General features: G+C 47.9%; 48 protein-coding genes and 1 pseudogene. 18 read left to right on the plus strand and 31 right to left on the minus strand.

Features of this window, described 5'->3' with window-relative positions:
- From DXZ20_RS04130 to DXZ20_RS04140, 3 genes and pseudogenes are all read left to right on the plus strand, one after another.
- A pseudogene (locus DXZ20_RS04130) lies at positions 1-336 on the plus strand (ribonuclease J); the annotation flags it as partial.
- Positions 337-1,008: 672 nt separating this feature from the next.
- Complete coding sequence (rne, locus tag DXZ20_RS04135) at positions 1,009-3,069, plus strand: ribonuclease E (protein ID WP_163661802.1); 2,061 nt, start codon at positions 1,009-1,011, stop codon at positions 3,067-3,069.
- An 8-nt stretch (positions 3,070-3,077) separates the two neighbouring features.
- A complete protein-coding gene (locus DXZ20_RS04140; RefSeq protein ID WP_163696644.1) occupies positions 3,078-3,659 on the plus strand; it encodes a ribonuclease HII in 582 nt (193 codons plus the stop codon).
- Positions 3,660-3,699: 40 nt separating this feature from the next.
- On the opposite strand, the gene DXZ20_RS04145 is transcribed toward DXZ20_RS04140, so the two are convergent.
- Positions 3,700-4,245, minus strand: coding sequence for a DUF1997 domain-containing protein (locus DXZ20_RS04145; protein WP_163661806.1), 546 nt, complete (start codon positions 4,243-4,245; stop codon positions 3,700-3,702).
- 177 nt (positions 4,246-4,422) lie between these two features.
- Here DXZ20_RS04145 and pheA point away from each other — a divergent pair, with 177 nt between their 5' ends.
- Positions 4,423-5,271, plus strand: a complete 849-nt coding sequence (gene pheA, locus DXZ20_RS04150; RefSeq protein WP_163661808.1) for a prephenate dehydratase — start codon at positions 4,423-4,425, stop codon at positions 5,269-5,271.
- A gap of 30 nt (positions 5,272-5,301) precedes the next feature.
- Here the strand turns inward: pheA and DXZ20_RS04155 are convergent, their stop codons facing one another.
- The 8 genes from DXZ20_RS04155 to DXZ20_RS04190 form a co-directional block, all read right to left on the minus strand.
- Positions 5,302-5,958 (minus strand): LON peptidase substrate-binding domain-containing protein, encoded by a 657-nt coding sequence (locus DXZ20_RS04155; RefSeq protein WP_163661810.1) that lies wholly within the window; start codon positions 5,956-5,958, stop codon positions 5,302-5,304.
- 246 nt (positions 5,959-6,204) lie between these two features.
- A complete protein-coding gene (rpsJ, locus tag DXZ20_RS04160) occupies positions 6,205-6,522 on the minus strand; it encodes a 30S ribosomal protein S10 (protein ID WP_006515830.1) in 318 nt (105 codons plus the stop codon).
- A 115-nt stretch (positions 6,523-6,637) separates the two neighbouring features.
- The gene (gene tuf, locus DXZ20_RS04165) at positions 6,638-7,867 is read right to left on the minus strand and encodes an elongation factor Tu (RefSeq protein WP_163661812.1); all 1,230 of its coding nucleotides are present in this window, start codon (positions 7,865-7,867) and stop codon (positions 6,638-6,640) included.
- Positions 7,868-7,893: 26 nt separating this feature from the next.
- The gene (gene fusA, locus DXZ20_RS04170; RefSeq protein ID WP_163661815.1) at positions 7,894-9,969 is read right to left on the minus strand and encodes an elongation factor G; all 2,076 of its coding nucleotides are present in this window, start codon (positions 9,967-9,969) and stop codon (positions 7,894-7,896) included.
- 80 nt (positions 9,970-10,049) lie between these two features.
- Positions 10,050-10,520, minus strand: coding sequence for a 30S ribosomal protein S7 (gene rpsG / locus DXZ20_RS04175; RefSeq protein ID WP_163661816.1), 471 nt, complete (start codon positions 10,518-10,520; stop codon positions 10,050-10,052).
- Positions 10,521-10,682: 162 nt separating this feature from the next.
- The gene (rpsL, locus tag DXZ20_RS04180; protein WP_006515834.1) at positions 10,683-11,057 is read right to left on the minus strand and encodes a 30S ribosomal protein S12; all 375 of its coding nucleotides are present in this window, start codon (positions 11,055-11,057) and stop codon (positions 10,683-10,685) included.
- 274 nt (positions 11,058-11,331) lie between these two features.
- On the minus strand, positions 11,332-11,757 hold the full coding sequence (locus DXZ20_RS04185) for a phosphomannose isomerase type II C-terminal cupin domain (RefSeq protein ID WP_163661818.1): 426 nt from the start codon (positions 11,755-11,757) through the stop codon (positions 11,332-11,334).
- Between the two features lie 416 nt (positions 11,758-12,173).
- Positions 12,174-14,012 (minus strand): phosphodiester glycosidase family protein, encoded by a 1,839-nt coding sequence (locus DXZ20_RS04190; RefSeq protein ID WP_163696646.1) that lies wholly within the window; start codon positions 14,010-14,012, stop codon positions 12,174-12,176.
- A gap of 741 nt (positions 14,013-14,753) precedes the next feature.
- Between DXZ20_RS04190 and gltB the strand changes: the two genes are divergently transcribed.
- The 3 genes from gltB (at position 14,754) to gap (ending at position 21,401) form a co-directional block, all read left to right on the plus strand.
- On the plus strand, positions 14,754-19,400 hold the full coding sequence (gltB, locus tag DXZ20_RS04195; RefSeq protein ID WP_163696648.1) for a glutamate synthase large subunit: 4,647 nt from the start codon (positions 14,754-14,756) through the stop codon (positions 19,398-19,400).
- Positions 19,401-19,541: 141 nt separating this feature from the next.
- Complete coding sequence (locus DXZ20_RS04200; RefSeq protein WP_163696650.1) at positions 19,542-20,141, plus strand: DUF1802 family protein; 600 nt, start codon at positions 19,542-19,544, stop codon at positions 20,139-20,141.
- A 195-nt stretch (positions 20,142-20,336) separates the two neighbouring features.
- Positions 20,337-21,401, plus strand: a complete 1,065-nt coding sequence (gap, locus tag DXZ20_RS04205; protein ID WP_163661826.1) for a type I glyceraldehyde-3-phosphate dehydrogenase — start codon at positions 20,337-20,339, stop codon at positions 21,399-21,401.
- 87 nt (positions 21,402-21,488) lie between these two features.
- Here gap and psb32 read toward each other — a convergent pair whose 3' ends face one another.
- The 3 genes from psb32 to purN all read right to left on the minus strand — a co-directional run bounded on the left by psb32 (position 21,489) and on the right by purN (position 23,318).
- Positions 21,489-22,199 (minus strand): photosystem II repair protein Psb32, encoded by a 711-nt coding sequence (gene psb32 / locus DXZ20_RS04210; RefSeq protein ID WP_250565608.1) that lies wholly within the window; start codon positions 22,197-22,199, stop codon positions 21,489-21,491.
- A 97-nt stretch (positions 22,200-22,296) separates the two neighbouring features.
- Entirely contained in the window at positions 22,297-22,515 is a 219-nt protein-coding gene (locus tag DXZ20_RS04215; RefSeq protein WP_163661828.1) for a hypothetical protein, read from the minus strand.
- Between the two features lie 140 nt (positions 22,516-22,655).
- The gene (gene purN / locus DXZ20_RS04220; RefSeq protein ID WP_163661830.1) at positions 22,656-23,318 is read right to left on the minus strand and encodes a phosphoribosylglycinamide formyltransferase; all 663 of its coding nucleotides are present in this window, start codon (positions 23,316-23,318) and stop codon (positions 22,656-22,658) included.
- A gap of 189 nt (positions 23,319-23,507) precedes the next feature.
- Between purN and DXZ20_RS04225 the strand changes: the two genes are divergently transcribed.
- The 3 genes from DXZ20_RS04225 (at position 23,508) to dprA (ending at position 27,208) form a co-directional block, all read left to right on the plus strand.
- Complete coding sequence (locus tag DXZ20_RS04225; protein ID WP_163661832.1) at positions 23,508-25,190, plus strand: ATP-binding protein; 1,683 nt, start codon at positions 23,508-23,510, stop codon at positions 25,188-25,190.
- A gap of 46 nt (positions 25,191-25,236) precedes the next feature.
- Positions 25,237-25,899 carry a DUF2301 domain-containing membrane protein gene (locus DXZ20_RS04230; RefSeq protein ID WP_163696652.1) on the plus strand — a complete coding sequence of 221 codons (663 nt, stop codon included), beginning with the start codon at positions 25,237-25,239 and terminating at the stop codon, positions 25,897-25,899.
- A 112-nt stretch (positions 25,900-26,011) separates the two neighbouring features.
- Complete coding sequence (dprA, locus tag DXZ20_RS04235; RefSeq protein ID WP_163696654.1) at positions 26,012-27,208, plus strand: DNA-processing protein DprA; 1,197 nt, start codon at positions 26,012-26,014, stop codon at positions 27,206-27,208.
- A 31-nt stretch (positions 27,209-27,239) separates the two neighbouring features.
- Here the strand turns inward: dprA and DXZ20_RS04240 are convergent, their stop codons facing one another.
- Positions 27,240-27,854, minus strand: a complete 615-nt coding sequence (locus DXZ20_RS04240) for an FHA domain-containing protein (protein ID WP_163661838.1) — start codon at positions 27,852-27,854, stop codon at positions 27,240-27,242.
- A 626-nt stretch (positions 27,855-28,480) separates the two neighbouring features.
- On the opposite strand from DXZ20_RS04240, the gene DXZ20_RS04245 reads away from it, so the two are divergent.
- The gene (locus DXZ20_RS04245; RefSeq protein WP_163696656.1) at positions 28,481-29,890 is read left to right on the plus strand and encodes a 1-acyl-sn-glycerol-3-phosphate acyltransferase; all 1,410 of its coding nucleotides are present in this window, start codon (positions 28,481-28,483) and stop codon (positions 29,888-29,890) included.
- Between the two features lie 36 nt (positions 29,891-29,926).
- Here DXZ20_RS04245 and DXZ20_RS04250 read toward each other — a convergent pair whose 3' ends face one another.
- Together DXZ20_RS04250 and DXZ20_RS04255 are read right to left on the minus strand one after the other, a co-directional pair.
- On the minus strand, positions 29,927-32,110 hold the full coding sequence (locus DXZ20_RS04250; protein ID WP_163696658.1) for an AAA family ATPase: 2,184 nt from the start codon (positions 32,108-32,110) through the stop codon (positions 29,927-29,929).
- A gap of 234 nt (positions 32,111-32,344) precedes the next feature.
- Entirely contained in the window at positions 32,345-32,836 is a 492-nt protein-coding gene (locus tag DXZ20_RS04255; protein ID WP_163696660.1) for a photosystem I reaction center subunit XI, read from the minus strand.
- A 464-nt stretch (positions 32,837-33,300) separates the two neighbouring features.
- Here DXZ20_RS04255 and DXZ20_RS04260 point away from each other — a divergent pair, with 464 nt between their 5' ends.
- From DXZ20_RS04260 to DXZ20_RS04270, 3 genes are all read left to right on the plus strand, one after another.
- The gene (locus DXZ20_RS04260; protein ID WP_163696662.1) at positions 33,301-37,200 is read left to right on the plus strand and encodes a hypothetical protein; all 3,900 of its coding nucleotides are present in this window, start codon (positions 33,301-33,303) and stop codon (positions 37,198-37,200) included.
- Positions 37,201-37,284: 84 nt separating this feature from the next.
- On the plus strand, positions 37,285-38,118 hold the full coding sequence (locus tag DXZ20_RS04265; RefSeq protein WP_163696664.1) for an FHA domain-containing protein: 834 nt from the start codon (positions 37,285-37,287) through the stop codon (positions 38,116-38,118).
- 590 nt (positions 38,119-38,708) lie between these two features.
- A complete protein-coding gene (locus DXZ20_RS04270) occupies positions 38,709-39,644 on the plus strand; it encodes a ribonuclease Z (protein ID WP_163661861.1) in 936 nt (311 codons plus the stop codon).
- A 22-nt stretch (positions 39,645-39,666) separates the two neighbouring features.
- Here DXZ20_RS04270 and DXZ20_RS04275 read toward each other — a convergent pair whose 3' ends face one another.
- The 10 genes from DXZ20_RS04275 to rimO all read right to left on the minus strand — a co-directional run bounded on the left by DXZ20_RS04275 (position 39,667) and on the right by rimO (position 47,148).
- Entirely contained in the window at positions 39,667-40,155 is a 489-nt protein-coding gene (locus DXZ20_RS04275; RefSeq protein ID WP_250565609.1) for a hypothetical protein, read from the minus strand.
- 153 nt (positions 40,156-40,308) lie between these two features.
- Positions 40,309-40,854: a bifunctional adenosylcobinamide kinase/adenosylcobinamide-phosphate guanylyltransferase gene (gene cobU / locus DXZ20_RS04280; RefSeq protein WP_163661864.1), complete on the minus strand. Its 546-nt coding sequence runs from the start codon at positions 40,852-40,854 to the stop codon at positions 40,309-40,311.
- Complete coding sequence (locus DXZ20_RS04285; protein ID WP_163661866.1) at positions 40,854-40,991, minus strand: hypothetical protein; 138 nt, start codon at positions 40,989-40,991, stop codon at positions 40,854-40,856. Before DXZ20_RS04285 ends, cobU begins: the two co-directional genes overlap by 1 nt.
- A 116-nt stretch (positions 40,992-41,107) precedes the next feature.
- Positions 41,108-41,734 carry a DedA family protein gene (locus DXZ20_RS04290; protein ID WP_163671556.1) on the minus strand — a complete coding sequence of 209 codons (627 nt, stop codon included), beginning with the start codon at positions 41,732-41,734 and terminating at the stop codon, positions 41,108-41,110.
- Positions 41,735-41,976: 242 nt separating this feature from the next.
- On the minus strand, positions 41,977-42,534 hold the full coding sequence (locus tag DXZ20_RS04295; protein ID WP_163661868.1) for an Npun_F5560 family protein: 558 nt from the start codon (positions 42,532-42,534) through the stop codon (positions 41,977-41,979).
- A 429-nt stretch (positions 42,535-42,963) separates the two neighbouring features.
- The gene (gene rpsF, locus DXZ20_RS04300) at positions 42,964-43,308 is read right to left on the minus strand and encodes a 30S ribosomal protein S6 (protein ID WP_163661870.1); all 345 of its coding nucleotides are present in this window, start codon (positions 43,306-43,308) and stop codon (positions 42,964-42,966) included.
- A 156-nt stretch (positions 43,309-43,464) separates the two neighbouring features.
- Positions 43,465-43,983 (minus strand): Tic20 family protein, encoded by a 519-nt coding sequence (locus DXZ20_RS04305; protein WP_163661872.1) that lies wholly within the window; start codon positions 43,981-43,983, stop codon positions 43,465-43,467.
- Positions 43,984-44,037: 54 nt separating this feature from the next.
- Positions 44,038-44,250 carry a hypothetical protein gene (locus DXZ20_RS04310; protein WP_250564847.1) on the minus strand — a complete coding sequence of 71 codons (213 nt, stop codon included), beginning with the start codon at positions 44,248-44,250 and terminating at the stop codon, positions 44,038-44,040.
- Positions 44,251-44,353: 103 nt separating this feature from the next.
- Positions 44,354-45,748: a DEAD/DEAH box helicase gene (locus DXZ20_RS04315; RefSeq protein ID WP_006515861.1), complete on the minus strand. Its 1,395-nt coding sequence runs from the start codon at positions 45,746-45,748 to the stop codon at positions 44,354-44,356.
- A 38-nt stretch (positions 45,749-45,786) separates the two neighbouring features.
- On the minus strand, positions 45,787-47,148 hold the full coding sequence (gene rimO / locus DXZ20_RS04320; RefSeq protein WP_163696666.1) for a 30S ribosomal protein S12 methylthiotransferase RimO: 1,362 nt from the start codon (positions 47,146-47,148) through the stop codon (positions 45,787-45,789).
- A gap of 304 nt (positions 47,149-47,452) precedes the next feature.
- Here rimO and btpA point away from each other — a divergent pair, with 304 nt between their 5' ends.
- Positions 47,453-48,265: a photosystem I biogenesis protein BtpA gene (gene btpA, locus DXZ20_RS04325; RefSeq protein WP_163661878.1), complete on the plus strand. Its 813-nt coding sequence runs from the start codon at positions 47,453-47,455 to the stop codon at positions 48,263-48,265.
- A gap of 150 nt (positions 48,266-48,415) precedes the next feature.
- Positions 48,416-49,336, plus strand: coding sequence for a vitamin K epoxide reductase family protein (locus DXZ20_RS04330; protein WP_163696668.1), 921 nt, complete (start codon positions 48,416-48,418; stop codon positions 49,334-49,336).
- A gap of 57 nt (positions 49,337-49,393) precedes the next feature.
- On the opposite strand, the gene DXZ20_RS04335 is transcribed toward DXZ20_RS04330, so the two are convergent.
- Positions 49,394-50,614, minus strand: coding sequence for a PP2C family protein-serine/threonine phosphatase (locus DXZ20_RS04335; RefSeq protein ID WP_250565610.1), 1,221 nt, complete (start codon positions 50,612-50,614; stop codon positions 49,394-49,396).
- 608 nt (positions 50,615-51,222) lie between these two features.
- Between DXZ20_RS04335 and DXZ20_RS04340 the strand changes: the two genes are divergently transcribed.
- Both DXZ20_RS04340 and DXZ20_RS04345 read left to right on the plus strand, forming a co-directional pair.
- Positions 51,223-51,684, plus strand: coding sequence for a cupin domain-containing protein (locus DXZ20_RS04340; protein WP_006515866.1), 462 nt, complete (start codon positions 51,223-51,225; stop codon positions 51,682-51,684).
- Positions 51,684-53,333 (plus strand): CocE/NonD family hydrolase, encoded by a 1,650-nt coding sequence (locus DXZ20_RS04345; protein ID WP_163696670.1) that lies wholly within the window; start codon positions 51,684-51,686, stop codon positions 53,331-53,333. Before DXZ20_RS04340 ends, DXZ20_RS04345 begins: the two co-directional genes overlap by 1 nt.
- Before the next feature lie 6 nt (positions 53,334-53,339).
- Here DXZ20_RS04345 and DXZ20_RS04350 read toward each other — a convergent pair whose 3' ends face one another.
- The 5 genes from DXZ20_RS04350 to DXZ20_RS04370 all read right to left on the minus strand — a co-directional run bounded on the left by DXZ20_RS04350 (position 53,340) and on the right by DXZ20_RS04370 (position 57,358).
- Positions 53,340-54,041 carry a Uma2 family endonuclease gene (locus DXZ20_RS04350; RefSeq protein ID WP_163696672.1) on the minus strand — a complete coding sequence of 234 codons (702 nt, stop codon included), beginning with the start codon at positions 54,039-54,041 and terminating at the stop codon, positions 53,340-53,342.
- 68 nt (positions 54,042-54,109) lie between these two features.
- Positions 54,110-54,745: an imidazoleglycerol-phosphate dehydratase HisB gene (gene hisB / locus DXZ20_RS04355; RefSeq protein WP_163671558.1), complete on the minus strand. Its 636-nt coding sequence runs from the start codon at positions 54,743-54,745 to the stop codon at positions 54,110-54,112.
- Between the two features lie 182 nt (positions 54,746-54,927).
- Positions 54,928-56,022 carry a 3-dehydroquinate synthase gene (aroB, locus tag DXZ20_RS04360; protein WP_163661886.1) on the minus strand — a complete coding sequence of 365 codons (1,095 nt, stop codon included), beginning with the start codon at positions 56,020-56,022 and terminating at the stop codon, positions 54,928-54,930.
- Between the two features lie 125 nt (positions 56,023-56,147).
- Entirely contained in the window at positions 56,148-56,609 is a 462-nt protein-coding gene (locus tag DXZ20_RS04365; protein WP_163703386.1) for a hypothetical protein, read from the minus strand.
- Between the two features lie 176 nt (positions 56,610-56,785).
- A complete protein-coding gene (locus tag DXZ20_RS04370) occupies positions 56,786-57,358 on the minus strand; it encodes a hypothetical protein (protein ID WP_163661888.1) in 573 nt (190 codons plus the stop codon).
- Between the last annotated feature and the right edge of the window lie 313 nt (positions 57,359-57,671).

The raw sequence follows: 57,671 nt of genomic DNA on the forward strand, positions 1-57,671 counted from the left end.
ACTGTAGACAGTAATGGCAAGTTATTGACCCCTCCTGCAGTACATCTACGCGGTGTGGTTACCAAGCACTCACAGGCCGATTGGGATGCCAAAGTTTACCAAGTAGTCACGGCTGGACTACGGGGTCGTTGGAACGAAGTCATTGATACCTCTGGGAATCAGCGGGTTATTCGATGGGATGGATTACGTTCACGCTTAGAGGAGGAGGTTCGTCATTTTGTCCGGCGTGAGCTCCCCAAACGTTACCCCTTAATTGTTTTCCTCATGCAGCCCATTGATACGACAACGCCTTTGGAACCAGCACAGCCAATAAAAAAACGAGTTGTCGCTGTTTAGTATTAGCTATCTAGTATTAGTAGCAACGTAACTCCAAGTCTTTGAGGTGGATGGCAATATCCACCTCAAAGACTTATTTTTATGGGCTTTAGATATAGCTTGGCGCACATAGTTCACAACATCAGTCATGACTGGAAGCTATGAATAGCAAAAGCTTGACACTCAGCAAACAGCTGAACGCATTCAGCTGTTTGCTATAAATCTGCATAACGGCAACTATATTTTCTCTGAAAAAATTTAAATAAAAAGTCCAAAATCCTGGCCATATGGGCAGGCTCAAGCTATAATCCATTGCAACTGAAGCTGTCATAGGATAACTACAGAGCTTGTTAGCTGCAGCTCAACCAACGGCGAGTACTGACCAGTTCCGCTTCTGTCAGAACACTTGCGATTGCAACGTACCAGCGACGCTTACGGTCTGTCTGAGGCCCCAGTACTCTAATCGGATTTATCTAAACGTTACTTCTAGCTGCTAAGCAGTGAAGTTTTTGGATTCCTGCGGTTTGCTCTGTAGCCTGCCCATGGCCTCACCAGAGCCCGGTTGACTTTAACTGAGGTGCCAGAGGGTTTAGGTTAGGGCGGCTGTCTTAGATTTGAAGGATTAATCGTTGAGCTTACGTAAGCCGACCCCGGTGAATATGGGTTGGCTACATGGGTTTTTGAGGAAATTGGATGCCTAAGCAGATCATTATTGCGGAGCAGCATCGTACTGCCGCCGTTTTTTCGGAAGATCAAATTCAAGAGTTAATTGTGGCTACCGGTAGCCACCAGGTTGGAGATATCTATGTAGGTACGGTTGAAAACGTACTGTCAGGCATTGATGCCGCTTTCATTAATATTGGTGATAGTGAGCGCAATGGCTTTATGCATGTGTCCGACCTTGGGCCACTAAAACTAAAGAGAGCTCCGGGGCCTATTACTGAGTTAGTTGCACCTAAGCAGAAAGTGCTGGTGCAAATTATGAAGGAGCCTACAGGAAATAAAGGTCCTCGACTGACTGGGAAAATCACTCTCCCAGGACGATATCTGGTGTTAATGCCCTATGGCAGAGGGGTTAACCTATCTAGACGAATTCGTAATGAGGCTGAGCGCCATAGGCTACGGGCTTTAGGTATCTTGACAAAGCCACCAGGTATGGGGCTACTGGTACGTACTGAAGCTGAGGGCGTATCTGAAGAAGCTATTATTGAAGATTTGGAAGCGTTGCAAAAACGCTGGGAGATGATTCAGCAAGAAGCCATGGCCACCAGACCACCAGCCTTGCTGAATCGGGACGATGATTTTATTCAGCGGGTTTTACGGGATGTTTACAATGCAGACGTCAATCGCATTGTAACTGACTCAGATATCGGTATGCAGCGGGTGAAACAACACCTATCAAGCTGGAGTGATGGTCGCTTACCAGCTGGAGTATTGGTCGATCATCACCGAACTGAGTCTCCGCCGATTCTAGAATACTTCCGCGTTAATGCAGCAATTCGTGAAGCGTTAAAGCCACGAGTCGATCTGCCATCTGGTGGATATATCATTATTGAGCCCACTGAAGCTTTAACCGTCATTGACGTTAACTCTGGATCATTTACTCGATCAGCAACTGCACGGGAAACCGTTCTTTGGACTAATTGTGAAGCGGCTGTGGAAATTGCCCGACAGCTACGTCTGCGGAATGTGGCAGGCGTTATTGTGATCGATTTTATCGACATGGAATCCCGGCGTGATCAAATGCAAGTCCTAGAGCATTTTGGTAAGGCACTACAGGCTGATAAGGCCCGTCCTCAAATTTCCCAGCTATCTGAACTAGGACTGGTAGAGCTGACTCGAAAACGTCAAGGCCAGAATATTTACGAGTTATTTAGCTGCCCTTGTACCGCCTGTGGTGGACTGGGTCATCTTGCTCAGTTACCGGGCGAAGCTCCTGTAGAAGTGCAACAATCAGCAGTAGCGAGTCGTGTTGTACCGATGCCAAGTGTTCGTATGGCACGCCAAGAACGTTCGGATAGCTTGGAGCCCGAGCAAAATCTGAAGTCTCTCGATTTGGTCAATCATCCTGACTATCACGATAAAGGTAACGGTCGCAGCAGCCGCCGCCGCCGTCGTCGTGGCAATGATAGCCCCAGCAGCACTCGCAGCGGTCGGTCAATCACAACTCCACCTAAATTAGTCAATAACGGCAGCAACGTCAGCTCTATTGTTGGTTCTGCTCCTATTTTGGCCACTAATGGAGACAGTTCCCGAGACGAGCTATCGACAACAGAGACAACCTCAACTCGTGGTAAACGTTCTCGTGGACGTGGACGTAAACCCGAAGTGCCCCCTCAGGTGGTAACCGTCGCCCTGACCCCTAATGAACAAAGAATCTATGCAGAAATGGGGATTTCTCCTTTGGTGTTAAGCCAGGAGGAAATCCAAGATACAAAAAACGTAGTGGTATCTGTCGTACTTCCTGGAGAGACTTCTACATCAGTGGATTCCAGTCAACTTCAGCCTGAACACTTTGATACTATGCTGGTTAAGAGTTTAGGGTCTGAGGAGACTCAAACTGATATGACTAGCGTGTCTGCTGAGGTTACTGATTCAATCAGTACAGATGCTCCGCTAAGTACACCAGACCAGTCTGATGTTGTCCCTGAGGATATTACTGAAGCTTCTCAAAATTCACCAGAATCAGAAGAACCTGAAACACCTCCCACTCGTCGCCGTCGCCGTCGCCGCTCGTCTGCCACGGTGGGCTAGGGTTCCACATGGCAACGGCTGGTGTAGATGAGGTTGGGCGTGGAGCTCTTTTTGGTCCTGTAGTGGCTGCGGCCGTTATACTACGGCCTGATTTGGAATTATGGCTGCAGGAGCAAGGGGTAACAGATAGTAAGGCCCTCACGCCCAAAAAACGTCAACACCTAGTGCCTAGGATTCAATCAGCTTCTGTGGATAGTCAAATTGGCTGGGTTTCAGTTCACCGCATTGATCAGATAAATATCCTACAGGCCTCATTGCAAGCCATGCGGCAAGCAATTGGGCGATTATCACCTCAACCAACACAATGCCTGGTGGATGGGAACCAGATGATTCCCGAACTAAGGATAGAACAAAAAACAGTGGTTAAAGGAGACCAATCAGTGGTTGCGATCGCAGCTGCTAGTATCATTGCCAAGGTTTGGCGAGATACACTGATCATCCGCTTATCACACCGTTATCCAGGATACGATCTTGCATCTAATAAAGGTTATGGCAGCCCTAAACATCTAGCTGGTTTACAAAAACTAGGGCCTACGCGATACCATCGCCGCTCTTTCAAAAGTTGCCAACAACTATCACTACTAGAGTGACTAATATGCGCTCTAGCTCAAGTTAGGGGATTAAGTGCGGTTATCGTAGCTGATGAGACGACGCCAGTACACCTGTAGACCACCCGCGGTATTCATGGATTAAACGCCGCTGCAACCGCTGTTTAATCGTACTTAAAATACTATTAGCAATAGTATTTCCCGTCGACTCTAGCAAAGGTTTTGGAGTCAACTGGAAGGCAGCAGGTAAATCAATGCTGATATCTAGCTCAGCATTGCCCGAAACACCAGAATTATCTGGACGTGCGGCCAGCCAGCCTTGCAGTTTGAACGAAAACCTTCGATTGAGTGCAGCTTGCTGTCGGAGCCGACAGGAGTCTGAATAAATCACTACTTCACCAGCATCATTGGGATAAATCTGAACATCTGCCACGGGTTCCAACGTCAGCATCAAAAATTTGATGGAGCGCATACTAAATTGGAAAGTATGACGTCCCAAGACTTTAATTTGGCTAGGATCTGCAAGGGCATACACCAATCGATCAGTATTTCTTAAATACTGATCGATTGGCACAGGAGCTGGGGATATAGCGATTTCTACAGACTGCGACGCACGCAAATGAACCATTAGCCAATTTCACCCCAAGGTCGCATCGTACAAATAAAATGTCCGTAGCATGAACAGCATCGCAGGCCATCACCCCTTGCCGTCATACCCCTCAACAATCATTTTGCTTAAAAGTTATTAAGCTAACTCTAACACCTTTATTTCAGCGGTCGCTGACGCCCTCTATATATTTTCTAGATGACTTCTATTGCGCACTTAGGACCAGCAGGGAGCTACTCTGAATTGGCGGCTACTAACTATGCACATTGGCTCAAGACACACCGTAATGAGGTACCGCCGACCCTAAAGCCCTACAGTACCATTTCTAAAGCTATTCAAGCCGCTGCAGCTGGTGAAACTGATACCGCTGTAGTTCCCATTGAAAATTCTATTGGTGGAAGTGTACGCGATACCCTAGACATGTTATGGGAATTAGACAGTTTAAAGATTCAAAATAACCTGGTAATTCCTATTCACCACGCTCTATTGTCTCAGGCCACAAGTCTAGACTTGATTAAAACAGTCTATTCTCATCCGCAGGCCCTGACTCAATGCCAAAAATGGCTTGCCACTAATGTGCCAAATGCTCTACAGATAGCAACAAGTTCAACAACTGAAGCTTTGCCTAAACTATCTGAAAATAAGACGTTTGCAGCAATCTCTCCCCTATGGGCAGCTAAGCTATATAACATCCCAACATTAGCAGATCCCATTAATGACACCCCCGATAATGCAACCCGATTTTGGGTTCTAGGTCAGAACCTGATAAACCATGGCAGTCACACATCCCTAGCATTTAGACTGCCAGACAATACCCCAGGCGCTCTACTTAAACCACTCCAGCTATTTGCCACTCAAGGAATCAACATGAGTCGTATCGAATCACGTCCTACCAAGCTAGCTTTAGGAGACTACCGATTTTTTATTGATATTGAAGCTAGCTTGGATGATCCAAACACCCAAGCAGCTTTACAACTACTCAAAAACTGCACTAAAAGCTTAAAAGTTTTTGGTAGCTACAAAGAAATTAAAGCCCAAATTTTATGAGTAAATTAATACCTATACCGACATCAAAGCTTACGAAGGACTATCCTCAGGAAGAACATCTTTCAAGGCAGTACGAGCAGCTAGATGATTACGCGTAGACGTTAAGATATCAGCCTCACGCTCCAAACGTTGAGCTGTATTCTGCATTTCTAGGAGTTGTTGTTGCTCTCTGGCTACACCATGTAGCGTACTGGCAATCCAGTAGGACAAATCTAAGGGCAATTCCGGTACACTCTCAGGAAACTCAATCTCTTGACTTGTAAGCTTGGATGAAAGATGAACAACATCTCGAAGCAGTTGATCTACCTCAGATGCTAACGGTGATAAATCTTTATCCGCAGCTTCATCCTCAACCCACTCAACCAGACCTACTCGATAAGGTTTTTCACGAACATAATCTAAAACACGGAACCTCTGATGCCCCATGGTTAATATTTTCATTCGATCATCAGGCAGACGCTGAAAGTGAATCACCTCAGCACAGCAACCAACTTTCGAAATTTCACCACTATCAGGATCAATCATCAATACACCAAAACGACGATCCGACTGTAGGATCGTATTCATCATGATGCGATAGCGAAACTCAAATATATGGAGAGGTAAATGCCTACCAGGAAAGAGAACCAACTCAGGCAATGGGAACAAGGGTAGCTCTCGGACAGCGACTGATGAAGCAGAATCCATTATGGCAGGTAGGAGATACTTTGCAGCAAACACCCCATAGGACAACCAAATAATGGCATGTCTACCAGATGCAGCATGCTTATTCTAACCTATCCACCCATTTCAAACAGCCCTAGACACAGGATATGCAGAAGTAATACCTGAGCATCTCAAAAACTCATGCCCAGGCATATACTCTTAGATCCACCATCAAGTTATTACACAAAAACCAGCGCAATAACTAACTACAGAAATAATATTAGAAGACTAAAGCTTAACTTCAATATCTACACCAGCAGGTAAATCCAACTTCATCAAAGCATCAATGGTCTTTGAAGTTGGCTGATATATATCAATAATGCGTCGATGGGTGCGGGTTTCAAAGTGCTCGCGCGAATCTTTATTTACGTGGGGAGAGCGGAGTACACAATAAATTTTGCGCTTAGTAGGTAAAGGGATTGGACCAATCGCTGTTGCATTAGTGCGGTTTGCCGTGTCTACAATCTTTTCGCACGAAGTGTCCAGGAGACGACGATCGAAAGCTTTTAAACGAATGCGAATTTTTTGCTGCTGAATAGTAGCCATTACGACTAAAGTATCCTCTAATTATCAAGGTTCACAGGCCTTACGACCAAGGGAACGAAGAAGGCATTGAGAATGCCCTCTTCGTATTAATCTAAAACAGATTACTCAGTAATAATTACTCAGTGATCTTAGAAACTACGCCGGCACCAACAGTACGTCCACCCTCACGAATAGCGAAACGCATACCTTCTTCAACCGCTACAGGGTTAATTAGCTCCACGTTCATCTTGATGCGGTCACCAGGCATAACCATTTCAGCAGCACTGCCATCGTCAGCAGTGAAGCTAGCAATAGAACCAGTTACATCAGTGGTACGCACGTAGAACTGAGGCTTATAACCGGGGAAGAAGGGAGTATGACGGCCACCCTCTTCCTTATTTAGAACGTAAACCTCAGCCTCAAACTTAGTGTGAGGAGTGATACTGCCAGGCTTCGCTAACACCATACCGCGTAGAATGTCTTCTTTTTGAATACCACGCAATAAAACACCAACGTTGTCACCAGCCATACCTTCATCTAAGGTCTTCTGGAACATCTCAACGCCTGTAACTGTGCTCTGAGTAGTGTCACGGATACCAACAATCTCAATTGTTTCACCGACTTTAACCTTACCACGCTCGATTCGGCCAGTAGCTACAGTACCACGACCAGTAATAGAGAAAACGTCCTCAACAGCCATCAAGAAAGGCTTGTCAACATCACGCTCGGGAGCAGGAATGTATTCATCCACCTGATTCATCAGGTCATGAATTTTATCTACCCATTCATCCTCGCCCTTGCCAATACTACTATTCGCCTGCAATGCCTCAACAGCCTTCAACGCAGAGCCTGCAACGATAGGAATATCATCACCAGGGAAATCATAGGAACTGAGCAACTCACGAACTTCTAGCTCAACCAGCTCAAGTAGTTCCTCATCATCTACCTGGTCTTGCTTATTTAAGAAAACGACGATGTGAGGTACGCCAACCTGCTTGGAAAGCAGAATATGCTCACGGGTCTGAGGCATAGGGCCATCAGCTGCAGAGCAAACCAAGATAGCACCATCCATCTGGGCTGCACCTGTAATCATATTTTTCACATAGTCTGCGTGTCCGGGGCAGTCTACGTGGGCATAGTGACGGTTTTCGGTTTCGTACTCTACGTGAGCAGTATTGATCGTAATACCCCGCGCCTTTTCCTCAGGAGCAGCATCAATATCCTCGTAGTTACGAGCTTTAGCACTACCAGCTGCTGCCAAGGTCATAGTGATCGCAGCTGTCAGCGTGGTTTTACCGTGGTCAACGTGGCCAATGGTGCCGATGTTAACGTGGGGTTTGCTTCTTTCAAACTTTTCGCGTGCCATGTATTTTACTGTGTCCCTAAACTAACTTATGCGTTCCCTTTGTTTCTAGCGATAACCGCATCAGCCACGTTGCGCGGAACTTCCGCATAGTGGCTAAACTCCATAGAGAATATGCCTCGACCCTGAGTCTTTGAACGAATGTCAGTGGCATAGCCAAACATTTCAGCCAAAGGTACGTTTGCACTTACCTTGGCAAGTCCGCTCTCAGACCCCATACCCTCAATCTGGCCTCGACGAGAGTTAAGGTCTCCCATAATGTCACCGAGAAACTCATCAGGAGCTTCAACTTCGATTTTCATCATAGGTTCCAGTAATACTGGAGAAGCCTTCGTGACTGCATCCTGAATAGCCATCGATCCAGCGATCTTAAAGGCCATTTCAGACGAGTCCACATCGTGGTAAGAACCATCAACCAGTGTGACTTTAAGGTCGATCACGGGATACCCAGCTAGAATACCAGATTCGCACTTTTCTTTCATGCCAGCTTCAGCAGGGCCAATGTATTCCTTGGGCACCGTACCACCAACAATCTTAGATTCGAACTTGAATCCGGAGCCTTCTTCCCCTGGTTCAACATCAATCACTACATGACCAAACTGGCCCTTACCTCCACTTTGACGCACAAACTTACCTTCAGTGGTAACCGCCTTGCGAATAGTTTCACGATAGGCAACCTGGGGTGCGCCAATGTTTGCTTCTACCTTGAATTCTCGCTTCATACGATCCACGAGAATATCCAGGTGAAGCTCCCCCATTCCTGCAATCACTGTCTGATTCGTCTCAGGGTCTGTAAACACCCTGAATGTGGGATCTTCCTCAGACAGCGACTGTAAAGCTTTAGCCAGCTTTTCCATATCTTGCTTGGTTTTAGGTTCCACAGCAACGGATATGACGGGTTCCGGCACGAATAAGGACTCTAACACAATCGGGTTATCAGTGGTACAGATTGTGTCACCGGTAGTGGTGTCCTTGAGGCCTAATACAGCACCAAGATCGCCAGCTCGTAGTTCCCCAACTTCGATACGTTCGTCCGCCTTAAGGACAATTAAGCGAGAAACTCGCTCTTTTTTATCCTTAGTGGCGTTATAAACGTAGCTACCTTTAGTCAAAACACCAGAGTACATTCGAATAAATGTCAGTCGCCCATAGGGATCTGACATAATTTTGAATGCTAAAGCAGAGAGTGGACCATCATCCTCAGGTGGTCTTTCACCCATTTCCCCATTAGGCAATGTTCCTTGGATAGGCGGTATATCCAAAGGAGAGGGTAAATAGTTAACCACTGCATCTAACAGAAGCTGAACACCCTTATTTTTAAATGCTGAACCACAGAGCATGGGGACCAAGCCACCACTAGTCACCCCTGTACGCACCGCATTAGTAATTTCTTGAGCGGTTAATGCCTCCCCCTCAAGATATCTTTCCATAAGAGCATCATCAGTTTCAGCGATCGCCTCAATGAGTAGTGTCCGGTACTCCTCTGCCTGTTCCCGAAGCTCTTCAGGAATATCAACCTCCTCAATGTCTGTACCTAAATCATTGGCATAGATGTGAGCCCGCATCTTTACCAAATCCACGACGCCGCGAAATTTATCCTCAGCACCGATGGGAATCTGAATAGGAACTGCATTAGCCTTAAGACGTTCGCAAACTTGTTCGTAAACTCGAAAAAAATCAGCCCCGGTACGGTCCATCTTGTTGACAAACGCAATTCGAGGAACGTTATAACGATCAGCTTGACGCCAAACAGTTTCTGACTGAGGCTGCACCCCACCTACTGAATCAAAAACAACGATGACACCATCAAGAACACGCATTGAGCGCTCTACTTCAATAGTGAAATCCACGTGACCGGGTGTATCAATGATGTTTATCTGGTGGTCGCGCCAGCTAGTACTAATAGCAGCAGCAGTAATCGTGATACCCCGTTCCTGCTCTTGCTCCATCCAGTCAGTAACAGCATTACCGTCGTGAACCTCTCCAATCTTATGGACAACACCAGAGTAAAAGAGGATACGTTCAGTTGTCGTGGTTTTACCCGCATCAACGTGAGCGGCAATCCCAATATTTCTAACTTTTTCTAAGGGAGAGGTGCGTGCCATGGCAATAACCTTCAAACAACATAGCTGAAGAAAGTCGTATCGTTACGCTTAGGCCAAGTAGGCCAAGCTTGACTCAAAAATCAATAACGATAGTGGGCAAAAGCTTTATTGGCTTCTGCCATTCGATGAGTCTCTTCACGCTTACGAACAGCACCACCTGTTTCATTGGCCGCATCCATAAGTTCATTCGCAAGCTTAATAGCCATACTCTTACCAGCGCGCTGACGAGCAAACTGAGAAATCCAACGCAAAGATAGAGCAGTGCCTCGATCGGCGCGCACTTCCATAGGAACTTGGTACGTAGCACCACCTACACGTCGCGCCTTCACCTCGACCAAGGGAGTGGTGTTACGTACGGCCTGCTCGAAAACCTCTAAAGGTTCATTTCCAGTACGTTCTTCAATGATTTTAAAGGCTCCGTAAACAATACGGAGTGCCAGGGATTTCTTACCGCTCACCATGATGCGTCGAACCATCATGCTGACCAGTCGGCTGCTATATACAGAATCAGGTGGAACAACGCGCTTCTGAGCGCTCGAACGACGAGACATATTAATCCTTTAATAGACTATGAGTTGAGTGCTAAGAGTTGAACAGCTTCAACAATAGCTAGCTAGAGAGTCTGTGGCGGATACACTAGCAAACGCACTGCAACTACACGAAAGCCTAGGGCCACACCTGCCCACCTCCCGTAGTGCGCTGCCGCAGAACCGTTACTCCTTAGGACGCTTAGCGCCATATTTGGAACGACCTTGACGGCGATCCTTCACCCCAGCAGTATCCAGGGTGCCGCGGATAATGTGGTAACGAACACCAGGAAGATCCTTAACACGCCCGCCGCGAATCATGACAACGGAGTGCTCCTGCAAATTGTGTCCAATACCTGGAATGTAGGCAGTCACTTCAAAACCAGACGTTAGTCGAACTCTAGCTACCTTACGCAACGCAGAATTAGGCTTCTTAGGCGTTGTGGTGTAGACACGAGTACAAACTCCACGACGCTGAGGGCAACTCTTCAGCGCTGGGGATTTGGTCTTTTTCTGAGCGTTACTGCGCTCACTCCGAATGAGCTGTTGAATAGTTGGCATACTGAGAAAGGCAAATGCCTATTGCTTCCAAGTTTTCACAAGACCCCATCGTATCGATTTCGAGGCTTTATTGTCAATCTTTATTCTGATTACTTTTGAGGGAAAGCTGAGTCGAATCTGGACTTGTTTGGACGCAGCTCTGAATATTGAGCAGATAGAGTGAAGGGCAGTCCAAACCGATACAGCAAGCCCAGGTAGGATTTGTCTGCCTGGGCCTGCTGTATAAAGATTAGATATCTGTGTTGTCAGCTGCCATTAATGGCTCAAACTGAATTTACTTGCTGTCTGTGCGAGCATAGTCATCCTGAAAACGGATGATGTCATCTTCGCCCAAGTACTCACCATTCTGTACTTCAATAAGTACAAGAGGGATAACGCCTGAATTCTCTAATCGGTGGGCGGTACAAGCAGGTACATAGGTGGACTGATTTGTGCAAAGAAGAATCTCCTGATCGCCACACGTTACTTTGGCGGTACCGGACACCACAATCCAGTGCTCACTACGGTGGTGGTGCATCTGTAAACTCAGACGATGACCAGGCTGAACCTCAATACGTTTGATTTTGTAGCCCTTACCCTCTTCAAGGACGGTGAAAGACCCCCAAGGACGGGTGTCACTGATGGGAGTATCTCTGATAGTGGTCAAGCTCTCTTTATTTTCCTGAGTAGATGATTTAGGACGATCTTGAGTTTGGACCATGGTTATAGTTCCTGTTTGGGAAAGTACAGATACGGATAGTGGCTACGATTTTTAATGGCGGACCCTGTAGAAATTGCCAAGGCCAAAGAAAACTTAGCCTGCCAGTAGCTGAGCAGTAGCAGTAGGCGTAATAACTTCGCTGATACAATCAGCACAAGGTTTGAATACCGGTTTAGTTACCGTAGGTATTAAGGAGCTACAGGGATTTTTTAATGCATCGCTTCCCTAGAGAAATTGGGTTTAGTAAAAAACGCCGCGATCTGTAGTAGCGATTTTGAATAACGTTTTCAATTCAGGTCTCATCATAACAGCGGAAATTGGATAGGCGTCACGAGTGAGGCCACCGAAGCAATTAACTAAACGGAGTCTTCAAGTTACGGAAAATACTTTAAAGGTTGCTTCAATCAGGGGCACTTTTACAGACGATTTTCCACAGGGGAACTAGCAAACACTCCTAAAGCATTATTGATGCGCGCGGCTGTGCGGGGATGTCGATTGAGCAACATCCCGCCTAGATAAAGGCTAGATGAGCTACCACCATCTAAATTAAGTGCATCAGTACATCCCAATTTCTGAACAATCTGAGCAGTTTCTGGCAGCGTAGGACCACGGCCACCCACCCGATCTTGAATAGCGATTAGCTTGATTTGACCAGTCGGAGTAAGGCCAATAATACTGCGGGGGGCTCTACCTTCGATGAAGTTACGGCTAAACGATTCCTGCTGGGCGTTCAAGACTATTTGCCCTCTGGTTATCAGCAAAGGACCCGCCCCTAAAGTGTGGGGCAACTGCTCAAAACTAGAGGGTTGCATTTGTTGTGTTAAGGCGACGGTTGCTCCTGGTGCAAAAGCGGATGCAGCGGAATTAAAAGACCGTAAAACGAGCAGATAACCACCTGGAGGAATGGGCACAGTCTCTTGACCTGCAGATCCCAACGTACGTTGCTGCAGCACTCGCTCATTTTGCACCGTGACAACCACTTCATTATCAACCAGGGTGGTGTATTGAGGCCCCCAATGTTCTGTGTAGCGAGCAATGCCAGCTTTGACATAGCCGCTGTTGAGGTGATCAATAGGATAGGTTTGATTGTTAGCGGTGACGGTGGCCGCTAGAGTTAGGCGACTCATGATGACATTACCTTGGTCATCCCAACCCATGGCCCCACGCCCAAGAATTGGGCCAGAAATCCAGCTGTTATTAAACCGTAATGCCCCTAGTGGCAATTGATTATTTCGATTAAAGAAGCCGCCATTGATTAAGGCTATAGGCTGCCACTGCTCGGCTAAATCTGATGGCGGTTTAATGCCAGCCGCTTGGTCAGGAAACGCCCACAGAGGCAGCAAAGAAAAGTCAGGATGATTGGCGTCTAGACTTAAGGTATACACAGGGAAGCGCTGACTGCCTAAGCTAACGTAACGCTGTTGAAATTGCACGCCATCGGCCCAGAGGATTTCTTTAGATCTGAGAGCATCAGGGCGAATATCAATCACCAGGCGGTTAGGCTCAGCTAAACTCCAGACATGGGGCTTCAGATGGTTGGCCACGGTCAAGGTGAGGGTGGTGCGTTGAGCACTGGAAGTGATGTTGGCACCTTTGAGGCTGTTGGTGGGCGTTAGTTTAAAGGCTGAGATAGCCCCTGTATCCATTGCGGCATCAACGGTCACCGTAATGCTATTGGTTGCCGGGCTTACCTGCCACGAAGCTTCTTTACTTAAATCCAATACCAGACGATCACCCCAGGATTGACGCCCCTGACGAACCGCCATGATCTGACTCGTTGGCAGGGTTAAGTCTAGAACTGAGCCCTGGGGAGTGACTTGCCACTCATGTTGACGCCCCAAGGGGGAAATATCCACATAGCGATGATGTTCGTATCGCCATGCAGGCAAGGTCAGCATGCCTTGATTAGCGCCATTAAACCAAGATACAGGCTGCTCAGATGGGTCGCCTGTACTGCCTAAATCAACACCTAAATGGGTTGCGATCGCACCATCTGCAATGCCAATCAAATCACGTCGCTTTTGCCATGCACCATTCACCAGGCGGCCATTGAGTCGCAACTGTCGACCACTAGCGGTTGGCTCTGTAGCCTTCACCAGTGCCAGTCGCCCTAAGGATGCTGTAACAACATTAGTTACAGCTGGTTGTGAATCTATTTGCGCACCGCCTAGCACAAAGCTACAGACACAAAGCATTAAAACAAGATACTTTAGTGACGATCTGACATGGGGCGACCAAGGACCTTGCACCGACATAGGCAACCAATTCAACGAGGTGAAGCGAATTAATTAGCAGCAGGGCTTTTAAATTACCGACCGCTTTCCAGGCGTTATCAATCCTGAAACTACCCCAAGGGTACTACCTAGAAAGAAGTGGCTATGGACAGTGAAGTCACTTTAAATAACCTTCACATACCAGCACAATTAAAATAGGCTGAGCCAAGACAACTGTAGCTTTCACGGCTCAATCTGGACTTTGGCATACCCATAGCCAGGCACCAAGACCCCACAAATCCCACAAGCACCTCATCTTTCAAAGCCCTTAAAGATTCTTGACGAATCCAAGTGAGGCACTTGATAATAGCGATCCTCAAGAATTTTGAGGACATTTCCCAACGCAGTTCGTCAAGTTCAGTGAAGGATCGCTAAATTTGATTTACTTTTACTATGTAAAGGTAGTGTGATCATTGTCACACCGAACGCCCGCTATGAGCGTTTGCAGGCAATGGTCGGCTCATGGGAGATTTCCCACGTAGTGCTGTTGGGAGTATCAGTTTATACACATCGATCCTGTTCAGCGATGTTGACTGGTGTCAATAGCTCGTTTCCTTAGGTGGATTTATTACGGTCTACCAATTTTGTAGAGCGATATATCTTAATCGCCCTTAGTTGCGTATCTGGGAGATTACTTTTCAATCGCTATTAGTAATAACTGCGAGGGATTCTCTAGCAGTTAGATAACCAATCGTTTTTCTATTTTCTTCTTGTGACTGGCCCATGGGTAATAAGCGTGTAGATAATGTGCAAACAAATCAGCAATGTCAAGGCCTGGAGCCTTTGGGGCCTAAATCACTAGTGGAGGAACGAGACGCTTGTGGTGTGGGTTTTATTGCTGATCAGCAAGGCCGTGCTAGTCACCGCTTAGTTACTGATGCGTTGCATGCCCTTAGCTGCATGGAACATCGGGGAGGTTGCTGCGCCGACCATGACTCTGGGGATGGGGCAGGTATTATGACCGCCATCCCTTGGAAAATTTTGCAGTGCTGGGCCGCTGGCCAATCATTAAGGCAGGGCCATGTTGGCGTGGGTATGACATTCTTACCCCGTCATGGTGATGCCGCTGAAATTGCTAAACAAAAGTTTGCTCAGGTAACTAAGGCCGCTGGTATGACCCTGATTGGTTGGCGGCCTGTTCCCGTAGCATCTGAGACATTAGGTGCACTAGCTCGGGAATTTGAGCCTCAGATTGAGCAGGTGGTTGTTGAATCAGAAGCAACTGGTGATGAACTAGAACGCCAGCTTTTTCTATTGCGCCGTGCCTGGCTAAGAGCAATGGAAGCGGTTCAGGGCAGTGACGAGCTGGCAGCGGCCCTCAAAGAAGCCTACATGTGCTCCTTCTCTGGTCGAACTTTGGTCTATAAGGGCATGGTCCGCAGTGATGTGCTTGGACAGTTCTACTTGGATTTGCAAGATAGTGATTATGAAAGCGCATTTGCTGTCTATCACCGTCGCTTTAGCACCAACACCATGCCAAAGTGGCCCTTAGCCCACCCCATGCGTCTATTGGGTCATAACGGTGAAATTAATACGCTGATCGGTAACATCAACTGGATGATGGCCCGAGAGGCGGATTTGGCAAGTGCTGTATGGGGAGACAGCATCCAGCAATTGAAACCCATTGTGAATGCTGATAACAGTGACTCGGCCAACTTAGACAACGTCATGGAGCTGCTGGTTCGCTCAGGGCGTACGCCAGCCCAGGCCTTGATGATGATGGTGCCTGAGGCCTATCTAAATCAGCCTGAGCTACTCAATTATCCTGAAATCACTGACTTTTATGAATACTACAGTGGTGTACAGGAGCCTTGGGACGGTCCAGCACTTGTGGTGTTTAGCGATGGCAAGCAAGTGGGTGCCACACTGGACCGCAATGGACTGCGTCCTGCTCGCTACGCCATTACCCGCAGCGGTTACCTGGTTGTCTCGTCCGAAGCAGGCGTCGTTGAGCTACCTACAGAGGAGATCGTTGAAAAGGGACGTTTAGGCCCTGGTCAAATGATCGCCATTGACTTTGAGACCCATGAAATCCTGAAAAACTGGGATATCAAACAGCGGGTGGCTCAAACTCAACCCTATGGAGCATGGCTCCGCAACCATCGTCAAGACATCTCTCCTCAGCTTTTCAGTGAACAGCCATACCTGGAAGGAAAGTCTCTACTGACACAGCAAACCGCCTTCGGCTATACGGCTGAAGACCTGGATATGGTTATTCAGGATATGGCGGCTCAGGGGAAAGAGCCCACTTACTGCATGGGGAACGATGCCCCTTTAGCGGTGCTATCTGAGAAGCCTCATCTGCTGTTCAACTACTTCAAGCAGCGATTTGCCCAGGTGACCAACCCCCCCATCGATCCTCTGCGGGAGCGACTGGTGATGTCGTTACAAATGCAGTTGGGGCAGCGCCATAATCTATTGGATGAACAACCGAGTCAGTTGATGAAGCTGGAATCACCGGTGGTTAACGACAATGAGCTGGCGCTAATTCGCCAGGGTAGTTTGAAAACAGCTAGCATTTCTACGCTTTACACCATTGAAAACGGCCCCCATAGCTTGAGCCAAGCGCTGGAGGCTCTTTGTAATCAAGCCGATACAGCCGTTAAGGCAGGGTCTGAGATTTTAATCCTTAGCGATCGCATCGATGCCCATGGCAACCCAGCCACACTATCCGCCACTCAAACCTACATTCCACCTCTATTAGCCGTAGGTGCCGTACACCACCATCTGATCGGTAACGGCTTGCGGATGAAAGCTTCACTGATAGTGGATACCGCTCAGTGCTGGACCACCCACCACTTTGCTTGCCTAGTGGGCTACGGTGCCAGCGCAGTCTGCCCATACCTGGCACTAGAAAGTGTTCGTCACTGGTGGGCCAACAGCAAAACCCAAAAACTGATGGAAACCGGCAAGCTGCCTGGCACTACATTGAATGGAGCCCAGGCCAACTACCGTAAGGCCGTGGAATCTGGATTGCTGAAGATTCTATCCAAAATGGGCATTTCTTTACTTTCCAGCTATCAAGGTGCGCAAATTTTCGAAGCAATTGGTATTGGCCCTGAATTATTAACAGCAGGCTTTAAGGGCAGTATTTCTCGCCTGGGCGGTCTAACCGTGGCTGAGCTAGCCGAGGAAACCATGCGTTTCCACAGCAAAGCATTCCCCGAGCTCACTGGCAAACGTCTAGAGCACATGGGCTTTGTGCAAGCAAGGCCTAAGGGGGAATATCACAGCAACAGCCCACAGCTCACTAAACTGCTGCACAAGGCAGTGAAGTCTAATCAATATGACCACTATGCTTTGTACCAGGAGCAGCTGAAGGGGAGTCCTGTAGCAGCGCTGAGAGATCTCCTGGACTTCAAGAGTGACCGTGGGTCTATCTCGATGGAGGAGGTGGAACCAGTGGAAGCCATTATGCGCCGCTTCTGCACCGGGGGGATGTCCTTGGGGGCACTGTCTCGGGAAGCCCATGAGACACTTGCGATCGCAATGAACCGCATCGGGGGCAAGTCTAACTCTGGAGAAGGCGGCGAAGACACCGTCCGTTTCCAGCCCATCAACGATGTGGACGATAACGGGCTGTCAGCCACGCTGCCCCACCTGAAGGGCTTAAAGCCGGGTGACACCGCCTGCTCCGCCATCAAACAGGTAGCCTCAGGCCGCTTTGGCGTCACACCTGAGTACCTCATGAGCGCCAAGCAAATCGAAATCAAGATGGCCCAGGGTGCCAAGCCGGGTGAAGGGGGTCAGCTACCCGGTCGTAAGGTGAGCGACTACATTGCTTCACTACGCCGTTCCAAGCCTGGCGTAACGTTGATTTCACCACCACCTCACCACGATATCTACTCGATTGAGGACCTGGCTCAGCTGATCTTCGACCTGCACCAAATCAATCCAACTGCAGGTGTTTCAGTCAAGCTGGTGTCTGAAATTGGCATTGGTACCATTGCAGCCGGTGTGGCCAAGGCCAACGCCGACATTATTCAGGTCTCTGGCCATGATGGAGGTACGGGGGCATCTCCCCTCAGCTCTATTAAGCATGCAGGTGTGCCTTGGGAACTGGGTCTGACCGAAGTCCACCGCGTGTTAATGGAAAACCAGCTGCGTGACCGCGTGCTACTGCGTGTTGACGGGGGCCTTAAAACTGGTTGGGACGTTGTCATGGGTGCCCTGATGGGTGCAGAAGAATATGGCTTTGGCACCATCGCCATGATTGCTGAGGGCTGCATCATGGCCCGAGTTTGCCACACCAATAGCTGCCCCGTTGGAGTCACTACCCAGCGCGAAGAACTGCGTAAGCGCTTTACCGGTGTGCCTGAGCATGTGGTTAACTTTTTCCACTTTGTCGCTGAGGAAGTTCGTTCACTATTGGCGCATTTGGGCTATCGCTCATTGAATGAAATTATTGGTCGGGCGGATCTGCTGACCACTCGCGCTGATGCTAGCCTCACCAAAACCCAGGGCTTGACGCTGAATATCATTACCCAATTGCCGGATACCCGTAGCGATCGCACCTGGCTTGATCATGGTGATGTTCATAGCAATGGTCCCGTATTGGATGACACTCTCCTGGCAAATGCCGAGATTCAGCAAGCCATTACTAACCAGACTGAACTCCACAAAACCTCTGATGTCATCAACACTGATCGCTCTGTCGGTGCCCGCATATCTGGAGCCATTGCCAAAAAATACGGCAATACTGGCTTTGCTGGCACATTGAACCTCACATTCAAAGGCAGCATCGGTCAAAGCTTTGGAGCCTTTAACCTACCGGGGATGAATCTCCGTCTCATCGGCGAAGCCAATGATTATGTCGGCAAAGGGATGCACGGTGGCGAACTGATCATTACGCCCTTCGAAGGCGTCCAGTACGATCCATCGAAAAACGTCATTGTCGGCAACACCTGTCTCTACGGAGCCACTGGCGGTACACTTTATGCCTTTGGTAAGGCTGGTGAGCGATTTGCCGTACGTAACTCTAAAGGTCAGGCTGTGATTGAAGGAGCCGGTGACCACTGCTGTGAATACATGACCGGTGGCGTTGTGGTTTGCCTCGGTAGCGTAGGACGTAATGTCGGTGCCGGTATGACCGGTGGTCTAGGCTACTTTCTCGATGAACAAGGTGATTTCCCCACCAGAGTTAACCCTGAGATTGTCAAGGTACAGCGGGTGATCACCACAGCCGGTGCTCAACAGCTTAAAGAGATGATTACCAATCACGCAGAACGCACTGGCAGTACTAAAGCGGCCCAGATCTTAGCGAATTGGGACAACTATCTACCCAGGTTCTGGCAGGTGGTGCCTCCATCAGAAGCTGATCGTCCTGAAACGCTAGATAGCACAGCAACCGTTGTCACCACAGTTGGTTAAATTAACCGAAATGCTGACATTTACTTGACTTGTCATTATCTTCTCAGCCATCTCCATTCAGTGGGAGATGGCTATGTTTTTGACAGACATCCAGCTAGTCTAGGATGTTACGATTTCAAGCGATTTCGGAGGTGCCCAAAATTGCTTCAACATGCTCTGAAGGAATGGTCTGTAGCAGTGGATGCCCTTGTCCAAGGCCAAACAATTCTGCTGCTGCGCAAGGGAGGCATTCGTGAGGTAGGCAACCATTTTCAAGTACCCCATCAGCGAGTCTGGCTATACCCCACCTATGAACACCAAAAAACGAACTTATTAAAACCCCAATGGGCTACACAAGTAACACCTGTGGCGGCTGGCTGGCATCCAACCCAGGTGACTATTCAAGCTTGGGCCAATATTACCCAGGTGTGGACCGTTAGAAATGAGCAGTCTGTTAACTCGTTGCTGCCATTTCACATTTGGAACGAGCAGTTTGTAACGGAACGTTTTCGCTGGAAACCCAGCCAACCCCTGCACCTGCTGTTAATGCGTGTATATCGATTAACAACACCAGTACAGCTTGACTGGCAGGCTGCCTACGGTGGCTGTCGATCTTGGCTAAACCTAGAAACCCCTAGAGATACCAAACAATCTGTCCCCGTTTTAGATGAGCAGACATGGACGGTAACCGGACAAAAGATATACCATCAAATCCAGCAATTTGAGACCATCAGGTCCTGGCAAGGCAATGAAATATTTTGAGATGTTTCATTGCAAATGATCTTACTTACGTCATATTTACCTACGTTTTGAAACCATAATTTATATGGAAGTCGATAACTATAAAGGAAAACCGACGATCCCCAGCTTCCCTAGCTAATCAGCCATACAAAGTACAAGCTGCTCGCTTATTGAGGCAGTGATTTTGTACACCATCTATGAGCAATAGGGTTTGTTATGACCGTGCTAAAAGTTGGCATCAATGGGTTTGGCCGTATTGGTCGTTTAATACTGCGAGCCGCTGTCAATAACTCTAATATTGAGTTTGTTGGTATTAACGATTTAGTCTCCCCTGAGAATCTGGCCTATTTACTTAAATATGATTCCACCCATGGTCAGTTCCCAGGCCATGTGGAAGCAAGAGATAACGGCATTGTTGTCAGTGGTAAATTTATCCCCTGTTTTTCCATCGCTAACCCAGCTGAACTGCCCTGGGGCAGCTTGGGTACCGATTATGTGGTTGAAGCGACAGGACGATTTTCAACCTATGACAAAGCCGCCAATCATCTAAAAGCTGGGGCAAAGCGAGTTGTCATTTCAGCTCCCACTAAGAGCCCAGAACAGGTTCCCACGCTATTGGTAGGGGTAAACCATAAGACCTTTAATCCCGAAACCGATCAAATTGTCTCCAATGCTAGCTGCACCACAAACTGTCTAGCGCCTGTAGCCAAAGTGATCCACGAGCATTTTGGCTTCGCTGAAGGTCTGATGACTACAGTGCATGCATCTACAGCGACTCAATCCACCGTGGATAGCCCGAACAAGAAGAGTTTGCGCAGTGGTCGTGGTGCAGCTCAGAACATTATTCCCGCATCCACAGGTGCCGCGAAGGCCGTTACCCTGGTGCTCCCAGAGCTAACAGGTAAACTAACAGGTATGGCTTTACGGGTACCCACGCCTGATGTATCGGTGGTTGATTTGACCGTTCGAACTGAAAAGGCCACTAACTATCGTGAAATCTGCGATGCCATGAAAGCGGCATCTAACAACGGGTTACGTGGGGTCTTAGGCTATACAGAAGATCCCGTTGTTTCAACTGATTTTGTGGGTGATCCGCGCTCTAGCATTTTTGATGCAGGCGCTGGTATTGAACTTAACCCCAATTTCTTCAAGCTGATCACTTGGTACGACAATGAGTGGGGCTACTCCAACCGTGTAGTTGATTTGATGCTGCACATGGCCATCACTGAAGGCCTCCTTCAGGGGGTTACTAGCGATGCTTTAGAAGCAGTTTATGCATAGTTTGAGATAAGAAAAAGCGACCCAAAATTGGGTCGCTTTTTCTTATAAATACTGATTAGCCAGAGGCCACTAAACATTAGCGCAGACTTAACCACCCATAGACTGATACCAGTAATAAGTGGCCATAGGAATGACCGTAGCCAAGATCAGTAGAACCACAACGATCCAAGTTGAGCTGGTGCGATTTTCCTCAGTTTCCTCAGCAGTGGCAAAGGTACCTTCCACATTGATGGTTTCTTCGATCACGGGAGGGCCAGGGTCAGGATCGCCCGTTAATATAGCAGCTAAGCGTACGGTGGCATCACCAAATGCTCGGTTGTAACTGTTGCTTTTAATTAACGGTGCTTTCATTGTTTCCTTCGTGATGCTTTCGGAAATCTCTTCAGGAAGTAAAGCAGCTGTTTCTTCACCGGATTTAATGCCAATGGTATTGGTGACATCATCCAGAACAATCACAGTTTGATTTGCACCTGCTTCTGGAGAAGGAAACCAACGAGCAAAAATTTGCTCAGCAAAACTTTGAGCCGTTTCACCATAGTCCAAACGATGAATGGTGACATAGCGAACCTCTTGACCGGTTTCAGTTGCTAGTTTCTTCAGGTCTTTGTTCAGATTACTTTCGTTAAGCCGAGTGATTTGCTTGGCGTCATCTAAGACCCAGTTGTCGGCATTAGGACTAATGGGCATGTCATAGATCCCGGTAGCACTGGCTGGTGTCGCAATTGATAGATTAATAGCTAACGCGATCGCAACCACAACTATCCAGCGGCAGCGATGAAATATCGAACTCAAGCGCATGATGTTTCAAGAAGCAGCAGTCGAGCAGCCATATAGCGGCCCTAATCACTACTATAGATGACCACATGCCTCTGAGAAAGCTAGTACAGTCTTGGGACTAGCGTTTAGCTGATTGTACTTGTACAGCTACAACACAACCATCTGAGATCGCACTGTCCAAAATTTGTAATTGTCGTTGTTCTACCACTGTCAGACTGGATTTTGAGCGATAACGCTCAACCGCTAAGGCAATACCAGGGGCCAATTCACCATGGGTAAGTGCTGTGCGCACCAAAACTTCTAGATCCTTGCCAACAAATTGAGAGGTGTTGAACATCGTAAAAGCTGGGTGAGTGGGTAACTGTTTATACATTCGCCCTTCTCAGCTCAACTTCCGGATCAAAGGTTATCTAGATCACATGGATTTCCGATTAAAGAGCCACTTAAACAACTGGTTGTCGCACTGATCAACCTCACTCAACTAGTTTTTGTGAAATGAGCATGGGCTGCTAAGGCTATGGCAGCTGGATAAATCCGATGCTCTTGTACCTGAATACGAGATTGGAGACTTGCTTCAGTGTCACCAGCCAGCACGGGCACAGCTGCTTGCATAATTATGGGACCGCTGTCGACTGCTAGCTCTACATAATGTACTGTACAGCCCGCCAGCTGAACCCCTGCATCTAAGGCCTGCTGTACCGCATGGAGACCCGGAAAACTGGGCAATAAACTGGGATGAATATTGAGCAAACGTCCACTAAAAGCATCAATTAGGTGTTGCGTTACCCGCCGCATCCAGCCTGCCATAATCACCCAGCCGACATCATGTTGGACAAGGGTATCGACAATGGCCTGATCCAGCACTTCGCGAGACGCAAACTCACGATGATTTAGAAGAACCGTAGGGATCGACCATTTAGCCGCTCGCTCCAGAACGTTCGCACCGGGGTTGTTACAAACGACAACATTAACCTTGGCATTGAGCCGTGAGTCCTCAATGGCGTCCATAATGGCCTCAAAATTGCTGCCGTTACCAGATGCTAAAATCCCCAGCTTGAGAGTGGGGTAGCTGAGCGTTTGCCAATCAATGTTAGGACTTAACAAACCAGTGATGGAATAGTCAGTGGGAACAGAACCCATAGCATCAAACAAGAAACAAACTCTAGAATTCTACAGGGGCATAGGCAACGTTCATTTCATTCGCCATAACCTACGTATAATCACTGATTTAACGGAAAAGGGCTGACTTAGCGATACACCGTTAGCTCTTTTCTGAAAAATCGGGGCATAGTTAGGGAACACATCACGTTCACTCATTGCATTGGTGAAATGAGTTTATCTGTCGCTTCAAATGTTGATACCCCAAATTTGCTCGGCGTAGTAACCAGCGCCTTAAATGCTGTTGCCGCACCTATCTACGTCAAAAGCCAAGATCATCGATGGTTGTTTGCAAATACGGCCTGTTGCCAGTTGCTGAATGTATCCCTAGAGAGCATTAAAGGTTGCCTGGACCATGACGTGACAGCAGTAGTTGATGCAGATTTGTTGCGATCGCAAGACGCCAGCTTCTTCACCACAGGCACAGTTGCTGAGCAAACGATTTACCTGAATACCTGCCATGGCAAGCACCAGTTTTCAGGGGAGCGTGCCCTCTTACAAACCCCAAATGGTCTAGTCCTTATAAATACCCTCCAAGACATCAGTGAGTTGGTTCAGCTTCGCCACCTTAACACTGACTTACAGCAACAACTCGAAGAACGTGACAGCGCTCTAGATCAACTAACAGAATTTGAGGCCACCTTAAAACGGATTACTGACCGGGTACGGGACAGCCTGGACGAGAAACAAATTTTACAAACAGCCGTACAAGAAATCACGGAAGCCCTCAACGTTAGAGGTTCCAATACCTCTCTGTATGATCTAGAGCAGGGCACCTCCACCATTTATTACGAGTACACCACCCTGCCATCCGACCGGGGGCGCGTCTCCCAAATGGAAGCCTTTCCGGAGGTTTATCATCAGCTGCTCGAAGGCCAATACTTTCAGTTTTGCTCCATTGCCCCTAACCCAGTACGGGGCCTGGTGTCGATGTTAGCCTGCTCAATTTTTGATGACCGGGGTGTCCTCGGCGATCTATGGCTGATTAACGATAAAGAACACGGCTTTAGCGAATATGAAATTCGCCTCGTGCAACAGGTGGCTAACCAATGTGCCATTGCCATTCGCCAGGCACGGCTTTATCAAGAATCCCAATCCCAGGTACGTGAACTAGAGCAAGTCAATAACCTCAAGGATGACTTTCTCAGCACCGTTTCCCACGAGCTGCGCACACCCGTCACCAGTATGCGTGTGGCTCTACAGCTGCTCGGAGTCACCCTCACCCAAGAACTAGGGTTGGAGCATGAACTGACCAACCCCGATGCAAAGCAAGGTCGCATTGCCCGCTACTATCGCATTCTCAAAGAAGAGTGTGAACGGGAAATTAGTTTGATCAACGATTTACTAGACCTACAGCGTTTGGACGTGGGCAACCACGATTTAGCACTACAAACGATCCAAATCAACGAATGGCTCCCTGCTTTGGTCAGTAGTTTTCAAGAACGTGCTGCCAGTCGTCAGCAACAGCTGCAAGTGACCATTGCGGAGAATATTCCCCTATTGAAGTCAGACTTGTCGAGCCTCGATCGCATTTGGGCCGAACTTCTAAACAACGCGTGCAAATATACCCCTCCCGGGGGTGAAATCACACTTTCCGTAGTGCAGATGAAGGACGACATCTTAAAACTTGCCCTCGTAAATACAGGGGTGGAAATTCCCCAGGATGCACTGCCACGTATTTTTGACAAGTTTTATCGGGTGCCTAGCGCCGACCCCTGGAAACAGGGAGGAACCGGATTGGGCCTAGCATTAGTCCAAAAGCTGGTGGAACACATTAACGGAGTTATTACAGTTAGGAGTGAAGATGATCAGACGTGTTTTACGATTGAGTTACCGCTCTCCTTCACACCTTGATGAGAGATAGCACTCACATGGATTAAATCCATATCAGGAGGTAGTTATGGTAACTGCACCGTCAGACACGAGTCTAGAAACCTATGAGGGTCAATTTGGCCCGTTTGTCATCACTGCGGACGATCGACGCGAGGTCGTGATTTACCGCTGTGGTTTAGCCATAGCCGCTTTCAGTTTTGCCTTGGGGGTTATGTTGCTGCGCCTAGGCAATGGTAGCACCGGGCTACTTTGGACCATTTCTGGATGTTACTTAACCATGTGGTTAGGTCTGGGCATTAGTCTTTGGTTCATTCATATTTATCTAAAACCGCTACATCAGGCATTACAGGGGTTGTGGTTAGCAGGAGGCCTAGCCAGCCTGGGCATTGCCATAGGTGTACCGGGACCATTAGCCCTGACAGCGTATGAACAGCCTTTGTCGATTTTGGGCATAGGGTTTACCTTTGCAGCCATGACCGGCATCTTTATCAAAGAAGCCTTTTGTTTTAATCGACTTGAAACAAAATTTCTGGTGCCCCTAGTTCCTAGCTTGCTGTTGACCCACATGGCACAGGCTATGCCCAGTCATATAGGTCAGGGGTTACTGATCGCTTGGGCAGTGTTGTTTGTCATCTTTGCCCTACGTAAACTAATGCAGCCAATCCCACCTGACATTGGCGACAAAAGTGTCTTTGAGCACCTCAAACAGAAGCGTCAGGCAAACATCTAGGGGCATTGCCCATACAGGTAAGGGCGTTCCATGGAACGCCTCTATGATTTTGCTCCTATATTAGGGTTATTCATGGGCATCCTAGAACCGTTGAAACAACGGGGATGCTAGGTTGGAACGAGCATATTGGCTGGCTTGGTCACGGGTTAAGGATGTCGGGCCAGTGTTGATAAAGCGGCTGCATGAGCAGTTTGGGTCACTGGAATTAGCCTGGCAGGCTGACCCAGTTGAACTGCTTGCTGTGGCAGGCATTGGTTTGATCACAGCGGATCGGATTAGGGAGATGCGATCTCATCTCAACCCCCAAGAACTATTAGACAAGCACGAATCACAATACCCAGACTTTTGGACACCAGCTGACTCTGACTATCCCAGTCTACTGTGGGAAATTCCAGACCCACCTCCCGTGCTTTACTATCGCGGTCCTCTCAGGCCTAATGCTTGCACAAATCCTATCACCATAAGCATTGTCGGAACTCGCCACCCTAGTCCCTACGGACGTCGTTGGACCCAGCGCTTAAGTCGTCGCTTGAGTCAACGGCAAATCACCATTGTTTCTGGCATGGCCACTGGCATTGACACCCATGCCCATCAAAGCTGTCTAAATACCGACGGCCAAACCATAGCCGTACTTGGCACTGGTGTAGATGTCATCTATCCCCGTAGCAACGCTCAAATTTACCAACGCATCTTAGAAACCGGCTTGATCGTGAGCGAATACCCCAACGGAACGCCGCCTGATCGTAGTCACTTTCCACGACGCAACCGCATCATTGCTGGCCTTAGTCATGCCACCTTGGTTACCGAAGCCCCAGAACGCTCAGGTGCACTGATTACAGCTTATTTAGCCAATGACTATGGTCGTCATGTCTACGCATTACCTGACGGTCTAGATAATCCCACCTGTCGAGGTTGCTTAGTCCTCATCAATACTGGAGCAGCCATCATCATGGGTGAAGACCAGCTGATCAAAGATCTGCTCAATATTGGCGTTCCCAATTCAGATATGGCTCATAAAAATATGACCCATCAAAACGACCGTAACAACCAGGGTGGCGATGAAAACAGGCATTTTATAAACACTCAGCCAGATACATCAGCACCTGAACCGGCAAAGTCTGCACCGGAGGTAACACTGGATAAAAACCTACAGCATATTTTGCAGATGATTCCTGAGGAACCGGTCAGCCTGGATAACCTAGTAGAAACCACCCAGCTAGACACAAGTGCCCTGCTGGGTGGCTTACTACAGTTAGAACTCGCTGGTGTTATCGTCCAATTACCTGGTGGCCAATATCAGCGCACATAGTCATGGCTACACCTTTTAGTTTTGCCCCATATCAGTTTCCTGGATATGTTTCCATACCGGTGTAGGTTACCTCAAACCCTGTGTAGGTGATTTCGTGGCCATCTAGCGGATCTTCTATGCAATCAAAATTATCGACAAAGAATTCTACCACCAGGTCTCCCAACTCAATCATGTCGCCGTCCCTAAGGGCCTGACGTTTTTGAGGAACAAGACGACGACAATTTAAACGGGTCCCTGATTGACTACCAACATCAGCAATGAAAAAACCAGACTCAGGGGTATGGCGAATCACTGCATGACATGGAGCAACAGTTGCATTGCCGACTGGCAATGCGCAGGTTACGGATTTTCCTAATAGCCAACATGCACCCACATGGGTGAGATTTAAAGTTTCAGAACTGCCCGTATTAGAGACTAAAAATACAGAAGAATTAGCGATGATCGCCTGAACGTAAAAAGGTGTATTTTGACAGCGTTCTTTAACTGTCAAGATAGAGTCGGCAATTACATTAGCCGTTTCAAAATCATTTTTAACATTATTAAACAGCGCATCCCAAGGAAGTGATAAAACATTTTTGCTGATAAGATCACCAGCTGTTTCTTTAACTGCCTGGTTATCGGATAGGAAAGCTCTAAGCGTGGACATGGACAATGACTAAACAACTTAACAGCAAGAGGCTATAAGTGCGGTCGATTGTCACCCTAATTCAGTAGATTCACATATGAATTTCCCAAAGAATTGAGAAATCATTAATGAGGTAGAAAAATAGATTTTAAAGTCAGCTAATAAAAAATTGCTGCTCACCTGTAGCAATACCCTCATTGTCTAAGATTGAGAAAATCTCTAAAAAAATCTAGCTACAACGGTGGTGGGACATACATAAAGTCCTAAATATACTTAAGTATAGTTTTAGAACTTTCTCTACAGGTGCTCAGCAATTCTATGTATAGGATATGAACCTATCAAAGGTATTGCCTTCTTTATATCTTTTGTTTATTAAAGCCTGTGCTTTCAAAATAAGTAATTTGGCGGATACCGTTTTATGGAAGCTTTAAAAGCCACAAGTAAATATTAAAATCCCCCAAGATTGGTATATGCAGTCCTGAATCCGTAAAGCTGTACTCATAGGGGTTTCAGCGTCTTGAAAGTAGACAGTGTAGAAACCATCACATCCCCTTAATATCGTCATGACACAGCTTAAATTAACTGTACCTATTAAGTAATTATTAAGCAGCTTTATTTTCCCTGCTATTTTCTGGAGAGTTCCTGCTGTGATCAGTGCCATCATCCGTGCTCAACCCCCCCTAGATTTTATTCCCGAACGCTTTAATCCATGGGTGCGACGTTTTGTGCGAGTAGCCTTGCCAGGCTGGATGCGTTGGCAAACTGATCTCGTAAACATCAAGGTCAATAATGCCGGGGTTCTCGCCAAGCACTACGCAGAATTTCAGGCAGGGCATAGCAGATTGATTCTGGCTTTCCGGCATCCTGCTCCTGAAGATGCCTATGGCATGGCACATTTGCTGTGGAAAGCAGTGCCACAATCGGCTGTCCAAATGGGAAAAAAACTGCAGCCTGTGCACAGCCACTTTATCTATGACCGGGGCATTCCCCTATGGGCAGGGAAGTGGGTTGGCTGGCTATGTTCTCACTTGGGGGGGGTGTCCATTCAACGCGGTAAGTTAGATTTAGTCGCCCTAAAAGCCGCACGGAAGCTTTTGGTAAATGGGAAATTTCCCTTAGCAGCCGCTCCAGAAGGGGGCAATAATGGCCATAACGAAATTGTCAGCCCTCTAGAACCGGGGGTACCCCAACTGGCTTTTTGGTGTGTGGAGGATCTGGCAAAATCCCAGCGGTCTGAACCGGTTTATATCGTGCCATTGGGAATCCAGTATCGATACATCAATCCGCCGTGGGATGCTATTGACGAGCTGTTAAGCCAATTAGAACTTTATAGTGGTTTATCGAGTACTGATGAAAAATTTGTCCCACCTGTGGAACTACCCACAGCTCAAATTACCAATCTCTATGGCCGTCTCTATCGCTTAGCTGAACATTTACTCAGCTTGATGGAGAGCTACTATTACCAAATCTATGGCCTAGAACAACTCGATACTCCAGAAGCTAAAGATGCTAATGCACAGCTGGCTTTACGGTTAGAACACTTGCTCAATGGTGCGTTAGCAGTAGCAGAAAAGTATTTTAATTTGCGGCCCAAAGGCTCTGTGATTGATCGTTGTCGCCGTTTGGAACAAGCTGGCTGGGAACGTATTTTTCGCGAAGACTTACGTAATGAAGCGGCGTTGTCTTCAGTGGAACGAGGACTAGCCGATCGGATTGCGGAAGAGGCGGACTTACGTATGTGGCATATGCGTCTTGTGGAAAGTTTTGTGGCAGTAACAGGCCGCTATGTCTTAGAAAAACCCACAGCCGATCGCTTTGCCGAAACTGTTTTATTGATGACTGATATGGTCACTCGACTCCAGGGGAAAACACCCTTCCCGAGGCCTTCTTTAGGTAAGCGAGAAGCTCAGGTAATAGTTGGAGAACCCATTTGTGTCAGTGAGCGCTGGGATGATTACAAACAAAGCCGACGTAAGGCAGTGTCAGCATTGACCAAGGATCTCCAAACAGCTCTTGAAAGCTTAATTGTGGATTCGTTTGAAGACCAGAATCGTTGATGAGATTTTGAGATCACAGTCAGGGAGCAAACATCACTATAGTTGACTCTTTTTTGTAGCTTTGATTAAGGCAATATTGATCTGCCAAGAAATCGAAGACTGAGATTGCAGCTGTCTTGTAAATGCCTGTCTCACGATCTCCAAGTTCTGTTCGCTCAAAGCCTTAGCTAAATGGGTCATATAATGGGACTCAGTATTAAACCATCGAGCTTTTATTTGAGAGGTAATGGGTAACTCAGTTTGGAGTTCTATTAGCTCAACAGTCGGCATCAGCGGCGTGTTCTCAAACCATGTAGTCACCGCATCTATATCCCAATATTTCTGACAATCACTAGTGTAGAGATCGTCTTCAGCCTGTTGTAGCCTTTGGAATAATTTAGGCGATATGCTCTGATGAGTCAGTAGGGAATACAGCCGTAACGTGCGGAAGGGAATCGTTTCAGCCAGCACCATATACCCGTTAGGAGCAAGGTAATCAGCCAATTGATTGAGCACTTGCTGTTGGTTGGGCAAGGATTTCAAGGCATTACGCCCCACAATGCCATCAAACAAAATACCTGATGCTTGAGTCGCTAGGGTTTTAGCTAAGGTATGCAGCGGTGTCGATAGAAATGTAGGTCGAGCTAACGCTGTCAGTGCCTCAGCTTGTTCGCTCAGAGCAGCATAGGTTTCAGTAGAGGTACAGGCATACACTCCACCTTCGGGCACCTGGCGTAGAGCCTCCCAGGTTAAAAGGCCGGCATTGAGGTCCAGCAAAACGTGGTGGCGTTGAGGCTTTAGTGTGGAGTAGATGCGATCGCACACCGCCCTCAACTGCTCCCCTGCATTGCCCAAAGTCCTTTGCAACCATTGCTCTTGCCCCTGATCCGTCGGCCCAAATGTCAGCACTTCGGGCAAATCCGCCTCCATCACCGCTGCTAGCTGAGCCTCTCGTTTACGGGCAACCTCTAGACGAATAGTATCTTCATAGCCCTGATTCGACGGTTGGAAAAACACTTTGCCCTGGAGACCTGTGGGTAAATATTGCTGCTCCACCCAATGATCGCGATACGCATGGGGATACAGATATCCCTGACCATGGCCAAATTCTTTCTTATCCCGATTTGCATCTCGCAAGGGATTGGGCACATCGGCTTCCCGTTCCTTTTCCACCGTGGCTAAGGCATCAAAAAAGCCCATGACACTGTTGGACTTGGGACAGGTAGCTAGATAAAGCGCCGCTTGAGCCAGCGGATAGCGCCCTTCTGGCATACCCACTCGGTCAAACGCCTGGGCACAGCTATTGGCCACCACCATTGCATTAGGATCTGCCAGACCTATATCTTCTCCAGCAAAAATCACCATACGACGAAAAATGTAGCGGGGATCTTCACCGGCATAAACCATGCGGGCCAACCAATAGAGGGTGGCATCGGGGTCAGAGCCGCGCATGCTTTTGATAAAGGCACTAATGGTATCGAAGTGCGCATCCCCCTCTTTGTCATAGAGGACGGCTCGTCGCTGAATTGATTCTTCGGCAACAGCTAAAGAGATGCTTACCTCAGGCGTAGTTTCGACCGCTAGTTCTAGGGCATTGAGCAGGGCACGGGCATCGCCATTGGCGACATTAACCAGGTGATCTAAGGCATCTTCGTCGATTTGGATGGTGCGATCGCCATAGCCCCGTTCTTTATCAGTCAGCGTTTGGTAAACAATCTGCCGTAAATCATCGGGTTCCAGAGACTTTAGCTGAAACACCCGCGACCGACTGACTAAGGCTTTATTCACCTCAAAGTAGGGGTTCTCAGTAGTCGCCCCAATTAGAATAACGGTACCGTTTTCTACCCAGGGTAAGAGGGCATCTTGTTGGGATTTGTTGAATCGGTGAACTTCGTCGACAAAGAGGATGGTGCGCTGACCGTGCTGGCCGCGAAGGTCTTGGGCAGTTGCGATCGCACTCCGAATATCTTTCACCCCAGCCAACACGGCATTAATGGCAATAAAGTGGGCTTTGGTGGTGTTGGCAATCACCTGAGCCAGGGTCGTCTTGCCTGTCCCCGGTGGCCCGTAAAACAATAACGACGATAGCTGATCCGCCTGGATAGCCCGACGCAGCAGACGACCTGGCCCCACAATGGCACCCTGCCCCACGTATTCATCCAAATTACGAGGACGCATCCGGGCAGCCAATGGTGCTTCCGCTTCGATTAGTGTCTGGCGATGTTGCTCAAAGAGATCCATGGAAATGGAGAATTTTGAGTGTTGAGTCTTGTAGAGCTTTGCTCTTCTCAGCTAGCTGAGTATTTTAAATTGACTGTTTATGCTTTAAACATTGAGATTCAAATAATTTGGCTCCAAGAAAGCCGTTGCTCTAGAAAGCAAAAGCGCCCCCATAACATGGAAGCGCTTTCAACGTTATCTAATCTAGTTCAGCAAGCTTCAGAATCTGATATCTTACTCAACTCAAAACTAAAGTTATGAGGACCAGATACCACCAGCAATTTCCTGCAAAGGTAGCAGGTGAGGAGTTTGGCAAAGTAGATAAGCGAAGAATGCACCGCTGCAACCGCCTACTAAGAAGCCGCTAGCAAAGTTGCTCCAGCCTTCGCGATTAGAAAACGCTTCAGGAGGATTAGGAGTAGTCAATGTACCCTCGGGACCATCGGGGCTAGTAGCGCTGTAAATAGAAATAGCTACAGTCAAAATAAAGACGAAGCTAATTGCTGCAATCACACCAGCCACAGTGCTGTAGTCACTGGCACGTAGTGGGCCAAGAACGGCAAAGGGACCGTAGAACCAGTAGCCGTGAGCAACGCCCACTTCTAAGCCGCGGCTAAACGGAGACAAACCTGCGCGGTAGGCAGGCAAATTATTAATGTAAGTACGTGCAACCGCAGAGGAGTTAATCGGAGTCGCAACGTCACCCACTTCGGGAGCTCCAGTTGCGCTTGCAAAACTAGTTGCCATAAGAACGTCTTCCTATGTAATGGACAGTCGTAAGACGGGAAATTCGAATTTATAACGCCAGCCAAATCGCCAAGGATAACAATCCTTCGCAGCCACCATTTTTAGAGAGGTAGCCGCAACGACATGACCCACTAGCCCCTTTAACAGGAACTAGCTGCATCTGAGCCCAATACTCTCATAGAAGCTAACCAAACATGGTGAATGCAACAGTTTTGTTAAGTACAAACAAGCAGAACGTTAACTTACTTAACAATCGACAGCTTCGGCAGGGGGTAACACGCCATAGCTAATGGGTCTGAAGAACCCGTCTTTAGTCAACTTCGGCTCACTTCGATGCAATGCGTCTAAGTACATAGGTTTGGTCACACACCACCTACACTTCGTAACACTCATGGGCGTTGATAAATGAACTAGCCACAATCAATATGTGTAGCGCTATTAGCATCTAACCTGTGGAGCGTGGTATGTGGCTGAAAATTCCGATTGATTTAGAAAATGAAGCGGCTAATGTCCATCTTTTGCAGGAATTAGATCGCTGGATAGAGCTGGGATTGTTATCGGAAGCACAGGTCATTAGTCTTGGTCGCAAGTTATGCAGTCCTTTACCCATTGCCCATAAAGCACCTACGGCAGTGCAGCAGGAATCTGTCGAGGTCAATACTGAGGTAAGGAGATCAGAGACAGCCCCTCCTGAAACTCTGACTGAGGTCCCGACGGCTACAGGTCAGCCATTCTTTTCACGCTTCAAGTCCCATCTAGTGCAGTCATTTTTGGCAGAGGTCAGCGTGCTATGGCTGCTGTTTTTGGGCGTATTTTTGGTGGTGGTGTCGTCTGGGGTGTTGGTGGCCAGCCAATGGCAATCCTTTTCCATCGTTGGCCAATACAGCATTTTGTTGGTGTATACCCTGGCCTTTGGGGGGGCAAGTCACTGGGCAGCAGGTCAGGCCAAACTACAGACAACGGCCCAAATGCTAAAGGCGACAACGCTGCTCTTGATTCCCCTAAATATGTGGATGATAGACACCTCAGGGTTAATCAATACGACAGCAGGGCTGGCCATTGTAGCGAGTATTGGCTTGAGTATATTAACCCTGGTGTTAGCCCCACAAAGAATGATCGGGTTAACCGTATTGGGCCTAAGTTGGTTGCATTGGGGATGGGGATTCGCGACCTGGCCTCTGATCGCCACCTATGTGGGCACCTTGAGCAGTGCAATCAGCCTGGTCTGGGACATGCCAAAGATAACGGCTGAGGAGACGGATGAAGATCGTGAGGCAGAATCTCAACCTCAAGGAATTTTAGTTGCGATCGCACTCCTCATTCTTCTAGTACGCAGCGTATGGATTGCCCAAATACCCATAGCCCAGTTGGGCCTGGCCATGGGCCTCTGCGGCTGGGTACTGCGCAGGCTTTATCAACGATATCCCCTGTGGCCCCAGTTAGGAGCCGGATTAATGCTACTGGGCTGGCTTGTTTCTGTCATCCCATATCCACTACAGGCCCTGGGTATCAGTGGACTCGCCATCTGGCTATTACTAGAACAGCTGGGACAACACACCCAAGAACGAGACCAGCTACGTACCCTATCGAGACTTTGGTTAGTGGGATTACAAGCCTGTGGTTTGGTTTGGTTAACCTTGCCTGGTCCCCTGCGGCAGACAATACTTTTGGCAGTTGGCAGCCTTAGCCAGGACCCCGTCAGCACGATCGAGTTTTCAGGCCTATGGCTTTATGGCTATGTTGGCCTGATGGTGGTGGGAGCCAAGAGATTTCGGCAAAAAGAACACACTGCTTGGGCTCAACTGACTGAAAACCTAGCCATGGGACTCAGCCCACTATTAGTCCTGTTAATAGTCCCCCAAGCCCAATCATTTTTGTTGATGATGAGTTTGCTCGGGCAAACACTCACGTTAGGTGCCATTACTCGCTTGCGACGCCCTGCAACCAATTGGTTGATTTATTGCACACACATTTCAGCACTGGCAACCGTGATCAGTGGTCTCTATGTGATTAGCGGTTGGTTTGGCTATTGGAACCGGTGGCAGGGCGCTTTAGTTTTCTTAAGCCTGATGACGGTGGAATGGATCGCCAGTGTTGCTAGCCACCGTTATCCCCAATGGCGACAGTCATCGTGGTATTTGGGCATAGGTCTAAGCATCATTGCCTATAGTCTTTTGCTAGATAACTGGGGCAGCTGGATTAACTTGAGCTGGTTAGTTGTGCCGGGGCTATTAACGTGGTTGGCATACCGACGCCAGCTCGTAGCCCAACCACAGCTGGTCACCACAGCGCTGACGGTCCTTGCTTTAGGCAGCCAGATATTACTCATTAGCTCCTGGCCCATGGCAACGGTTGCCTTGTTCACCGGGGCTGGACTGCTGTATCTCCATAGTCAGCGCTGGCCTACGCAGACATTTCTACCAGTCATAACCATCGGCTTTGCCCTGGGGGGCGGGCACGCAGCTGCCATCTGGCTGTGGCTGATGCCAAAAGTATGGCCCGAGAATGTTGCCTCGCTATTTTTAGTGATCGCTCTGTTTTCTGGAGGCCTTAGCATTTTGGCTCGACAGCTCAAGCACCAGGCCCAACCTTTGCTACGGGCCTATGGCAACGCCAGTTATGGCTGGAGTCGAGCATTAGCAGTTGCCTTAAGTTTTGACCTCACACTGATCATGGTGCTGAGCTACAGCCTAAATTATCCATTTGCTGAGGCCCAAGCAATATCACCGGATGTCGCCACATTGCTGCAATATGGTGCAGCAGCCATGGCCCTCATATTGGCCAGGTTTTTCACTGAGCGGCGGCTGAGCAATCTAGACTACTGGGAAGTCTCCCATGGAGTGGGTCTCCTCGTAGCCATGGGTCTAACCCTATGGCATCAGGAGATGAAGCCCCAGATGCTGGCTACAGCCATGGTGGCATTAGGGCTAGGCACCCAGATGCTGGGGAGTATCTATGTCGCGAAACATCAGCGCAATTACCCATCGAGCTGGCACTACATTCCACTGGCTTACGGTGCTTTAGGGCTAGTCCTTAGCCATCTGAACTTCACAGCAATAACAGGCGTCTATTCATTCGTTGTTGGCATTGTGGTTCTCGCCATTGGCAGACGGCAGACAGATCTACGACCTTTAGGTTATGGCGGTCTTGGGCTGCTTTCTTTAGGCACCTATGAGCTAGTTGTCTATCAAATGCTACAGGCCAGTGGTGGAGAACCAGGAGATGGGTTGACGCTGTTGGCTTTAGTGGGTAGTGCGATCGCACCCCTATACCTCCTAGGCGATCGCTGGATTCAGCGCTACAGCAAGTTAACAACATCTGAAATTGCAACAGGCTCCTTACTCCATTGGCTGTTGTCCGTCATGCTAGCAGCTCTGGCCATGATCAGCGGGCACAGTCAGTTAGGCGTCTGGCTTTGGTTGAGTACCTCCTGCTTTCTGACTCTCTACGCGTTGTTAAGGGGTAATTCTCGTTGGTTTCCGGCCTATGCCACTAATGCCAAAAGTGGGCACATTGTTCAGCTCAATGGCAATCATCACAGCTACAGACAATGGACCTGGAGCGGTCTGGTGATTGCCACTATCGCTGTCTCCTATGGCGTAGACCATCTCCTATCACACCTGACTTTATTGCGCGGCTGGGGTGCTTTATTCGCCTGTCTTTTCAGCTTGATAGCCCATCGCCTCCCCTGGCAGCGCTGGGGGTGGCCGATGCGCCCATGGCAGCGGATAGCCCTTGTGTGGCCGGTTTTAGCTACGCTCCTAAGCATAACGACCATCACAACCCAAAGCCTGCTGCTGATAGGAGCCTTTTATGCAGCGATGGCTAAACAACTGCGGGCTGTACGCCTCAGCTATTTAAGTCTGGGGCTACTGAACTGGGCCTTACTCCGCTATCTTTTCGACCAAGCATGGCTCACCCCCCTTTGGCTAGGCACCATGATTGGAGTATCAACGCTGTACATTCTAGAAATCGACCCCCGTTGGCAACTGGTTTCCGCTCGCGAAGAACGCCATCGCCTACGGAGTTTGGCCACATTATTAATAGGACTAACCGCGATCTTTCAAGCTGAAACCACGTCAGCTCTCTTTATTAGCCTGAGTCTATTGATTAGTTTTGGCTTTATCGGCCTGGGCTTATTCACTCGAGTACGCGCCTATCTATATGTGGGCACCCTCACCTTTAGCCTGCAAATATTGCGTGCGATCGCACTGTTTATTAGCACAGACGGTCGTATGCTTTGGGCCATCGGCATCCTACTTGGCATCGCCCTAATCTGGGTAGCCGCTACGTTTGAAGCCCGTCGAGCGCAAATTAGTGAACTGCTCAATAAGTGGGCTGATATGTTGCAAACCTGGGAATAAGCAAAGCATAGGCCACCCACATAGCAACGCCTCCATCATTTAACGCTACCCTAGCATTCATAATGAACTTCGCAGAGTAAACCAATGGCCGCAAATTTGGAGAAAATGCTGCAGTTTATCGATGAATACCAACAGCAGCGGCCCAAGGCGACTTCACTGCAAATAGTGCGGTCTTTACGGGCCTATACCCGAGCATCCTATGCCAATACATTTTGGGAGATGGTCGCAGGTAGCAACCCAGACTTTGTTAAAGGCGAGCTGGATGACCAATCCGTTGAGATCATGGGTCAGAGCATTGATTTTGCCCATTTTATGGCAGCCTTATCAGATCAGACCTGGGGAGGAAATCTCACATCTACCCTCAGCGACGGATTTCTTTGGATCACGTCGAAAGTAATGACCGGCCATGGTTACGACAGCCGCGAATACACGGCAGCCATTGGGGATACGGCACAACCCATCGAGGTCTACCTCGATAAATATGGCCTCACCACCTATCAACCAGAAACCTTAAGTGAACTGTTGGGGAAATTTGCTTCTGAACAGGACTATGCATCTGACTTAGTTGCCTTCGCTGTTGGGCGACTGCTGTATGAAAACCCTAGCCTCTCGGTTAAAGCTGCCATCTTAGAGGCCAATTGGCTCAACTACTCTGGCACAGTCAAACGTTACCTAGTGGACATGTTTGGAGCCAAAATTTCGGCCAATGGGGTTATTGTCAACGGCGAACAAATACGCACACGTATTTACGAACGGATTCGTGCCTATCTACTGATCAAACGCGATGTCATCAAAGGCAGCATCTTCCATCGCACTTATCGGCAGCGTATTCGTCCTGCTTTGATTAACCACGCTACCGACTACTTCACCAAATATCTACAGCAGGCCTTAGTTCAAAGCCCCCAACCTGAGAGTTGACGGTTCAACAGGAGTTTTTTATCGAAAGTCAAACTAAGAATAGTTCATAATAATTCGTCAAAAGAAAAATCGGCTCTAGAGCAGAACCGATTCAAAAAGTCTTTTGACTTTGCGTTTATCTCTCATTTGGAGGTGGCTGAAAATGCGTTGTGCACTAACTAATCAATCTCCGTACGACATTGTAACAATCAGTACAATTTTTTCTGTGATGAATCTTTACTAAATTGCAATAAGTTTGTGTAGCCGTTACTCGGTAAAACTACCCAAAGATTGACAGCAAATGAGTCCATCCATCAAATCAAGTTAGTGCAAAAACCAAAAAAGTTATGAAATCCTGACATATGAGCCCTAAAAACTCTGCTTATGGCATCTCAGTCAGCTGACAAATCCTAAACTCAATGGCTGAACTATTTATCAAACCCATGGATAAAGATAGGAAATTACCTGGGTAATTAAAGCTAGCAATCCCATGTGTCTCAACACAGTAGCCACTTCCACGGTAAGGACTTCCGCAAACCCAACCCTTGTCAAGGATAATGAGGAAAGTTTGCTAGCTCATATCTTCTTGTCCCACTCCTTCATATATTCCTTTGCAAATTACGTTTCTTGGTACTAGTTCTGGTGTCCCCACTAGGGCACGCAATGTGTCAAGCGTTGCGCTACGCCTACCTCAGCGCGCTGAAGTATGGCTGCTTGATTGTGGAGAAGGAACCCAACACCAGTTTCTTAAGAGTGATCTAAAGTCCAGCCAAATTCGGCGCATTTTCGTCACCCATATGCATGGGGACCACATTTTTGGTCTGATGGGACTGCTGGCTAGCTGTGGTTTAGCCGGTAATGTATCGCGCATTGATATCTATGGCCCGCCTAAGTTAAACGAGTATTTGCAAGCCTGTCGCCGCTACTCGCAAACTCATTTTTCTTATCCCATCAAAGTGCATACGGTGGAACCGGGTAAGGTATTGGATGATGGGGAATTTGCGGTTTACTGCCAACGTTTAGAGCATCGAGTACCTGCTTTTGGCTATCGGATCGTAGAAAAAGATCGAACCGGTCATTTTGATGTGAAGCGCGCAGCTGCCTTAGGCATCCCCCCTGGCCCCATTTATGGCCGTCTCAAACGCGGTGAGGCGGTTACCTTGGCAGACGGTCGAATGATTAACGGCTCTGACCTATGCGGTGAGACCATTCAGGGTAGAAAGATGGTGTACTGTACCGATACAATTTTTTGCGATCGCGCCATCGAATTATCAGAGCACGCCAATGTACTCATCCACGAATCCACTTTTGCCCATCAAGATGCTGAACTCGCCTACCAGCGTCTTCATTCCACATCCACTATGGCAGCCCAAGTAGCCCTAGCTGCCCAAGTACAGCAGTTGATTCTCACCCACTTTAGTCCCCGCTACGCCCCAGGCAACACAATTCAGCTCAAAGATTTACTTTTAGAAGCCAAGGCAATTTTTCCGAATACGCTTATGGCCCACGACTTCTATGTCCATGATGTGGAGCGGGCAACAGCTTAATCAGACAGACAACTTTAGAAAACTAATTTTCGCTGTGCTGGTTGTTGATGGCAGCTTTTTGAGCATTCACATTACGTTTTAGCTGATGCTCACCACGGGGGTGTTCGTCTAACCGTGTTTTGAGCCTGCCAAAATGCTCATTATTGTTGATCGGCATATGGGGAGCCGGTAACTCATCATTGGGCCAAGTATCAATATCACCGCAGGGGCAGAGTTGAGCAACAGGCATCACAGTCTGCATAGCTGTCGGGATACTACAGCGGGCACAGTCAGTGATTTCCCATGCGGGTGACAACAACTGCTCAATGGTTTCTTGGGAGCCATCTAGATAACAATCCCGTCCACCCACAGACATAATCGCTTGCCAACAATCTTGAAAAGCACGGCTAAACTGATTGCCTTCTAATACAGGACTAGGACGATGAGTAATCTGCCGGTTGTTGATATGAACAGGCTTGCCAAGCTGAAACCAATAGGCCAGATAGATTTTTACTTCGTTAGGAGACGCCATAGACCACCTCGCACTGTGAAATAACCTTTTGCTACAGCACGGTGACTGTCACAGCTTCATCCTAACGCCTGATTTTTATAAGTCTTGAGACATTAATCTATTTTCAAGGTCTGTGATGTGTCCACATAATTGGGTTCTCCCAAGGTTTTTACCTCAGTGTTTATGTGGTAGCGGTGTGCCTATACGTTTGAGATCAAGGGCATACCCCCCTGTCACTAGATAAAACTCGGTTGCGATCGCACCAATCCGACGCACCAAATATCCCAAACGATCACGAAATATACGGCCCAAGGGATAGGCAGGCACAATCCCCCAACCTGTTTCTTCCGCGACTAAAATCACATCACAAACAGCCAGGTCCAAAGCTGTTAACAATTCATTGACAGACATTTGCCAGCAGCTATCATCTTCATCCAGACAATTAGCTAACCAAGTCCCTAGAGAGTCAACTAACAAACAACTATTAGCCTCAGCAGTTTGGATAGCATTCGCCAAATTTTTCGGAGTTTCTAACGTCTGCCAGCTCTCAGGACGACGAACTCGGTGTTGCTCAATACGCTGTTGCCACTCAACATCATCGACTGACACGGTCGATGTAGCCACATAGATAACGTGCTTATGGGTTTGTTCAGCCCAATGCTCAGCCCATTCACTTTTACCAGAGCGGGCAGGCCCCGTCACCAAAATCAATTGAGGCATTAAATCCAGTCATGGTTATAAGTTTGAGGATTCTCGCTATTAGCTGTGTCATAGCCTTCAAACAGCCAAGCGAGAAAAGAAATGAGTAACCCAACCGCTGGCCCTGCCCCAAAAATAATAACTTCGACGCCGCTCATGGCTAAACCTCATCTGTTGCCTGTGCCAATTATTTCACTGGTACACTCAAGCAACATCAGCGCATGCACCTAAAACGGAAGTCTAGAAACTATAGGTAGCTAGGTAAGTTAGCGGATCAGTCAGGGGCTGGCGTATGTTGACGGCGTTCTAACCACCATAAAACCGTAATCCAAATAGTCACCAGAACCAGGGCTGCCACTGTAAATTGAGTGACCCAACCCACCAAGGTAGCCAATGGAATCAAACGGCCTACAAAAAAGGCCAAGCTCACCATCGCTGTTCCCCACAGGCTAGCTCCCAACAAATTACACAACAAAAATTTCCAGTAAGGCATCCGAGCGATACCTGCTAAAGGCCCTGCGAAAATACGCAACAACGCTACAAATCGGCCAAAAATCACAGCTTTGTCGGCATTTTGACTAAACTGCTCACGAATTTTAGCGAGGGCAGCTTCATCAATACGAAAGAAAGTGCCCAACTTTAAAAGCAATGGCCAACCACCGTAAAACCCAATCCAATACCCCATGCTGTCACCAATAACGGCACCTGCGATCGCGCTCGATAAAACCCAACGATAGACTAACTCTTCACTCCCCGCTAAAAATCCACCTACCAATGTGACTGTTTCCCCCGGCAAAGGTAGTCCCATATTTTCGAGCATAATGCCAAAAAAAATGGCCCAATAGCCATAGTCCTGAGCCAATGTTTGGATCGTTTCAAGGGAAAAGAAGTCAAACGTCAATGGGACAGTGTGCATAGATACAAGTTTATCTTTCGTTTATTTTATTCATTTTTCTTACAAGTGTGAGGGCTGACGTGATGCAAACCACTGAATTTCATCTAGACAGCCTCTAGCGAAACTATTTCTATACAAATGAATACCCAAAAAGATCCTAAGTAATACCCATAACACTGGCTAAAAATAAAAAACCCTCCCAGTCGGGAAGGCTAATGACTAAGTTAAAGTATTGATTACGGAAACCCTTAAGCCTCGGAAAAACTGGCCATAGGTGTAGCCCCTAACATCGACTGAGGGAATGTAGGTAAATCCAGACAGTGCTGAGTACGGCGAGTTCTCACAGCCAACCGATAGCTAACATTTTGCAACTCAGCATTCAGTTGACGGTTTTCTTGCTGAATACGAGCAACTCGATTTTTTACCTCCAGCATACGCTCAGCAAACTTTTGCTTATAGATTTTCGGTAATTCCTGAACGACCTGCTCAAGCATACGAGTACGGTCAGTGAGCTCTTGAACAGTCTGCCGCATTTGATGATTCTCTTCATCTCGACTCTCGATTTGTTCTTGATAAAACGCTACCTGAGTTTCTACACCTTGCAGCTGTTCTCGTAGAGCCCTGACCTCAGCCTGATGACGCTCAGAAACATCCGTCGATGGCAGAAAGTCTTGATTCCCCTTTACCAGGCGAAACAATTCTTGGGATAGCTGTTGGACTAGCTGATCCCGCATTTGCAATTCTTCTTGCAAGCGAGCAATTTCTACCTGGGAATCAGACGCTTTCAACTTAGTCAATTGGGGCACGAGATCACTCCTAACAGTAGTAACGATAACTTTTCAAACTGTCGTCAATTGATTCAGAGTATTGACCAGCACAATGACAAATTTCCTCACAGATTAGTTTTGAGAAAACTGGCAGTCATACCGAAATCATTTGAGCGTAAGTGTAACAGCAAACATTGCACAAGCTGGCAGCCAAACATTTCAACGTTAGTTAAAGTAAAGCCCACCAATACACCCTAAATAACAGAACAAAAAATGTTTACTAACTTCAAAAGCATTGAAGCCAACACCTAAGTGCCCACAAATTTAGCATCAATTTCGCAAAATGCAAGGTTTTTATTCTATAGGTTTGTAATTTCCTGCAAACTAAGAGGCCGCAGCCTTTTGTCATAGCTGCGACCACTTAAAGAAATTAGCTTTTAGAATAAGGCCACCGAACCAATTACTGACTTAGGAACCTAGAGGTGCAGCCTGAGGAGGAACTTCATCAGCTTCAGCTTCTTGGGGCTCATCAACCACCAACGTTAAGTAGCGAATGATATCCTCACTCAAACGCATATCGCGCTCCATAGGGGCAATAGTATCCCCAGGAGTTTGGTAGTTCATTTGAATATAGATCCCTTCACGGTAACGATTGATTTCATAAGCTAGGCGTCGCTTACCTCGGTGTTGGGTTTCTAATACCTCACCACCCTTATCCTTAATCATGCCCTGGTATTTACCAATGGTATTATCCACGGCCTCATCACTAATGTCAGGCCGAAGAATATACATGGTTTCGTAAAAATGGCTCATACTGCTCCTTATGGACTAAATGGCTTGACAAAAAAGCATGTCAAGCAAGGGTCTTCCATATTAGCAGCAAGGCATCACCATTTAAAAAATTTAAAATCGCCAGATAAAACCGTCAGAGGAGTCTTGAGCTGCCAGCATTCGGTCTAAACCAAAGTCTTAAAAGCGGCCAAGTTGTATATGCACAGCTTCCGAAATGGTAGGAATTTCAGGATAACGTCCCATCACACACTGAGCGATGGAGTAGATAACAGCTGCAAGACCACCAAATAGCAAGACATTATAGAGCGTGTCACTAATTAAACCTAAACCTGGCAAGTTGATCAGGCTCAGGATAACGCTTCCGATGGTAATCATAAAACCAATCAGAATTGACAATAAAGTGTTGAATCGAATGAAGTGACTGATATTGGGATTGCGCACCACAAAGAAAAATAGTGCAAAGAAGACAACAATCGAACCAAAACCAAACGGCACCAGACTATAGAGAAACTCAACTGGTACGACAAGAGCAATAAGGATAGTAGCAACAGGCTCCAGCACTGGGAAATTGCTAATCAAGTTAACAAAGGCCCCCCAAGGAGTTGGGCCAACTCGAAGAGCGTCTAATAAAGCGATTAGATAAGGCAAAGAACCTAATATCTTGTCAGAAATTTCAGTGGTGCTACGCCAAGTCATATAATGCTCAAGTGATTTTTGCAAACCTCGCTCTCAGCATAGCGTAGCTTGATGCTAATGCTCACACTGTTGAAATGACTCTATGTTAGCCAACCGAAAGCCCATCTGACATTGATACTGAGGCAGTGGTGTAGCAGACTCCAATTGTCTGGCACAGCCTAGCTTCCCATCATTAAAACGAGGTTGACCGCTCTGATTTGCCATTAAGCAGCTGGCACATACAGATGCTGACGGAATCACCTGGTTGTCTAGCAGAATCACCAACATAGTATGACACCCCACCAAGAACAGGCTTTAAGCCTATCTTAGGCGAGGTATCAATTTATTGGGCATAACTTTATCCAGTTTTTACTGGTCTGGTAAAGTCTTTTTACGATGCGGGTGTCTCAATTCGACGACGACGATGACGACGATGACGATGACGACGAGGTTCTTCTTCAGCCAGGTATTGTTCCTTATCACCCCGCATCCAAACAGGGCGAGTCTGGTCATAGGCCATTTGCAAGGCCGCTGCTGCCACTGTGTGAGGATCGTAATCTTCAGTGAGTTGAGAGACAATGGGCAAGAAGGAAGCCAGCCGCTCACTGGTAACAGCTTCTTTAACTTGAGTCTGTAGTTTTTCTAGGGAGCGAGCAGCAATTTCTGCCCGAGTTGGCACCTTACAAAAAGCTAGCTCCTGCTTCAGATGACGCTCAATTTGCCGCAACTGATACTTCTCTAAAGGATGCACAATGGAGACAGCTCGCCCTTCTTGCCCGGCACGCCCAGTGCGACCAATGCGATGAACATAGCTGTCCTGATTATCAGGTAGCTCATAGTTGATTACATGGGTCAGGTTATCTACATGAATGCCTCGAGCAGCAATGTCAGTAGCTACTACCCAACGTACCTGGCCCTGCTTAAAGCGTAGCAGCAGCCTCTCCCGCTGAGCTTGGTTAAGGTCACCATGGTATTCATCCACACTATGACCTGCAAACTGTAATTGACGAGTCAGTTCAGCTGCTGTGCGTCGTGTCCGCACAAAAATAATCGCTGACTCTGGATCTTCCATTTCTAAAATTGGCATCAAAGCCCGTGGCTTACTCCAACCAGGGGGAACTACATAGGCTAGCTGAGTAATGCGCTTAGGTGCAGTATTTTGAGACTTAACCGTCACCGTCACCGGCGACTTTAAGAACTTAGCCGCCAACTCACGAATTGCCGGTTCCATAGTAGCGGAGAAAAAGGCAGTCTGTCTCTCTGCTGGAGCATGACTCAGGATGTTTTCTACATCCTGAATAAAGCCCATGTTGAGCATTTCATCAGCCTCGTCTAACACTAGCCAACTCAGTTGCTCAAAACTTAGAGCCCCACGGCTGAGCAAATCGAGCACGCGTCCTGGTGTACCAACAACCATATGAACACCACGGCGAAGCTGACTAAGCTGGCGTTCGATAGACTGCCCACCATAGACGGGTAATACCCGTAGCTGAGAGTTGTATTTGAGACCTTGCACTGCCTGGCAAACCTGCATAGCAAGTTCACGGGTTGGAGTGAGCACCAATGCTTGCACAGAACGCTTGTTAATGTTGACCTGTTCCAAGATCGGCAAGGAGAAGGCAGCTGTTTTGCCAGTGCCTGTTTGGGCTAGTCCCACTACATCATGCCCAGCAAGCATGTGTGGAATAGCTTGAGCCTGGATGGGTGTGGGCTCCTTAAAGCCAAGTTCATCCAAATGTTGCGCTTGGGGTTCAGATAACCCGAGGTCAGCAAAAGACAATGTCATTTAGACTCCTTTGAGGTCATTGAGTGCAGGCGGGAATTTCAAAGAGAAACACTTACGGGCGCTTGGACCGCAACCGAGGCATCGTCAGATAGGACTGTACCGAACAAGTCATAGGTATCAGCCCCGTGAATTTGCACAGGTACTATCTGAGCTAAAGGCGGCGAACCTTGCACATACACAAGGCCATCAACATCAGGAGCAAACCGAGCAGAACGGCCAATGCATTCACCTTGACTTGGGTTTTCTTGCTCGATTAAAACATCCACAACTTGACCAATCTGAGCTTGATTGCGCCTAAAAGAAATCTCTTGTTGAGCCAGCATTAGCTCTTCCCGCCGTTGATGCATAATTGCTGGATCAATTTGATTTGGTAATGTAGCTGCTGGAGTCCCCTCTTCAGCAGAAAAGGTAAATACACCGACATGGTCAAACTCATGACGCTGCAAGAACGCTTTGAGATGTTCAAAGTGAGCATCTGTTTCACCGGGAAAACCAACGATGAACGTGGTGCGCAGCACCGCACCAGGCAAAGCAGTCTTTAAGTGCTGAATGATTTCATCATTCACACGCCCTTGCCATGGACGATTCATAGCTCGCAGAATCTCAGGGTGAGAATGCTGTAGAGGTAAATCTAGGTAAGGTAAAACATTGGGTGTATCTCGAATCGCGTTAAGCACTTCCTGGGTAAGACCCGTGGGATAGGCATAATGCATACGAATCCACGGCACATTTACGTCCCCCAAAGCCCGCAACAGCTCTGCCAATTTGGGTTTGCCATAGAGATCAACACCATAATTAGTGGTTATTTGGGAAATCAACACTAATTCTTGAACCCCTTCTGCGGCCAGCTGATGGGCCTCTGCCACAATTGATTCAATGGGGCGAGAACGTTGGTTGCCACGCAAGTGGGGAATAATGCAAAAAGCACAGCGATAGTCACAACCTTCTGCCACACGAACGTAGGCAACGCCTTCACTAGTTGTGCGATAACGGGGCACTGTTTCATCTGCAATGTAGGTAGGCTCAGCAGAAACAGCCTTAACTCGCTCACCAGCTTCAGCCCGCTCAATCACATTAACAATGCGGTGATAGTCCCCAGTCCCAACCAGCGCAACGGCTTCTGGAATCTCATCTAGCAGCTCTGACTGAAAATGTTGAGCTAAACAGCCCGTAATAACAATTTTTTTGTCAGCTTCAGCTAACTCTACTAGCGTTCTAACCGACTCTTGCCTTGCAGCTTCGATGAAGCTACAAGTATTAACAATTACATAGTCAGCAAGTTCTTCATTGGCGTCAACCTGATAACCGGCCTTAACCAGAAGGCCTAACATGTGCTCGCTATCGACTCGATTTTTCTCACAGCCTAGGTGAGTAATAGCAACGGTTGGTTTACGAACCATAAATTCTTTTATACAAAAAACAGAATGCTGGTCTCCAAGCAGGCGTTGCGATCGCACGGATGACTCAGCACCCTAACCTATCACTGAGCTGTTGAACGGGTAGCGATTGTTTTGGCCCGGTTGAGGAAATTATAACATAACTATACAATTCTGTGGGTCTTACCTGAAAAGGGTTGATTTATCGGGGAAAGCAGCTTGTGTTATGTCTGTATGCAATGGCCAATACGTTTGGGTGAGAACGGCTGCAATCATCATCCTTGGTAAATAATCTCGATCCATGCAATAACTAAAACTTTTGAGATCTGTGGAGTTACAAACACTTTTTAAGACATCAACGCCAGTGATCGGGGTCGTTCATTTACTGCCTTTACCCGCATCGGCTCGCTGGCAAGGCTCATTACAGGCCGTAGTAGACCGTGCTGTCCAAGAAGCCGTTGCTCTGGCCTCCGGTGGTGCTAACGGCATTATTATAGAAAATTTTTTTGATGCACCCTTTACAAAGGGATCGGTAGATCCTGCTGTGGTCAGTGCCATGACCATTGTAGTCAGCCGTATACAACAGCTAGTAACGCTTCCCCTAGGTATTAACGTATTGCGTAACGATGCCCAGAGCGGTCTGGCCATTGCCGCCTGTACCGGCGCTGCGTTTATCCGGGTTAATGTGTTAACTGGAGTAATGGCTACGGATCAGGGTGTAATCGAGGGAGATGCCCATCGACTCATGCGTTATCGCCGAGAATTAGGTCGTGATATTAAGGTCTTTGCTGACGTACTAGTTAAGCATGCTACCCCTGTAGGTACCATCAGTCCGGACACAGCCATGGCCAATGCAGTCGCTGATACTATCCATCGGGGCTTGGCAGATGCTGTGATTGTTTCTGGTGGTGCCACGGGCCACCCGCCCACCCATCAGGATCTAGCAACGGCGAAAGCAGCTGCGGGCAACATCCCTGTGTTAATCGGCAGTGGTGCCACCGTGGACAATATTCCTAAATTGATGAAATCGTCAGATGGTGTAATTGTTTCTAGTTCTTTAAAACGATGGGGGCACATTGAACAACCTGTCGATCCTAATCGTGTAAGCCAATTTGTGGATGCAATATCGTCATCCCCGTAGGGGGGCCATGGAAGGCCCCTACAGGGATGATTCTGGAATATCTCTACCGAAGGCCCTGTTTTTTGTCTAAGATGCAGTCGGGGGCGCAGCCTGTCTACTGGGGTACCCTGCTTTTGTTGATCTTGATGAGCTTAGAGTTATCTGTAAACTATGGGACGTCGCCGTAAAGAAACTCGTGGGATTTATCGTTGGTCGCGCCCAGCTATTGGTGCGATCGCAACCGTTGGAGCCTTAGGCACAGGTTACCTAACGGTGATCAAGCTAATGGGTAATGATGCTGCCTGCCCTGTAAAGGGTTGTGACCAAGTACTGAATAGTGCCTACGCAGACGTTTTTGGTATTCCGCTAACGTTGTTTGGCTGCCTCGCCTATCTATCCATGGTGGCTTTGTCCCTAGGGCCACTGTTATTGAACAAAGAGAAGATTAAGCAGCGTCAAAAGCTAGAAGATATAACCTGGCCGCTCTTGTTTATCGGAGCTACAGGCATGATGGTCTTCAGTGGATACCTAATGTATCTACTGGCTACCGAACTCAAGGCCGCTTGTCTCTACTGTATAGCCTCCGCCACATTTACATTCTTAATGTTTTTGCTAACGCTCTTAGGTCGCCAATGGGAAGACCAGGGAGCTCTTGTTTTTCGTGGCGTGATAATGGGAATGGTCACCCTGGTGGCTACTATTGGGATGTATTCCATCAGTATTAATGGACCAGCGGCAACCGCTAGTAGTGTTGGCAACACCGGCCCTGCCGTTACCAATACATCTGGGCCTGCTGAAGTTGCCCTAGCGAAGCATTTAAAGGAGGTAGGGGCAAAAATGTACGGTGCCTACTGGTGTCCCCACTGTTTTGATCAAAAACAGCTCTTCGGACAGGAAGCCAAGAAATATATGCCCTACATTGAATGTGCTGAGGATGGTGCTGACTCCCAGACAGCCCTGTGCCGATCTGTACCTGAAGTTACCGGTTTTCCCACATGGGAGGTCAACGGACAATTTTTACCTGGTACTCAAACCTTGACAACCTTAGCTGAAGCATCCGGCTATCAAGGTCCGACAGACTTCAAGCATTAAACCCTTCACAAGGTTAGAAACACGTAGGGGCGTTCCATGGAACGCCCCTACGTGTTTCTAACTAAAATTAATTTCTAGTAGCGATAAATCGTCTGAGAGATCTTGCCCAACATCAATACTGGGCATAGTGGCATGGCTAATTAACTGATCAAGCTGCCCCGGTCGCGGGCATTTAACAATGTGATCAATAAAGCTATCTAAACCCAGAATTTCTCCGGTTTCAGCCAGGGATGTTTCAGGTACTTCATAGACGCCATCACTGAAAATATAGAGATAGCTGTTGTCTGGAATCGAACAACGTTTCCAGGTGTAGGTGGTACCGGGCATCATGCCAATGGGCATACCAGGGGTACGCAGACGCATTGTTTCAGCCATGGGAGCGCCACCACCATTACCATTCGCAGTTACATCAGTTGTATTAGGAGGGGGGGGCGGAGACAGAAGCACAGCTGGAGGATGCCCCGCACTGGCATACATCAGCTGGCGATTAACGCGGTTATAGACGCCGTACCAAATGGTAAAGTACTTTTCATTTTGAGCCGTCATCTGAAACATGTTGTTCAAACTTTCAAGCACCTTGTCAGGTCGATAGAAGTTGGTGCCTGGCAAAGATTGCGATCTCAACACATTCAGCACAGAGGTGGACAATAAAGCTGCCCCTAAACCATGGCCTGATACATCCAGCAGATATATCACCAGATAGTCAGGATCTAGCCAATAGAAATCAAAACAATCGCCCCCAAGCTGTTGCGATGGCAAAAAGCGAGTTTGAATCTTGACCGGAGGTTGATCCGTATCCCTGGGCAAAAGCGACTGCACATAGGAAGCAGCTTCCGCCAGCTCATTCTCTAAATACTGCTTTTGCTCTTTCAAATCGCGAGTAAGCTGACACAATCGCATACCAGACTTAACTCGGGCCTTAAGCTCAGCCATGTCGATGGGCTTCATTAACAGGTCGTCTGCCCCTGCTTCTAGAGCCTCGACTCGACTGGCCGTCTCGGCATGGGCCGTAATCAGCAGAAACGAGCTCATGGACAAATCTGGATGCTCTTTCAATCGACGGCAAATTTCCAAACCGTCGATGGATCCAGGTAAGCGCCAATCGCATAAAATTACTGGTGGCGTGATCACCAAGGCTTGCTCTAGGCCATCGGCGGCGGTTTCTGCAATAGCAACGCGATACCCCTGGCTTTGCAGCATCCGCTGAAGGATACGTCGAATGATCGGATCATCATCGATCACCAAAATATCTGCAATAGAATTAGCAGCCTTAACCATTACACCGATACGACGCAGAGGTTTATTTCATAGTGCCATGTCCCTAGTCCCATACTGGCATTCCCCCATGGGCTATTAGTTCTACTACTCATGGCATTGAAGTCCTACCAAAGTCATTAACAAGCATCTAGCAATCGAATGATATTAAAGGCTAAAAACTCTCTGATTAAATAAGAAACGTTGGTTTCAGCTAGAGTGTACCCTTCTCATTCAGACATATGAAGGCGGTTGGCCAAATATGCACATTACAGCTTTCCAAAGGACATTGGTCAAAAACAGTAAAGCATCTGTGATGATTTTCTGAGCAAATAGCAACCTTAGCCATAAACCACAGCGTTGATGGCCTATTTTATCAGTCCACAGAAGATATGTGCGATTCAGCAATTGGCAGTGAAGATAGAAAAATCAATGTATTTGCTGTAGCTGTGACGTCTCAGGAGCAAAACTGTGCCCTCATGCCAGGAAATCAACACAAAATTGGTAGGTATATGTCACTAATTTGGCAGTAAAGAAGGTTCCTAAGTGAAAAATTATTGCAAGACTACCCTAGGGTTAAGGGTGATTTCTAAGCTGAAGAAGCGCCGCTAATATCTGCATGATTTTGCATAATGGAAAGTACCTGTGATCTGCCTAACAGCTGCGTTTTACCCGTTCTAAAGTCCCCCAGCGATTATCAGGTATTTCGCATTAGTCCTGATGATAAAAACCGACTAGCACTTTTGGTAGATCCTACCCTGGGCCATGCCAAGTTAACCTGCTGTGTAGAAATTTTTGATGTGGGTGGCAGAACCCCTATCCATCGACACCAAGTGGCCGTAGAAATGTTTTATGTGATCAAAGGAGAAGGTCGAGTTGTTTGTGATGGTAAAAGTTCAACAATTAGAACTGGCGATAGCATCCTAGTACCATCTTACGGTGTTCATTTTGTTGAAAACACTGGTCCACAACGACTCTATCTACTCAGCGTCATGGTACCTAATGAGGACTTTGCGGAATTAATTCGTGATGGGATACCGGCAGAGTTAGATGAAGAAGACATGGCTGTTTTAGGACGTACCCACAGTATTTAATGCCGTCTGATTTTCTGCCCGTCAAACCCAAACAGGTACATTCATTAAAAACTCGGGATGGTAAGCGTCTGGATGCAGATGTTTATTATCCCGATGCCGAAGGTCCGTGGCCTGTATTGCTGATGCGACAGCCCTATGGTCGTGCGATCGCATCCACGGTTGTCTATGCTCACCCCACCTGGTACGCCGCCCAGGGCTATATTGTCGTGATTCAGGATGTGCGCGGGCGCGGCACTTCAGAGGGAGAGTTTCACCTGTTTGCCCACGAAGTAGACGACGGCTACGACAGCGTTCAGTGGGCCGCTCAGTTACCTAGAAGCAACGGCAGGGTTGGCATGTATGGGTTTTCATATCAGGGGATGACCCAGCTCTATGCAGCTCAGGCTAAGCCCTCAGCTCTTAAGGCATTAGCTCCGGCCATGGTGGGTTACGGCCTTTACCAAGATTGGGCGTATGAAAATGGTGCACTACGTTTGCAGGCTGGTTTAGGCTGGGCCATTCAATTAGCCGCAGAAACCGCTCGCTTAAAAGGAGACAAAACTGCCTTTAACGCCTTACGAGCCGCTTCTCGTAACTTGCCGCTCAACGGTCCCATCTCTGCCTATCCAGATGTCATCAAACAATACGCCCCTGATTCTTTTTGGCATGACTGGTTGGCACATCCCCAAAACGATGATTACTGGCAGTCACTTAAGCCCGATTTAACGAATGTCGATTTGCCAATGCTCCATGTGGGTGGCTGGTTTGACCCTTATCTCACAGGGGATATCCGCCTATTTAAGGAAATGGCATCAAGCCGCTATCCTCAACATTTTTGGGTGGGCCCTTGGAGCCATATTCCCTGGAGTCGAAAGGTAGGGGAGGTGGATTTTGGTCCTGAGGCGATGAACCCCATTGATCGATTACAAATTTGTTGGTTTTATCGTTGGCTCACCGATAAAAAAGATGTGGCCCCCCTGGATGAGCGCCCCGTACATCTCTTTGAGATGGGCAGCAACCAATGGCGACTGTTTGAGCAGTGGCCAAGTGAATCTACAACTCAAACCTATCGCTTGCAAAGCTCTGGTCTAGCAGCCATGCGTGAAGATGATGGCGCTTTAGTGCCATCCAGTTGCGAAGATCCAGCTGTAACTGCAGTGCCTGATGTATTGGTTCATGATCCATGGCGACCTGTGCCCTCCTTGGGAGGACATGCAAGCTTTCCATCCGGATCTTTTGAGCGCAGTGCGTTAGACGGTCGCAGCGATGTCTTGACCTATACAACTGCTTTGTTGGAAGCAGACTTGGCTGTAGCAGGGGACGTGACGACAACGCTTAAAGTTCAGGCTGATGCCCCTAGTTATGACCTATGTGCCGTGCTGTCAGTGGTCTACCCTGATAATCGAGTGTTTAATTTGACACAGGGTTATACACGTATTCATGGGGGACAAGCACAAGTCGTGTCTCTATCTTTGCAACCCACCTATTTTTGCTTGATGGCTGGCCAAGCCTTACGGTTAAGCCTCAGTGCAGCTTGCTTTCCAGCCTATACCGTTAACCCTGGAACACAAATTTATCCTTTAGATACCGTGCCAACCATAGATCAGCGGATTATTACCCTAACGGTCTATCAAGATAGGGATACGTTGCTAACTTTACCTATGGCCTAATCGCCATCACTGCAATTCATCATCTAGCTCAATCCCTTGAGCTTTGAGTTTTGCCTTGAGTGCTGCTAACTCACCTTCTGCTCTATCAGCCCGCTGGGCTTCTTGGTCAGCCCGCTGGGCTTCTTGGTCAGCGCGTTTCTTAAGTTCATCAGGAATTAAGAGCTTTTTCCCGGTTTCTAACTCGTAGAACTCAATCAGAGTGCCTACTGCGGCTAATCGTAACCCCAGCACCTGACTGACGCTATCGGTAATTTTTTTATAGGCCTCATCTTCCAGGCGGTACCCTCGCAACCGGTCAGTAATCCATTCACCCTTGGGATCGAACTGCCAATATTCAAGCACCCCCATGGCTTCATAGAGGTCGTACTTGCTAATTTCGTCTTTTTGTCGAGTTCCCTGGGAGGTCATTTCAAAAATGACGGCTGGAACCGAACCTTCTTCCCAGATTTTGTAGTTGTCACGACCACCGGGTTCTACATCAAAAATCACCATCACATCAGGGGCTACTCGCATATTGGGTAGCCCCTGGGCGTAATACAAGAATTGATTACCAAGAACAGTCGCTTGCTGACCTTTCAGATACTGACGTAAAACTTCCAATGTAATCAGCAGAGCATAGAGATGGTCAAAGGTTTCAGCCACAGGCATGCCATCTCCGCTGGGATAAAGACTCTGAGATGTCTGGGTGTTAGGAATAATCGCTGTCATGGCTTTATCCCTGTTTTAGTCACAGGTACTCTTGTACTTATTCTACCGGCTGTTTGCTTGAGTCGTGATTACACTTGCAAAACGCCTTTGGAACTGGGAATTGCATTGGCACGACGGGGATCAATCTCGGTAGCCATGCGCATAGCGCGGGCAAACGCTTTGAAGGTGGCTTCAATAATGTGGTGGGAATTGATGCCGTCAAGCTGACGAATGTGCAGCGTCATGAGGCTGTGATGAACGACAGCCATGAAGAATTCGCGGACGAGTTGGGTGTCGTAGGTGCCAACGCGCTGGGTGGGGATATCGAGGCCATAAGCGAGGTAGGGGCGACCGGAGAAGTCCAACGATACTTGGATCAGGGATTCGTCTAGGGGGGCGACAAAGTGACCAAAACGGACGATGCCTGTGCGATTACCTAAGGCTTGGTGCAGCGCCATGCCGAGAGTAATGCCAACATCCTCGTTGGTGTGATGGTCGTCGATTTCGAGATCGCCTTTGGCTTGAATGTCGAGGTCGAAGAGGCCATGGGAGGCGATTTGATGGAGCATGTGGTCAAGAAAGGGAATGCCAGTGTTGGCATTGCACTGACCAGTGCCGTCGACGTTGAGGGTGACGGTGACGTCGGTTTCTTTGGTGGTGCGGGTGACGGTGGCGGTACGAGTAGGGAATTCGAGATTAGTGGTTGGGTTTGCTTTTGTTTGCATGGTGGTTATGGGGGTGTAGGGACTGCCCTTGTGGTTACCCTGGATGGAATCTAAGGGAATTACGCTGCTACGCATTCGCTACGCACCGTAAAAGAGTAATCGTCGTTCGACATTGATCTCAGCTCTAGTTTATCTGAGGAAAAGAGTCTCCCTACTCCCCATTGCCCGCTGCCTCTCCACCCCTAGAACATCGTTTCCAAAACACTTCGAATAACGTCATCGGTCACCTGATCCGTGACGCAGGCTTCGCCGATGCGTTTGGGGAGGACGAAGCGGACTTTGCCAGATTTAACTTTTTTGTCGCTGCGGAGGGCATTGAGGATGGCGTCGATGTTGAGGGTGGCGGGAAGCTTGGTGGGGAGATTGGTTTTCTGGATGATGGCAAGTTGTCGGTCGGTGGCGGTTTGGGGCCAAAGATCCATGGTGGTTGCGATCGCACCCGCTGCAACCATGCCAATGCCGACAGCTTCACCATGGTTGACGGATTTGTAACCGGTCAGACTTTCGATCGCATGGCCAATGGTATGGCCGTAGTTAAGAATAGCCCTCAGTCCAGCCTCTTTTTCATCTTGACTGACAACATCGGCTTTAGCCTGACAAGAATGTTTGAGAATATCGTGGAGCAGAGCCTCACTAACAAAGCACAGCTGATCGAGGCGCTCGGCTTGCTCTAGCTGATGGAACAGACCTTCATGCCAAATAATTCCATACTTGATGACTTCAGCCATACCAGCGCGAAATTCACGCTCAGGGAGTGTGCTCAAAACACTGGGATCAATCAGCACCAAACTCGGCTGATGAAAGGCACCAATTAGATTTTTTCCTTGAGGATGGTTCACGCCAGTTTTGCCCCCGATGGCGGCATCAACCATGGCTAGTAATGAAGTAGGCACTTGAACAACCGCAATACCCCGTAGCCAGGTGGCTGCAGCAAAGCCCGTCATATCGCCAATTACACCACCACCTAGAGCCACCATGGTAGAACTGCGTTCTAAATGGTGGTCAAACGCAACACTATGGATTTTCTCGATAGACTGTAGAGTTTTGTATTGCTCTCCAGCAGGTAAAACACATTGACTAACCTCAAAACCAGCCTCCGTTAAAGAGGTCAAGGCGGTTTCGCCGTAGTGTTGAAAAATAGCAGGGTTAGAAACAAGCAGCACCTTACCAGCTTTGCCAGCGGCAGCGAGCCAGGGGCCTAAGTATTGCAGCCCGTCAGTAGCAATTTTGATGTCATATTGAGTTTGGGGTAGCTCGACGGGGATAACGGTCTTCATTGCATTGAGTCACGGTGTACTCAACTATCCTACTGCTCAGGGTAAACAGTAGTAGGGAGTAAGGGAATGGGGAAGCACAACGCATTCCCTACGCAACCTTGGGCTCCACTAAACCTCAGGCTCCACTAAACCTCGGGTTCTGGGTTAAACACCTGAAAAATTTTTCGACAGCAAAGCTTGATTTTTTCCCCAGCATTAGCCTGAGGTGGAGCTACACCTTCAAACTGCCAGTTGTTAATGGTAGAAAGATGCCACTGTTCACCATGGTGGTTAAACCCAACGACTTCAACACCAATCGCCTTGACAATATTTGCTACAGCATCCGCTGTACCTTGGGTTGTCCCCTCAGCCACTGAATGAAGACGAATCTGCACGAGAAGACTACGGCAGTTGAATGAGCGGCTAAAGCCAGGGAAATGAAACCCGATATCGATGGAATCAGGATCAACGAGCTCTCTTGTATCGGGATCGTTTGCCCAGGGTTTAAGGTCAGAGCGTAAATCAGGAAGCTGCCCCTTAAAGGCACCCACAATAGCGGCTATTTTACTGGCATACTCGATGCTTCGTGCTTGTTCTGCTGCGTTCACACTTACGACCAGGGAAGTCAAAAAATTTCACCTACCAAGATAAAACAATGCCTAGGCAAATAGCCAAGGCATTCATTCTGCATCTTTGGATAGTTAGCAAATGCTACTAAGGAAAAAAATAAATGAGCTCACCAGAAGAAACTGTAGCTGATTAAACGAAAGTGAAATTGATCTGCTTAGATCGTCGGACTATAGTGGGCCTGACAGGTGTTCAGCATACGCAGATCGTTGTCGCTAACAGTGTCAATTTGATGGAACCCTTCAATCGCAAATTGACGTCCACCTGGTCCAGCAACAGCGGTATCTTCGAGATCGAGGGCATAATCATATTCCTCTTGGGAATAGGTTTCAGTAATCGCCAAGGAAAGCTGTGCGTTTTCTACACTGCCTCGAAAACAATCGAATGAGGAATGTGGAGAATAGAACGCTCCTACAACTTCACCTGCTTGTGCTTCGAATACCATGTAGGCAGTTTGCAACTGATCGGGTAAAGGCTGTTCACCAAAAAGATAAATGCCATTGCTGAGGGGTGTAGAAACAGACGGGGCAGCCTGAGCTAATAGAGGGTGGATGACTTCCGTATCAACCTCTAGCGACGGTTGCATGGACATTCTGGCATTAGCGGCATGGGCAACTAACAACGTTGCAGTTCCCACCAGCAGAGCCCCTGTACGCAAAGTGTTTCCGCATATCTGTTTCTGAATACGTTGCTGACGGATGTGACGTTGAATAACTGTTAACACTTGCATGACCAGCGCGCCTCACTGTATTTACCGAGTACCGCTAACGAATGACTGAATGCGATCAAAAAGGAAACTCTTATCTCTCACTGTAGGTGAGAAATTTATGGGTAAACCTGATTAGCAGCGTTCCTTTAATATCTCTTTAACGATTGCATTCATGTCAGTTAGCCAAATTACCGCTATCATTCCCTACAAATTTGAGGCTTTTGATTCCGTATGGGAGGGTTTTATAACTGGCATAGAGTGTACTCTGTCTGGAATACTAGGGGGCATTCTGCATAATTCTTTGAAAGAGTCACCGTCATCCATCGTTGGAACG

The organism is Adonisia turfae CCMR0081, from assembly GCF_011009555.1.
Lineage (GTDB): Bacteria > Cyanobacteriota > Cyanobacteriia > Phormidesmidales > Phormidesmidaceae > Leptothoe > Leptothoe turfae.

What these genes read in the sequence shown, in the direction of transcription:
- DXZ20_RS04275 (WP_250565609.1), bottom strand. Translation starts at nt 40,155, where the DNA reads ATGGCGTCTCCTAACGAAGTAAAAATCTATCTGGCCTATTGGTTTCAG.
- fusA (WP_163661815.1), bottom strand. Translation starts at nt 9,969, where the DNA reads ATGGCACGCACCTCTCCCTTAGAAAAAGTTAGAAATATTGGGATTGCC.
- DXZ20_RS04250 (WP_163696658.1), bottom strand. Translation starts at nt 32,110, where the DNA reads ATGGATCTCTTTGAGCAACATCGCCAGACACTAATCGAAGCGGAAGCA.
- psb32 (WP_250565608.1), bottom strand. Translation starts at nt 22,199, where the DNA reads ATGCGCTTGAGTTCGATATTTCATCGCTGCCGCTGGATAGTTGTGGTT.
- rimO (WP_163696666.1), bottom strand. Translation starts at nt 47,148, where the DNA reads ATGGTTCGTAAACCAACCGTTGCTATTACTCACCTAGGCTGTGAGAAA.
- DXZ20_RS04230 (WP_163696652.1), top strand. Translation starts at nt 25,237, where the DNA reads ATGGTAACTGCACCGTCAGACACGAGTCTAGAAACCTATGAGGGTCAA.
- DXZ20_RS04190 (WP_163696646.1), bottom strand. Translation starts at nt 14,012, where the DNA reads ATGTCGGTGCAAGGTCCTTGGTCGCCCCATGTCAGATCGTCACTAAAG.
- DXZ20_RS04260 (WP_163696662.1), top strand. Translation starts at nt 33,301, where the DNA reads ATGTGGCTGAAAATTCCGATTGATTTAGAAAATGAAGCGGCTAATGTC.
- purN (WP_163661830.1), bottom strand. Translation starts at nt 23,318, where the DNA reads ATGGGTTCTGTTCCCACTGACTATTCCATCACTGGTTTGTTAAGTCCT.
- DXZ20_RS04345 (WP_163696670.1), top strand. Translation starts at nt 51,684, where the DNA reads ATGCCGTCTGATTTTCTGCCCGTCAAACCCAAACAGGTACATTCATTA.
- cobU (WP_163661864.1), bottom strand. Translation starts at nt 40,854, where the DNA reads ATGCCTCAATTGATTTTGGTGACGGGGCCTGCCCGCTCTGGTAAAAGT.
- DXZ20_RS04310 (WP_250564847.1), bottom strand. Translation starts at nt 44,250, where the DNA reads ATGTTGGTGATTCTGCTAGACAACCAGGTGATTCCGTCAGCATCTGTA.
- DXZ20_RS04255 (WP_163696660.1), bottom strand. Translation starts at nt 32,836, where the DNA reads ATGGCAACTAGTTTTGCAAGCGCAACTGGAGCTCCCGAAGTGGGTGAC.
- DXZ20_RS04155 (WP_163661810.1), bottom strand. Translation starts at nt 5,958, where the DNA reads ATGGATTCTGCTTCATCAGTCGCTGTCCGAGAGCTACCCTTGTTCCCA.
- DXZ20_RS04305 (WP_163661872.1), bottom strand. Translation starts at nt 43,983, where the DNA reads ATGACTTGGCGTAGCACCACTGAAATTTCTGACAAGATATTAGGTTCT.
- DXZ20_RS04285 (WP_163661866.1), bottom strand. Translation starts at nt 40,991, where the DNA reads ATGAGCGGCGTCGAAGTTATTATTTTTGGGGCAGGGCCAGCGGTTGGG.
- rpsL (WP_006515834.1), bottom strand. Translation starts at nt 11,057, where the DNA reads ATGCCAACTATTCAACAGCTCATTCGGAGTGAGCGCAGTAACGCTCAG.
- DXZ20_RS04340 (WP_006515866.1), top strand. Translation starts at nt 51,223, where the DNA reads ATGGAAAGTACCTGTGATCTGCCTAACAGCTGCGTTTTACCCGTTCTA.
- DXZ20_RS04265 (WP_163696664.1), top strand. Translation starts at nt 37,285, where the DNA reads ATGGCCGCAAATTTGGAGAAAATGCTGCAGTTTATCGATGAATACCAA.
- DXZ20_RS04370 (WP_163661888.1), bottom strand. Translation starts at nt 57,358, where the DNA reads ATGCAAGTGTTAACAGTTATTCAACGTCACATCCGTCAGCAACGTATT.
- hisB (WP_163671558.1), bottom strand. Translation starts at nt 54,745, where the DNA reads ATGCAAACAAAAGCAAACCCAACCACTAATCTCGAATTCCCTACTCGT.
- DXZ20_RS04215 (WP_163661828.1), bottom strand. Translation starts at nt 22,515, where the DNA reads ATGTTCAACACCTCTCAATTTGTTGGCAAGGATCTAGAAGTTTTGGTG.
- DXZ20_RS04330 (WP_163696668.1), top strand. Translation starts at nt 48,416, where the DNA reads ATGGGACGTCGCCGTAAAGAAACTCGTGGGATTTATCGTTGGTCGCGC.
- gap (WP_163661826.1), top strand. Translation starts at nt 20,337, where the DNA reads ATGACCGTGCTAAAAGTTGGCATCAATGGGTTTGGCCGTATTGGTCGT.
- DXZ20_RS04145 (WP_163661806.1), bottom strand. Translation starts at nt 4,245, where the DNA reads ATGGTTCATTTGCGTGCGTCGCAGTCTGTAGAAATCGCTATATCCCCA.
- rpsG (WP_163661816.1), bottom strand. Translation starts at nt 10,520, where the DNA reads ATGTCTCGTCGTTCGAGCGCTCAGAAGCGCGTTGTTCCACCTGATTCT.
- rpsJ (WP_006515830.1), bottom strand. Translation starts at nt 6,522, where the DNA reads ATGGCTACTATTCAGCAGCAAAAAATTCGCATTCGTTTAAAAGCTTTC.
- pheA (WP_163661808.1), top strand. Translation starts at nt 4,423, where the DNA reads ATGACTTCTATTGCGCACTTAGGACCAGCAGGGAGCTACTCTGAATTG.
- DXZ20_RS04225 (WP_163661832.1), top strand. Translation starts at nt 23,508, where the DNA reads ATGAGTTTATCTGTCGCTTCAAATGTTGATACCCCAAATTTGCTCGGC.
- aroB (WP_163661886.1), bottom strand. Translation starts at nt 56,022, where the DNA reads ATGAAGACCGTTATCCCCGTCGAGCTACCCCAAACTCAATATGACATC.
- rne (WP_163661802.1), top strand. Translation starts at nt 1,009, where the DNA reads ATGCCTAAGCAGATCATTATTGCGGAGCAGCATCGTACTGCCGCCGTT.
- rpsF (WP_163661870.1), bottom strand. Translation starts at nt 43,308, where the DNA reads ATGAGCCATTTTTACGAAACCATGTATATTCTTCGGCCTGACATTAGT.
- DXZ20_RS04315 (WP_006515861.1), bottom strand. Translation starts at nt 45,748, where the DNA reads ATGACATTGTCTTTTGCTGACCTCGGGTTATCTGAACCCCAAGCGCAA.
- DXZ20_RS04335 (WP_250565610.1), bottom strand. Translation starts at nt 50,614, where the DNA reads ATGGTTAAGGCTGCTAATTCTATTGCAGATATTTTGGTGATCGATGAT.
- tuf (WP_163661812.1), bottom strand. Translation starts at nt 7,867, where the DNA reads ATGGCACGCGAAAAGTTTGAAAGAAGCAAACCCCACGTTAACATCGGC.
- gltB (WP_163696648.1), top strand. Translation starts at nt 14,754, where the DNA reads ATGGGTAATAAGCGTGTAGATAATGTGCAAACAAATCAGCAATGTCAA.
- DXZ20_RS04185 (WP_163661818.1), bottom strand. Translation starts at nt 11,757, where the DNA reads ATGGTCCAAACTCAAGATCGTCCTAAATCATCTACTCAGGAAAATAAA.
- DXZ20_RS04240 (WP_163661838.1), bottom strand. Translation starts at nt 27,854, where the DNA reads ATGTCCACGCTTAGAGCTTTCCTATCCGATAACCAGGCAGTTAAAGAA.
- DXZ20_RS04140 (WP_163696644.1), top strand. Translation starts at nt 3,078, where the DNA reads ATGGCAACGGCTGGTGTAGATGAGGTTGGGCGTGGAGCTCTTTTTGGT.
- DXZ20_RS04350 (WP_163696672.1), bottom strand. Translation starts at nt 54,041, where the DNA reads ATGACAGCGATTATTCCTAACACCCAGACATCTCAGAGTCTTTATCCC.